Annotated in this window: 46 protein-coding genes (1 of these 46 running past the window's edge); 17 read left to right on the forward strand and 29 right to left on the reverse strand. The window is 47.5% G+C overall.

Going from position 1 to position 57,671, the window contains the following annotated elements:
• From ICN24_RS09065 to groL, 3 genes are all read left to right on the forward strand, one after another.
• Positions 1-3,938, forward strand: a 3,938-nt coding sequence (locus ICN24_RS09065; protein ID WP_216223207.1) for an S-layer family protein, incomplete at its 5' end; no start/stop codon positions are given.
• A 361-nt stretch (positions 3,939-4,299) separates the two neighbouring features.
• The gene (locus tag ICN24_RS09070) at positions 4,300-4,590 is read left to right on the forward strand and encodes a co-chaperone GroES (RefSeq protein WP_173956397.1); all 291 of its coding nucleotides are present in this window, start codon (positions 4,300-4,302) and stop codon (positions 4,588-4,590) included.
• A 28-nt stretch (positions 4,591-4,618) separates the two neighbouring features.
• Positions 4,619-6,271 (forward strand): chaperonin GroEL, encoded by a 1,653-nt coding sequence (groL, locus tag ICN24_RS09075; RefSeq protein ID WP_216223209.1) that lies wholly within the window; start codon positions 4,619-4,621, stop codon positions 6,269-6,271.
• 88 nt (positions 6,272-6,359) lie between these two features.
• Here the strand turns inward: groL and ICN24_RS09080 are convergent, their stop codons facing one another.
• The 5 genes from ICN24_RS09080 to ICN24_RS09100 form a co-directional block, all read right to left on the reverse strand.
• Entirely contained in the window at positions 6,360-7,058 is a 699-nt protein-coding gene (locus ICN24_RS09080; protein ID WP_216223211.1) for a hypothetical protein, read from the reverse strand.
• A 12-nt stretch (positions 7,059-7,070) separates the two neighbouring features.
• Positions 7,071-7,892, reverse strand: coding sequence for a hypothetical protein (locus ICN24_RS09085; RefSeq protein ID WP_216223213.1), 822 nt, complete (start codon positions 7,890-7,892; stop codon positions 7,071-7,073).
• Between the two features lie 154 nt (positions 7,893-8,046).
• Positions 8,047-9,414 carry an NAD(P)(+) transhydrogenase (Re/Si-specific) subunit beta gene (locus ICN24_RS09090; protein ID WP_216223221.1) on the reverse strand — a complete coding sequence of 456 codons (1,368 nt, stop codon included), beginning with the start codon at positions 9,412-9,414 and terminating at the stop codon, positions 8,047-8,049.
• A 41-nt stretch (positions 9,415-9,455) separates the two neighbouring features.
• Entirely contained in the window at positions 9,456-9,794 is a 339-nt protein-coding gene (locus tag ICN24_RS09095; RefSeq protein ID WP_216165126.1) for a proton-translocating transhydrogenase family protein, read from the reverse strand.
• Positions 9,795-9,816: 22 nt separating this feature from the next.
• Positions 9,817-10,947, reverse strand: a complete 1,131-nt coding sequence (locus tag ICN24_RS09100) for a Re/Si-specific NAD(P)(+) transhydrogenase subunit alpha (protein WP_216223229.1) — start codon at positions 10,945-10,947, stop codon at positions 9,817-9,819.
• Between the two features lie 176 nt (positions 10,948-11,123).
• On the opposite strand from ICN24_RS09100, the gene mnmA reads away from it, so the two are divergent.
• Entirely contained in the window at positions 11,124-12,236 is a 1,113-nt protein-coding gene (gene mnmA, locus ICN24_RS09105) for a tRNA 2-thiouridine(34) synthase MnmA (RefSeq protein WP_216223230.1), read from the forward strand.
• Positions 12,237-12,247: 11 nt separating this feature from the next.
• Here the strand turns inward: mnmA and ICN24_RS09110 are convergent, their stop codons facing one another.
• Positions 12,248-12,862 (reverse strand): glutathione S-transferase, encoded by a 615-nt coding sequence (locus ICN24_RS09110; protein ID WP_216223231.1) that lies wholly within the window; start codon positions 12,860-12,862, stop codon positions 12,248-12,250.
• A gap of 95 nt (positions 12,863-12,957) precedes the next feature.
• On the opposite strand from ICN24_RS09110, the gene purB reads away from it, so the two are divergent.
• Complete coding sequence (purB, locus tag ICN24_RS09115) at positions 12,958-14,337, forward strand: adenylosuccinate lyase (protein WP_216223232.1); 1,380 nt, start codon at positions 12,958-12,960, stop codon at positions 14,335-14,337.
• Positions 14,334-15,695 (forward strand): 3-deoxy-D-manno-octulosonic acid transferase, encoded by a 1,362-nt coding sequence (locus ICN24_RS09120; RefSeq protein ID WP_216223234.1) that lies wholly within the window; start codon positions 14,334-14,336, stop codon positions 15,693-15,695. The genes purB and ICN24_RS09120 overlap by 4 nt, the downstream gene beginning before the upstream one ends.
• Before the next feature lie 11 nt (positions 15,696-15,706).
• Here the strand turns inward: ICN24_RS09120 and secF are convergent, their stop codons facing one another.
• From secF to queA, 5 genes are all read right to left on the reverse strand, one after another.
• The gene (gene secF, locus ICN24_RS09125; protein ID WP_216223235.1) at positions 15,707-16,681 is read right to left on the reverse strand and encodes a protein translocase subunit SecF; all 975 of its coding nucleotides are present in this window, start codon (positions 16,679-16,681) and stop codon (positions 15,707-15,709) included.
• Between the two features lie 3 nt (positions 16,682-16,684).
• Positions 16,685-18,544, reverse strand: coding sequence for a protein translocase subunit SecD (secD, locus tag ICN24_RS09130; RefSeq protein ID WP_216223238.1), 1,860 nt, complete (start codon positions 18,542-18,544; stop codon positions 16,685-16,687).
• 25 nt (positions 18,545-18,569) lie between these two features.
• A complete protein-coding gene (yajC, locus tag ICN24_RS09135; protein WP_216223239.1) occupies positions 18,570-18,896 on the reverse strand; it encodes a preprotein translocase subunit YajC in 327 nt (108 codons plus the stop codon).
• Positions 18,897-19,029: 133 nt separating this feature from the next.
• The gene (gene tgt / locus ICN24_RS09140) at positions 19,030-20,187 is read right to left on the reverse strand and encodes a tRNA guanosine(34) transglycosylase Tgt (RefSeq protein WP_216223240.1); all 1,158 of its coding nucleotides are present in this window, start codon (positions 20,185-20,187) and stop codon (positions 19,030-19,032) included.
• Positions 20,184-21,230, reverse strand: coding sequence for a tRNA preQ1(34) S-adenosylmethionine ribosyltransferase-isomerase QueA (gene queA / locus ICN24_RS09145; protein ID WP_216223241.1), 1,047 nt, complete (start codon positions 21,228-21,230; stop codon positions 20,184-20,186). Before queA ends, tgt begins: the two co-directional genes overlap by 4 nt.
• Positions 21,231-21,260: 30 nt before the next feature.
• On the opposite strand from queA, the gene recG reads away from it, so the two are divergent.
• Both recG and ubiA read left to right on the forward strand, forming a co-directional pair.
• Positions 21,261-23,330 (forward strand): ATP-dependent DNA helicase RecG, encoded by a 2,070-nt coding sequence (recG, locus tag ICN24_RS09150; protein ID WP_216223242.1) that lies wholly within the window; start codon positions 21,261-21,263, stop codon positions 23,328-23,330.
• A gap of 7 nt (positions 23,331-23,337) precedes the next feature.
• Positions 23,338-24,201 carry a 4-hydroxybenzoate octaprenyltransferase gene (gene ubiA, locus ICN24_RS09155; protein ID WP_216223243.1) on the forward strand — a complete coding sequence of 288 codons (864 nt, stop codon included), beginning with the start codon at positions 23,338-23,340 and terminating at the stop codon, positions 24,199-24,201.
• 1 nt (position 24,202) lies between these two features.
• Here ubiA and proC read toward each other — a convergent pair whose 3' ends face one another.
• Genes proC through ICN24_RS09180 form a run of 5 tightly spaced genes read right to left on the reverse strand, consistent with a single transcriptional unit; the run spans position 24,203 to position 29,694 of the window.
• Positions 24,203-25,054: a pyrroline-5-carboxylate reductase gene (gene proC, locus ICN24_RS09160; RefSeq protein ID WP_216223249.1), complete on the reverse strand. Its 852-nt coding sequence runs from the start codon at positions 25,052-25,054 to the stop codon at positions 24,203-24,205.
• Positions 25,051-25,776, reverse strand: coding sequence for a YggS family pyridoxal phosphate-dependent enzyme (locus tag ICN24_RS09165; RefSeq protein ID WP_216223256.1), 726 nt, complete (start codon positions 25,774-25,776; stop codon positions 25,051-25,053). Before ICN24_RS09165 ends, proC begins: the two co-directional genes overlap by 4 nt.
• The gene (gene glcF, locus ICN24_RS09170; RefSeq protein ID WP_216223257.1) at positions 25,773-27,050 is read right to left on the reverse strand and encodes a glycolate oxidase subunit GlcF; all 1,278 of its coding nucleotides are present in this window, start codon (positions 27,048-27,050) and stop codon (positions 25,773-25,775) included. Before glcF ends, ICN24_RS09165 begins: the two co-directional genes overlap by 4 nt.
• An 8-nt stretch (positions 27,051-27,058) precedes the next feature.
• The gene (gene glcE / locus ICN24_RS09175) at positions 27,059-28,204 is read right to left on the reverse strand and encodes a glycolate oxidase subunit GlcE (protein ID WP_216223266.1); all 1,146 of its coding nucleotides are present in this window, start codon (positions 28,202-28,204) and stop codon (positions 27,059-27,061) included.
• Positions 28,204-29,694 carry an FAD-linked oxidase C-terminal domain-containing protein gene (locus tag ICN24_RS09180; RefSeq protein WP_216223670.1) on the reverse strand — a complete coding sequence of 497 codons (1,491 nt, stop codon included), beginning with the start codon at positions 29,692-29,694 and terminating at the stop codon, positions 28,204-28,206. Before ICN24_RS09180 ends, glcE begins: the two co-directional genes overlap by 1 nt.
• A gap of 42 nt (positions 29,695-29,736) precedes the next feature.
• Here ICN24_RS09180 and ICN24_RS09185 point away from each other — a divergent pair, with 42 nt between their 5' ends.
• A complete protein-coding gene (locus ICN24_RS09185) occupies positions 29,737-30,306 on the forward strand; it encodes a cob(I)yrinic acid a,c-diamide adenosyltransferase (RefSeq protein WP_216223268.1) in 570 nt (189 codons plus the stop codon).
• A gap of 40 nt (positions 30,307-30,346) precedes the next feature.
• Here ICN24_RS09185 and ICN24_RS09190 read toward each other — a convergent pair whose 3' ends face one another.
• The 4 genes from ICN24_RS09190 to ICN24_RS09205 are packed head-to-tail and all read right to left on the reverse strand — an operon-like array spanning position 30,347 to position 37,954.
• The gene (locus tag ICN24_RS09190) at positions 30,347-31,471 is read right to left on the reverse strand and encodes a 3-deoxy-7-phosphoheptulonate synthase (protein WP_216223271.1); all 1,125 of its coding nucleotides are present in this window, start codon (positions 31,469-31,471) and stop codon (positions 30,347-30,349) included.
• 30 nt (positions 31,472-31,501) lie between these two features.
• Complete coding sequence (gene tldD, locus ICN24_RS09195; protein WP_255532638.1) at positions 31,502-32,992, reverse strand: metalloprotease TldD; 1,491 nt, start codon at positions 32,990-32,992, stop codon at positions 31,502-31,504.
• A 24-nt stretch (positions 32,993-33,016) separates the two neighbouring features.
• Positions 33,017-33,850 (reverse strand): carbon-nitrogen hydrolase family protein, encoded by an 834-nt coding sequence (locus ICN24_RS09200; RefSeq protein WP_216223273.1) that lies wholly within the window; start codon positions 33,848-33,850, stop codon positions 33,017-33,019.
• Between the two features lie 6 nt (positions 33,851-33,856).
• Positions 33,857-37,954 (reverse strand): YhdP family protein, encoded by a 4,098-nt coding sequence (locus ICN24_RS09205; RefSeq protein ID WP_216223274.1) that lies wholly within the window; start codon positions 37,952-37,954, stop codon positions 33,857-33,859.
• A gap of 78 nt (positions 37,955-38,032) precedes the next feature.
• Here ICN24_RS09205 and glnE point away from each other — a divergent pair, with 78 nt between their 5' ends.
• Positions 38,033-40,834, forward strand: coding sequence for a bifunctional [glutamate--ammonia ligase]-adenylyl-L-tyrosine phosphorylase/[glutamate--ammonia-ligase] adenylyltransferase (gene glnE, locus ICN24_RS09210; RefSeq protein WP_216223275.1), 2,802 nt, complete (start codon positions 38,033-38,035; stop codon positions 40,832-40,834).
• Between the two features lie 12 nt (positions 40,835-40,846).
• Here glnE and recN read toward each other — a convergent pair whose 3' ends face one another.
• Positions 40,847-42,517, reverse strand: coding sequence for a DNA repair protein RecN (gene recN / locus ICN24_RS09215; RefSeq protein WP_216223276.1), 1,671 nt, complete (start codon positions 42,515-42,517; stop codon positions 40,847-40,849).
• A gap of 26 nt (positions 42,518-42,543) precedes the next feature.
• Positions 42,544-43,449, reverse strand: a complete 906-nt coding sequence (locus ICN24_RS09220; RefSeq protein ID WP_216223277.1) for an NAD kinase — start codon at positions 43,447-43,449, stop codon at positions 42,544-42,546.
• Between the two features lie 37 nt (positions 43,450-43,486).
• Here ICN24_RS09220 and hrcA point away from each other — a divergent pair, with 37 nt between their 5' ends.
• The 5 genes from hrcA to dnaJ all read left to right on the forward strand — a co-directional run bounded on the left by hrcA (position 43,487) and on the right by dnaJ (position 49,621).
• Positions 43,487-44,497 (forward strand): heat-inducible transcriptional repressor HrcA, encoded by a 1,011-nt coding sequence (gene hrcA, locus ICN24_RS09225; protein ID WP_216223278.1) that lies wholly within the window; start codon positions 43,487-43,489, stop codon positions 44,495-44,497.
• 34 nt (positions 44,498-44,531) lie between these two features.
• Positions 44,532-45,641, forward strand: a complete 1,110-nt coding sequence (gene hemH, locus ICN24_RS09230) for a ferrochelatase (RefSeq protein WP_370623129.1) — start codon at positions 44,532-44,534, stop codon at positions 45,639-45,641.
• 66 nt (positions 45,642-45,707) lie between these two features.
• A complete protein-coding gene (gene grpE / locus ICN24_RS09235; RefSeq protein WP_216223280.1) occupies positions 45,708-46,256 on the forward strand; it encodes a nucleotide exchange factor GrpE in 549 nt (182 codons plus the stop codon).
• Between the two features lie 190 nt (positions 46,257-46,446).
• Positions 46,447-48,384 carry a molecular chaperone DnaK gene (gene dnaK, locus ICN24_RS09240; protein WP_216223282.1) on the forward strand — a complete coding sequence of 646 codons (1,938 nt, stop codon included), beginning with the start codon at positions 46,447-46,449 and terminating at the stop codon, positions 48,382-48,384.
• A gap of 100 nt (positions 48,385-48,484) precedes the next feature.
• Entirely contained in the window at positions 48,485-49,621 is a 1,137-nt protein-coding gene (dnaJ, locus tag ICN24_RS09245) for a molecular chaperone DnaJ (protein WP_216223283.1), read from the forward strand.
• Here the strand turns inward: dnaJ and panB are convergent, their stop codons facing one another.
• Genes panB through ICN24_RS09275 form a run of 6 tightly spaced genes read right to left on the reverse strand, consistent with a single transcriptional unit; the run spans position 49,622 to position 54,887 of the window.
• A complete protein-coding gene (gene panB / locus ICN24_RS09250) occupies positions 49,622-50,437 on the reverse strand; it encodes a 3-methyl-2-oxobutanoate hydroxymethyltransferase (RefSeq protein WP_216223284.1) in 816 nt (271 codons plus the stop codon).
• A gap of 17 nt (positions 50,438-50,454) precedes the next feature.
• Positions 50,455-50,982: a 2-amino-4-hydroxy-6-hydroxymethyldihydropteridine diphosphokinase gene (gene folK / locus ICN24_RS09255; RefSeq protein WP_216223285.1), complete on the reverse strand. Its 528-nt coding sequence runs from the start codon at positions 50,980-50,982 to the stop codon at positions 50,455-50,457.
• Between the two features lie 52 nt (positions 50,983-51,034).
• Positions 51,035-52,438: a polynucleotide adenylyltransferase PcnB gene (gene pcnB, locus ICN24_RS09260; protein WP_216223286.1), complete on the reverse strand. Its 1,404-nt coding sequence runs from the start codon at positions 52,436-52,438 to the stop codon at positions 51,035-51,037.
• Complete coding sequence (locus ICN24_RS09265) at positions 52,435-53,112, reverse strand: HAD-IB family hydrolase (RefSeq protein WP_216223287.1); 678 nt, start codon at positions 53,110-53,112, stop codon at positions 52,435-52,437. The genes pcnB and ICN24_RS09265 overlap by 4 nt, the downstream gene beginning before the upstream one ends.
• A gap of 19 nt (positions 53,113-53,131) precedes the next feature.
• Positions 53,132-53,887 carry a DnaA regulatory inactivator Hda gene (gene hda / locus ICN24_RS09270; RefSeq protein WP_216223288.1) on the reverse strand — a complete coding sequence of 252 codons (756 nt, stop codon included), beginning with the start codon at positions 53,885-53,887 and terminating at the stop codon, positions 53,132-53,134.
• A 10-nt stretch (positions 53,888-53,897) separates the two neighbouring features.
• The gene (locus tag ICN24_RS09275) at positions 53,898-54,887 is read right to left on the reverse strand and encodes an AI-2E family transporter (RefSeq protein ID WP_216223289.1); all 990 of its coding nucleotides are present in this window, start codon (positions 54,885-54,887) and stop codon (positions 53,898-53,900) included.
• Between the two features lie 72 nt (positions 54,888-54,959).
• Between ICN24_RS09275 and purM the strand changes: the two genes are divergently transcribed.
• Positions 54,960-56,012 (forward strand): phosphoribosylformylglycinamidine cyclo-ligase, encoded by a 1,053-nt coding sequence (purM, locus tag ICN24_RS09280; RefSeq protein WP_216223291.1) that lies wholly within the window; start codon positions 54,960-54,962, stop codon positions 56,010-56,012.
• Here purM and miaA read toward each other — a convergent pair.
• Positions 56,005-57,018, reverse strand: coding sequence for a tRNA (adenosine(37)-N6)-dimethylallyltransferase MiaA (miaA, locus tag ICN24_RS09285; RefSeq protein ID WP_216223299.1), 1,014 nt, complete (start codon positions 57,016-57,018; stop codon positions 56,005-56,007). The two genes, purM and miaA, sit on opposite strands and share 8 nt — an antisense overlap.
• A gap of 58 nt (positions 57,019-57,076) precedes the next feature.
• Between miaA and ICN24_RS09290 the strand changes: the two genes are divergently transcribed.
• On the forward strand, positions 57,077-57,671 hold the 5' portion of the coding sequence (locus tag ICN24_RS09290) for a VTT domain-containing protein (RefSeq protein ID WP_216223301.1). The gene runs 50 nt beyond the window's last position; only the first 595 of its 645 coding nucleotides appear in the window; it begins with the start codon at positions 57,077-57,079; its stop codon lies off the right edge, out of view.

The following is a 57,671-nucleotide window of genomic DNA, read 5'->3' on the forward strand; positions in this document are numbered from 1 at the left end:
CAATTACTAATGCACCGACATCAACATCGAATGCCGCTACCTATGCCCTAACTTACGCTAGTGGTCTAAGCTCAACAAACTACACCTTCAATCCAGCAAGCAGTGCGGTGAACTATGTTGTTAATCCAGCTTCTTTGAGTATTGCGATTTCCAAGGTCTATAACGGCGATACCGGATTTACCAATGCCAATACTTATAGCCTGAGTGGTAGCACATATAACAGTGATGCTATGCCAACAATTGCTAGTGGATCCGCTGCAGTCTCAAGTGCGAATGCAGCAAGCTATAGTAATTTTGCCACCAATAGTTTCGTATTGAGCAATGCTAATTACACCCTAACGGGTGGTGCGGTAGCGGCTACTATTGATTCTAAGGTAATTACTTACACCACAACTGGTGCAACTAGCACCTATGGAGCATTGGCTACATTAAGTACGCCAACCTTTGCTGGTTTGGTTGGCAGCGACAACCCCGGTGCAAGTGTGAATCTTTATAGCGGTTCAACACCCGTATCCTTCTCAGCTACAACTAATGCCGGTACCTATGCTCAGCAAGTAGCCATCACAAATGGAAACTATCAGATTGCTGGCACAGGTAATACCATTGGTAACTTAGTGATTAGTCCTGCCGCCTTATTAATCAGTGGCGCCAATAACACCCCGAGCTATAACGGATCCATTCAAATTAATACAGGTGCAACAGTGAGCCTAAATGGAGGCAATGCTAGTGCGATAAGTGGAACCACCGTTTCAACGGGTATTGGTGCTCAAACGTTTACCTTAAGTGGATATGCAATTGGTTTAAATGCGAACAGCACACCAATAGCAGATAGTTTGAGTATTACCCCTAATGCCTTAAGTGGTGCAATAGCAGGCAACTACAGCATTAGCTATAGCAATGGTAGTTTAGCTATAGGTAAAGCTAACTTAAGTCTGACTGGCACTCAGACCTATAACGGCACCGCTACGATTGCAGGATCGAGTTTGACGATTACTGGAGTTGGAGGTCAGACCTTTACGGGCAGCGGTACTGCTGACTTAGCTAGCAAGAACGTGCAAACTAATCAGCAGTTAGCAGACGTTAATAGTTTGGTATTAACTCCAAATGGCAATTTCTTGTTATCGAATTACAACACGATTAATGTGGCCAATACCAGCGTGTCAATTACACCTCTTGCTGTAACCCTGACCGCACCATCCATAACCAAAGTCTATGACGGAGGCTATACCTACAATATGACGGCGGCGAATTTGGCGACAATGTCTAGCCAGCTGGTCGGTGGCGATAGCGTCACGGCAGCCTCTGTAGTCTTTTCTGGAAATAATCCAAACGTTGGTAGCAATAAGTCGGTAAGCTTAAATAGTGCAACGATTAGTGATGGCAATTCCGGATCTAACTATACGGTGACTTTGGCAAACTCTAATACGAGCCTGATTACACCCGCATCATTAACGATTACCGCAAACAATGCATCTAAGTTTGTTACGCAGGCTGATACAGCAGGCTTTAATGGTGTTGTGTACTCTGGCTTTGTTAATGGTGAAACCGCTAGCACGGCGCTTGGCGGCACTCTAACAGTGATTAGAGGTAATGCCTCTACCAATAGCGCAGGTTTGTATACGGGCGTTTTAACGCCTGGCGGTCTAACAGCAAATAATGGCAACTATACGATTACTCCTGCTGCGGGTAACTTCACCATCGTGCCTGCCGATCAGCTCTTAGTGCAGGTTACACCTGTAACCACAACTTATGGAACGGCGCCAACGTATAGCGCTACCGCCAAATATCTTAGCTGCTCAGTTTCTGGTTGCCCACCTAGCGGATCAGTCAATATTATTCATACGCTAAGCCCAGTAATTACTGGTAACCAATTTACTGTGAGTGATGGTGCTGGTGGCATAGCAAGCTTTACGATTGCTCCAGTCGCATCAAGCACTAGTGGTTCAAGCAACACTAATGTGGGTGGCTATCAGTTAGCGACTGCAAATATTACCAACACTAGCATTAACTTTAATAATACGATTGTCCTCACTGGTACCTTAACAGTGTCACCCTTAACGTTGGCCGTCGATCAGTTGGGTGTTTCCGGCATTAGTAAGATATATAACGGTACTACAGCAATTTCTGGACTAACCCTCAATACCAGTGCAGCCACTTCATCTATTAAGAGTGGTGATGCGGTTGTTATCACGGGAACGGGTACCTATGCTAACGCTAATGTAGGTAGCAGTAAGTCGGTAACTGTATCGGTTGGTTTGACCGGTAATGATGCTGGAAACTATGTCCTTTCTAGCAATCAGCTGACCGCTAATATCGGTACGATTACGCAGTTAGCTTCAGTGACTTATACCGGTACTTCCGGCGGGAATTGGTCCAATGCGAGCAACTGGCAAGGCGGCGCAATACCAACTTTGAGTAACGTAGCAGCCGTTATTATTCCAACTGACAAAACAGTGGTGTATGACACTGCCAATATGACTGCCTTAACACCTACCTCAGCGATTACTGACAATGGTTCGATTAGCTTTACTAGTGGTTTGCCAATAACCTTTGCAAACACAATTTCGGGATCTGGCTCAATTAACCAATCTGGCGGTGGCACCCTAACTCTTTCGGGCAATAATAATTACTCGGGTGGCACTTACATCAATTCTTCTCGGTTGATCATTGGTTCCTCTGCTGCTTTAGGTATTGGTACAGTGAACTCTAATGGTGGAACAATTAGTGTGGACAGTGGCGTAACTTCCCTGCCTTCCCTAATGGTTGATGGCCCAGTAACATTGGCAAGTAATATCACCACCGCCAATAATCAAACCTATAACGGGGCCGTTACATTGGGTGCTGGTAATGCAGTTGGGGGAACTATTACTCCGATGGTCCTTAGCTCTATAAATGGCAACATCACATTCAATAACACTTTGAGTGCTGGAGATAATTCACTTGGTGCTAAACGTTCATTAACCATTAATGTAGGTTCTAACGGATCGGTCACCTTTAATGATCGAGTTGGGGCCGCAATAGCTGGAACTGCCTATAACCAAGCGCTTTACAACGCTTTTCAAAATGGCACGGCAGGTCAAAGCATCTATCAGTTAGTGGTTAATGCTGGCTCTGTACAAGCCCCCGGATCTATCTTGATTAAAGCTGATATCACAACCTTTGAGACCCAAACATTTACTGGTAATGTGAAGATTGGTGATAATGGTTCCAACGGCATGGTGCGTACATTGTTGTCAGAAGATCCAACAATTACATTTAATAATCTAGTCGATGACACTTCAGCCGGAACGCACACTTTGCTTGTCCGGGCGATTTCAATTCAACCGGGGCTAACTTCAGCGGTAAATATCAATCAGGCCGTTGGCTCCATTGCTCCATTATTGGCTCTGGATATTAAGACTGGTACCCAAACCCCATATGAGGCAAATCCAGTCATTACCGATACCTATGGCTATTCTGGAGGTATCAATATTGTCGGTAATGTTTCAACGGTCGGCAATCAAACCTATACAGCCAACACAATCAGTCTGGGTAGCTCATCTCAAGCTGAACATCAAATATTTGCAACGGATGGCGGCGTAATTTCCTTTAACGTTGGAGGCGCTGGTGGTGGCATTGCATCATCTAACCAAATGCCAATTGATTTGATGATGAATGGCGGCTCTATCTCAGGATTAAATGGCGCTGGGATTAGCTATAACAATATTGGTGATACGACTAGCTCTGGCGTTAATGGAAGTGGCAGCCTAGGTGTAAGTAGTAGTCTAGGTGGAGGTGCAAATGTAGCAGGAGCTTTGCAAAACGCACTCAAAATGGAGCTTCATCAGCTTGCATCCGAAACCGCATATAACCAATCCAGCGGTTCCGTAACGGTAGGTGCACCAACTCTAGATTGTGTTGTCCGACTTGAGGCCAATAATCCGTGGTGTATGCGGTAATCAGCATTTATTTTTTCAGCGCTCTTGGCAAATCGAGGCCTATATCTGTTTGATTGGTAGTTTATGGATTGCACCATTTGTGTCGATTTTTAGCTTATTTTTAGCTCAGAAAATTCTATCTAATTGATTATTAAGGATTTCCGAGTTTAATCACGGGTATCCAGAGTTCAATCCTTAGAAAACTCCAACAACTGCCCTTGAAATCCTGGGAAGCAGACCTATATAATCAGCACTCCCAACACGCGAGTGCTAAAGAGACGCTTTTAAGGCGTTTTTCCCTTAGTCTACGTGTGAAGAGATTATAAAGCATTGATTTATATAGATTTTTAATTAGTTAACACTTACTAACATAGGAGAAGAGATGAATTTGCGTCCTTTACATGATCGCGTAATCATCAAGCGTTTGGATCAAGAATCAAAAACTGCATCCGGAATCATCATTCCTGATGCTGCGGCAGAAAAGCCTGATCAAGGTGAAGTATTGGCCGTAGGCCCAGGTAAGCGTGATGACAGCGGCAAATTAAATGCACCTGACGTCAAGGTAGGCGATCGCGTGTTGTTTGGTAAATACGCTGGTCAGACAGTCAAAGTGGACAACGAAGAGCTCATCGTGATGCGTGAAGACGACATCATGGCTGTTGTTCAGAAGTAATTTCAGTATTTAAGAGAGGAATTCAATCATGGCAGCAAAAGACGTTGTATTTGGAGATAGCGCTCGCACCAAGATGGTCGAAGGCGTAAACATTCTTGCTAACGCAGTAAAAACCACTTTGGGACCAAAAGGTCGCAACGTGGTGATCGAGCGTTCATTCGGCGGCCCAACCATCACTAAAGATGGTGTGTCCGTAGCAAAAGAAATTGAACTCAAAGACAAGCTTCAAAACATGGGTGCGCAGATGGTGAAGGAAGTGGCTTCCAAGACTGCTGACATCGCTGGTGACGGTACGACAACTGCTACCGTTTTGGCTCAGTCTATTGTTCGCGAAGGTATGAAGTATGTTGTTTCAGGCCATAACCCAATGGATTTGAAGCGCGGCATCGATAAAGCAGTTTCTGCTGCAATGGAAGAGCTCGCAAAAATCAGCAAGCCTTGCACCACTACTAAAGAAATCGCTCAAGTAGGTTCAATCTCTGCCAACAGCGACCACAGTATTGGTCAGCGCATTGCAGAGGCAATGGAAAAAGTAGGTAAAGAAGGCGTTATCACTGTTGAAGATGGTAAGTCTTTGGAAGATGAGCTTGAAGTAGTTGAAGGTATGCAGTTTGACCGTGGCTATCTCTCTCCATACTTCATCAATCAGCCTGAAAAACAAGTTGCGGTATTGGATAACCCATTCGTACTCTTGTTTGACAAGAAAATTGCCAACATCCGTGATTTGCTCCCAGTACTCGAGCAAGTAGCAAAGTCTGGTCGTCCATTGCTCATCATTGCTGAAGATGTTGAAGGCGAAGCCTTGGCAACTTTGGTTGTGAACAATATTCGCGGCATCATTAAGACCTGTGCTGTTAAGGCCCCTGGTTTCGGTGATCGTCGTAAAGCAATGTTGGAAGACATCGCGATTTTGACTGGCGGTACTGTGATTGCAGAAGAAATCGGCCTCACACTCGAGAAAACTACTCTTGAGCACTTAGGTCAAGCGAAGCGTATCGAAGTAGGTAAAGAAAACACCATCATCATCGACGGTGCTGGCGATGCTAAAGCAATCGAAGCGCGCGTGAAGAACATTCGTGTTCAGATCGAAGAAGCGACTAGTGATTACGACAAAGAAAAATTGCAAGAGCGTGTTGCCAAGTTGGCAGGCGGTGTTGCAGTAATTCGTGTTGGTGCTGCTACCGAAGTTGAAATGAAGGAAAAGAAAGCCCGCGTTGACGATGCATTACATGCAACTCGTGCTGCGGTTGAAGAAGGTATTGTTCCTGGCGGCGGTGTAGCCTTGATTCGCGCAATGCAAGGTATCAAGGGCTTGAAAGGCGATAACGCTGATCAAGACGCTGGTATCAGCATCGTATTGCGTGCTATGCAAGAACCATTGCGTACTATCGTCAGCAACGCTGGTGAAGATGCTGGTGTAGTAGTTAATGCCGTTCAAGAAAGCAAGGGCAATAATGGCTACAACGCAGCGACTGGTGAATACGGTGATCTCGTAGCACAAGGTGTGATCGACCCAACTAAGGTAACTAAGACAGCATTGGTAAATGCAGCTTCTGTTGCTGGCTTATTGTTGACTACCGATTGCGCAATCTCCGATGCACCAAAAGATGAGTCTGCTGGTGGCGGTATGCCTGATATGGGCGGCATGGGTGGTATGGGTGGTATGGGCGGCATGATGTAATTGCCGTTCATTCCGCGGCTCACTTGCCGTAGAAACAAAAATGCCTGGTTCAAAAGACCAGGCATTTTTTTTGACTTGCTTTTGCTAATTAAAACGGATCGCCGATTTGAAACATCTTGTTCATATTTAATACGAAGTACATCGGCATAGCAGGAGGGTAGCCTCCTTGTGTCTGCAGATTGCTAGGTGGAATGGCCAAATAGGTGCCCGCTACTTTGTTCTGCAGCTCGTGAATGCTATCGACGCTTTGAATATGCATATTTAAGATATCCAAGCAGGGGTTAATGACCTCAAAGCCCACATTAAAAAATAGCTCTGCAATACGGTTCTCGCAGCCAGGAACTCCAAGAGGAATAGCGGATTGATGAACAACGCTATTGTGAATGGGTTGAGAGATGGCTGCCCAAGTATCTTGGGTGACCCAAGGGTTTGGTGCTAATTCTCCATTTTTTTCATAGCGACTCAAAGCGATTAACTGATTCTGCTGAATGAAGTCGCTTTTGCTAGGTAGGCTTGGGTCTAGTTTAATGTCGGTATTGGTAAGACAAACTACGGCGCCATGATTCTTGGGATCATTCAAAATGGCAACCCAGTCTTGAAAAGTCATTCGCTTGGTGGTTTGAATGTTCTGAATCTTATCCCCCGTAAATAGTGCTGGAGTGGAATCATTGAGGATGATGAATTCATCAAAAGCAAGACTAAGGTTGTGGTCAATACACTCTAAGAGCTCTTTGCGTCTTGCCTCATCTTTGCAGTCAAACCACTGGAATACCAATATTTTTTTCATAGGAGCAATCTTTTAGACGAAGGCAAGTCTCATGTGGTTAGTGTGATCTGTGTAATCGGTATTAATCAATTGCGGATTGATAAAGATCTTGCGACCATCGGCAATCAGAGTCTCATGAAAGGTGGGGTGGTCACATATTTCTACACCTTGTGCATTCAGGCCAGTATATGTCCCCTTTAATAAAGCTTCGCGACGATAAATTCCTAGGCCACCAAACGCAGATTGAACTGGAATCCAATCAAGAGTGCGAGGAATTCTGAGCATTTTGGAATACACGGCAGCAAAGAGGCCTTTATCTCTTGGGGTACCCATTCTCTCCAGAAAGCGGAACTGTTCCCAGCAATCATTTGGCGACCAGTCTTGGTGACGAAGTGCCCAAATATCATAATAAGGGCCAGCCTGATTGGCAGTGCAAACATCCCAATCATTACGAGTCCAGCAAGTAAGCACAGATTCTGGTGTAAGTAGATTGTTTACACCATCAAGGTCGGCAACTGCTACGTAGTCTAAATCTGCGTAAACAGGGTTCTCGCGTATTTCTTTAAGGTATACATTTCGACAGGCTGCCAGTCTCTCGGTCCTTCGTGGCATGGTTATCTGGAGCGCCCCCATAGAAATAAACCGAAAGTTTGGAACATCGGCGCTCAGCTTTTGTAAAACGGCAATAGTGCTATCTGAGCTGTCGGATTCAATAATTAACCAAGCAATATTCTGGAAGGCTGAAAATGAATGGGCTAACTTTGAAACAGTGTGTGCAATAGCGCCTTCCACATCTCTTGCAGTTCCAACAATAAGAATAGATTTATTTTTGATAGCCTCTGCAGCGCCCGACATTATTGCACCTCTAATATGCTAAATATACTAACAATTATAAATGTCATAGCTTATAAGGGCTCTCAATTACTACCGATTGGAAGATGTTCAATTTATTAATGAGAGGACGTAAAAAAACCGCCCGTAGGCGGTTTTTGAATCAGGCCAGTGTTATTTACTCTACTGCCTTGACCATTTCTTCGACAACCTTCTTCGCATCACCGAAGACCATCATGGTTTTATCCATATAGAAGAGCTCATTGTCTAGGCCGGCATAACCAGCTGCCATAGAGCGCTTGTTCACAATAATGGTTTTAGCTTTAAACGCTTCCAAAATTGGCATGCCAAAGATAGGGCTACCAGGAGTGCGGGCTGCGGGGTTAACCACGTCGTTTGCACCGAGTACCAGCACTACGTCAGCCTGGCCAAAATCACTGTTGATATCTTCCATCTCAAATACTTGATCGTATGGAACTTCAGCTTCAGCCAGGAGAACGTTCATGTGACCAGGCATACGACCGGCCACAGGGTGAATTGCGTACTTCACGGTAACACCATGATGCGTTAACTTCTCAGTTAATTCTTTTAAGGCATGCTGCGCGCGGGCAACTGCAAGGCCATATCCAGGAACAATAATCACGGTGTCAGCATTCTCCATAAGGAATGCAGCATCTTCTGGGGAACCTGTTTTGTAGTTCTTAGGGCCGCCATCATCGCCACCACCAGCTGCCGCTTCTGCGCCGAAGCCACCTAATAGCACCGCAAGAATAGAGCGGTTCATCGCCTTACACATGATGTAGGACAGAATCGCACCAGAAGAGCCTACGCAGGCGCCTGCAATGATCAATACGGGGTTGTTCAGTGTGAAGCCAATACCAGCTGCCGCCCAACCAGAATAGCTGTTGAGCATCGATACCACCACTGGCATATCTGCGCCACCAATGGGGATAATCAAAGTAACGCCTAATACCAGGGCAATCGCGCACATTGCAAGGAAGGCTGCGTGACTATCGGCCATGTAATAGGCGATACCGGCACCAACCATTGAAATAGCAAGAATTAAGTTGAGTAAATGTTGGCCAGTAAAGCTGACTGGTTTGCCGCTGACTTTGCCTGATAACTTACCAAAAGCAATCACAGAAGCAGTAAAGGTAATCGCGCCAATGAATGCGCCAATGAATAACTCAATCTTTTGTGCGCCAGTATGGTCATGTGCAGTATTAAATACTGCGGCTACTGCAATTAACACTGCAGACAAACCAACAAAGGAGTGCATCAATGCAACCAGCTCTGGCATCTTGGTCATTTGTACGCGCTTAGCAGCAAGAGTGCCGATGATGGCGCCACCTACTACAGCAGCAGCGATGAGCGAGACTGCAGGCTTGAACTCAGGGATAAAGAAAGTAGTAATGACGGCAAGCAGCATGCCGATCATGCCAAAGGTGTTGCCTTGGCGTGAAGTAGTCGGTGAGGACAAGCCGCGCAAGGCGAGAATGAACAATACCGATGAAATGAGATAAGAAATAGCGGTGATGTTTGACATTGTTTTGGTCTCTTGTAGTCTCTGTAGAGGTCTTGCTCTAATTATTTAGTGGCAGCAGCATCCGCTTTGGGAGCTTTTTTCTTGAACATCTCCAGCATGCGGCGAGTCACCATAAAGCCACCAAAAATATTGATGGAGGCTAGAAATACCGCCACTGCACCAATCACGCTAGTCAGAGTGATTTCATCTCCACCAATCACTTCGGTTTGGAGAAGGGCGCCCACAATAATGATTCCAGAAATTGCATTCGTCACGGCCATGAGTGGGGTGTGTAATGCAGGGGTAACGTTCCAAACCACGTGGTAGCCAACAAAAATAGCCAATACAAACACGGTGATGTTTTGAACTGTCAGGATGCTTTGAAAGGCAGCGAGATCCATAATGTTTCCTTAATTTTTACTGTTAGTTTTTGCGGATGGCTTGGCCATCGCGACACATTAAGCATGCGGTAACGATATCGTCATCACTTGGGATCACGAGCTTTGCCTCTTTGTCCACAATCAACTTCATGAAATCAAGCAAGTTACGTGAGTACAGGGCAGATGCATCTGCGGCAACCATGCTAGCTAAGTTGGTGTAACCAACAATCTTCACGCCATTGACGTCTACTACTTTATCGGCTTGAGTCAAAGGACAGTTACCGGATCCGTTGTCACCCTTGCCAGCAGCTAAGTCAATGACAACTGAACCTGGTTTCATATTGGCAACTGTGTCACTGTGCAAAAGTACTGGTGGCTTCCGTCCCGGAATCAATGCAGTCGTAATGACGATATCTGCTTGTTGGGCGCGCTCTGCAACTAAGGCTGCTTGGCGCTTCATCCAGGCTTCTGGCATTGGGCGAGCATAGCCACCAACACCTTGGGCGATCTCACGCTCTTCATCAGTCTCATAAGGAACGTCAACAAACTTAGCGCCCAAGGATTCGATTTGTTCTTTCGCGGCTGGGCGTACATCAGAAGCTTCAATTACAGCGCCCAAGCGTTTCGCAGTTGCGATGGCTTGTAAGCCTGCAACACCTGCACCCAAAATTAATACACGAGCTGCTTTAACAGTACCAGCAGCGGTCATTAACATTGGCATAAAGCGTTGATATTCATTGGCCGCAACCATCACTGCCTTATAGCCAGCAATGTTTGCTTGGGAGGACAGTACATCCATGCTTTGCGCACGAGTTGTTCGTGGAGCAGCTTCTAAAGCAAAAGCAGTGATGCCTTGAGCAGCCATAGCGGCGATGTTGTCATTATCAAATGGGTCAAGCATGCCTAGAAGCACGCTGCCAGATTGAATTTGCTTGAGTTCAGCTGCCTCAGGAGCGCGAACTTTCAGAACGATTTCAGCGCCAAAAGCATCTGCTGCGCTGCCAATCGTTGCACCTACTGCTTCATAAGCGGAGTCAGGCTGGCTGGCAGGCACGCCGGCACCCTGTTGGATGACGACAGCATGGCCCTGGCCAATGAGTTTTTTAACGGTTTCTGGTGTGGCAGCTACTCGAGTTTCCCCAGGTCTGGTTTCCAGTGGTACTCCTATGCGCATGGCATGTCTCCAAAAGCAAAATTTATAAAAAATCTATTTTAGTTAAGCGGGTCAAAATTTGCCCACTTACTTACCCCTACAAGCGAGAAGATCCTTTTTGCCTAAAATCCTGCCAAATCAGGTCAAGACTTCTACAATGGGGTCTGTCAGCTTATATTGAATTCTCGCATTTTTTGATGATCCAGCTCAATTCTTCAGCAATACCACCTACAAACCCCAGAAAAGTCGTTATTGGCATGTCTGGAGGGGTAGATTCATCGGTTGCCGCCTGGATGCTGAAAGAGCAGGGCTATGAGGTTATCGGCCTTTTCATGAAGAATTGGGAAGACGACGATAACGATGAGTATTGCTCTGCCCGCCAAGATTGGCTCGATGTCGTTTCGGTAGCCGATTTGATCGGCATTGATGTCGAGGCGGTCAATTTTGCTGCTGAATATCGAGAGCGTGTGTTTGCCGACTTTTTGCGTGAGTACGCAGCTGGGCGAACCCCCAATCCAGACGTACTTTGTAATGCAGAAATTAAGTTCAAAGCCTTTTTAGATCACGCCATGAGTCTGGGTGCAGATGCAATTGCCACTGGACATTACGCTAGGGTGCGCCATGAGGGTGGCAAAGTGCAATTATTAAAAGCACTTGATGCTAGTAAAGATCAAAGTTATTTTTTGCATCGCCTAACTCAACAACAATTAGCCAATGTATTGTTTCCCTTAGGAGAAATTCCGAAGACGGAAGTGAGAACCATTGCGGAAAAGATTGGCTTACACAACGCACGCAAAAAAGATTCCACTGGAATTTGTTTTATCGGTGAGCGCCCTTTTAGAGAATTCTTAAATCGGTACCTACCTCGTACACCTGGTCCTATTAAAACCCCCGAGGGCAAAGTCGTTGGTGAGCATATGGGCTTGGCATTCTTTACTCTAGGTCAACGTAAAGGCATTGGCTTGGGTGGTAGCCAAGATGGCAATGGAGACGCTTGGTATGTGGCTCGCAAGGATGTTGCGAACAACACTTTATATGTAGCGCAAGGCCATGAACACCCTTGGCTATTGGCCAAGCAGCTTGAGGCAATGGATGCTAGTTGGGTGTCGGGTGAGGCGCCAAGTGCTGGTAATTACTCTGCGAAGACACGTTATCGACAAGTGGATTCAGCATGTGTGTTCAGTGCTGGAAATCAGGCGCACACTTTTCAGTTGAGTTTTCCAGAGGCGCAATGGGCAGTGACTCCAGGACAATCTGCCGTCTTGTATGACGGTGATATTTGTTTAGGCGGCGGAATTATTTCCGCCTAAGTCATTCTAAGTTAAGCCGCTGGCGGTGTCGTTTCTATAAACGAAGTACGCTGCATCAGTTTTTGATACAGGCGATCTAAATTCGGATACTGCGCTTGCCATTGAATGTCCGGGAAGCGGAATAATAAATATCCAACAGCGCAACCCACAGCAACGTCTGCCAAAGTCATTTGATTGCCATGACACCAGGCATTTTCACCAAGCAGCTCGGACATTTGACGTAATGCGGTGTCAATTTTTCCCATCTGGCGCTGAACCCAAGTTTGACTCTGCTGTTCTGCAGGACGCAGGGTCAGTTCCAATCTGGCCAAAATACCAGCATCCAAGATGCCATCAGCTAGGGCTTCCCAGGTCTTTACGGTTGCGCGCTCGCGATGATCAGCCGGAATAAGCTTGCTGACAGGGCTCAGGGCATCCGCATACTCGGCAATGACTCTAGAGTCATAAATGGCCTCACCATCGTCCAAAATCAGGCAGGGAACCTTCCCTAGGGGGTTAGATTGGGCGATTTTGGTGTCTGCAGCCCATACATTCTCTAAATGAAGGTCTACATCGAGCTTTTTCTCAGAAAAAACGATGCGTACTTTACGTACATAGGGGCTGGTGAGGGATCCGATTAGTTTCATAAGGCAGAGTATAGCGACCCTGCTGAGGGCTTGCTTGAGCCCAGAACGCATTAAAATTAGCTTTTATTGACATATTCAATGCAAAGGCAATATTCGTGAGTCAGCCGCTTTCTACCCTTAATGCCCTTTCCCCTTTAGATGGTCGCTATGCCGGCAAATTGGATGCTCTGCGTCCATGGCTCTCTGAAGCCGCTTTCATGCGCCAACGTGTTTTTGTGGAAATTCATTGGCTCCTAGCCTTGGCAGCGGCTGGTTTACCAGACGTGCCAAAAATCAGCGCTGCTGATGAAGCTTTTTTATTGTCCTTACCAGAGCAATTCTCTGACGCGGATGCGCAGCGTATTAAAGATATCGAAGCGGTGACCAATCATGATGTCAAAGCGGTTGAATATTTCTTAAAAGAAAAAGTGGCTGGTCGCCCTGATCTTTTAAAAGCTAGCGAATTTATTCACTTTGCCTGCACCTCAGAAGATATCAACAATACATCACACGGTTTGATGTTGCGTGGTGCACGCGATGAAGTATTGCTACCGCAACTGAAAAAAGTTCTTTCCGTGTTGACCGATTTGGCAATTGAAAATGCCAAGGTTCCTTTGTTATCTCGTACGCACGGTCAACCTGCTTCACCAAGCACTTTGGGTAAAGAGATTGCCAATATTGCTAAGCGCTTAGAGCGTGCGATCGAATCTATTGCTGCAGCCCCGTTGCTGGGCAAAATGAATGGTGCGGTAGGTAACTACAACGCACACTTGTCTGCCTACCCTGATTTTGATTGGGAAAATTTTTCCAAGAATGTCGTTGAGAAGCGCTTAGGTCTTACATTTAACCCATACACCATTCAGATTGAGCCGCACGATGGCATGGCACAGTTATTTGATGCGATTGCCCGCGCCAATACCATCCTGTTGGATATGGATCGTGATTTCTGGGCATACATTTCAGTGGGTTATTTCAAGCAGCGCACTAAGGCTGGCGAGATTGGTTCTTCAACCATGCCACACAAAGTCAATCCAATTGATTTTGAAAATTCAGAAGGTAACTTAGGTGTAGCCAATGCTTTGTTGCGTCACCTTGCAGAAAAATTACCGATTTCTCGTTGGCAGCGTGACCTGACCGATTCCACAGTATTGCGTAATTTAGGGCCTGCTTTTGGCCACAGCGTACTTGCATATGACAGCGCATTACGTGGACTAGGTAAGTTAGAAGTTAATCATGCTGCTATTGCTGCCGATTTAGATGAGTGCTGGGAAGTATTGGCCGAGCCAGTGCAGACCGTCATGCGTCGTTATGGCATCGAGAATCCGTATGAGCAATTAAAAGAACTCACTCGCGGCAAAGGTATTAATCAATTAGATTTGCAAAACTTTATTCGCGGCCTGAAGATTCCAGAGGATGCAAAAACGCGCTTACTCGAAATGACGCCATCTTCTTATTTGGGTAAGGCGGTCGAATTGACCGAACGTCTCAAAAAGTGAGTGTGACCTCGAATTCAGAATACGGGGCGCGTCCTCGGTTCTGGTTTGCTGTTTATCAATTGCTGTGGCATCTGTTATTGCCATTAGCCTTCATACGCCTGGTTTGGCGCGCACGCCACTCATTTGCTTATCTCCATCACATTCCTGAGCGCCTTGGCTTTGGGTATGGCAAGCTCATCACCCAGGGATCTATTTGGATTCATGCGGTCTCCGTTGGTGAAACGCGTGCTGCACAGCCATTGATTGAGGCTTATCTTGCACGCGGGGAGTCCATTCTCTTGACGCACATGACCTTGAATGGTCGCCGGACCGGTAAACAGCTCTTTGGGCAGGCAATTGCTGCTGGAAAAATTCGTCAGGTTTATTTGCCCTACGACCTGTGCTGGTCTGTGGAACATTTCTTGCGCAGCTTTAAGCCCAAGTTTGGCCTTTTTATGGAAACCGAAGCGTGGCCAACAGTGGTGTTTCGTTGCAAGGATCTTAGCCTACCATTGTTCTTGGTCAATGCGCGTTTATCGGAGCGCAGCGCGCGTCGCGTGAGCCAATTTGGCAATGCAGGGCGCGCTTTATTTCAGGCCTTTGCTGGTATCTTGGCACAAACTGAATTTGATGCAGAACGCTATCGCAGTTTAGGTGTTCGCAATGTCATTGTTAGTGGAAACCTCAAATTCGATGTCCCATTGGATTCCAAGCTGGTGAAACAAGGCAAGACTTGGCAAGGGGAATTGCATGCAGCCAAGCGTCTCATGGTTTGCGCTGCTAGCACGCGTGATGGTGAGGAGGCAATTATTTTGCGAGCCTGGAAGGGGCTATTACTCAGCAATGCTTTTGAGGTACAACCCCTGTTATGTTTGGTGCCCCGTCATCCAGAGCGTTTTGCAGAGGTCGCCCATCAGATTGAGGCAGCCGGCTTAACATTTCGTCGCCGCACAGAATGGCTGGATACCCCAACAGAGAGTGCCAAGTTGGACGTCGTCTTAGGCAACTCTATGGGCGAGATGCCGATGTACTACAGCGCCTCAGATTTGGTGGTGATGGGCGGTAGCTTATTGCCATTTGGTGGTCAAAACTTGATTGAGGCCTGCGCAGCTGGTTGCCCGGTATTGCTTGGTGAACATACCTACAATTTCCAGCAGGCAGCTTTAGACGCCATTGCCATGGGTGCCGCTAAACGGGTGAACGGGGATTTGTTATTAGGCGAGGCAGTTGCCCTGACTGAGGCTTTAAAGGGCTTACTCTCCAATCGCGCTGAGCTGGCGCAGATGAGTGCGGCTGCGATTGCCTACTCCGTTGAGCATCAAGGGGCAACTAAAAAAATCTTAGCCGCCCTTGATCAACAAAACTTTTCTTTAAGCTAGTAACTGAGTAATTAAACTCGTGCCCCGAAGTTTGGGTCATCATTACGCGCATTGTCATCAGGCTTTTTATCACCTTTAACTAAATCTTCGCGTGTTACACCTAACCACATTGCTAAAGCAGCGGCAACGAAGACGGAAGAGTAGATGCCAAACAAGATGCCAATGGTGAGAGCCAAGGCAAAGTAAAACAATGTAGGGCCACCAAAGATCAACATTGCTAAGACCATCATCTCAGTACTGCCGTGAGTAATGACTGTACGACTAATGGTGCTGGTAATTGCGTTATCGATAATCTCGCGGGTATTCATCTTGCGGTATTTGCGGAAGTTTTCGCGAATACGGTCAAAGATCACGACAGATTCATTAACCGAGTAACCCAGGACTGCAAGAACAGCTGCCAACACAGAGAGCGAGAACTCCCAGTGAAAGAAGGCAAAGAAGCCCAAAATAATCACCACGTCATGCAAGTTCGCGATGATGCCGGCAAGAGCAAATTTCCACTCAAAGCGGAATGAGAGGTAAACCACAATGCCGATAATCACAAAAATCAAGGCTTTGAGGCCATCAATAGCAAGTTCCTGGCCTACCTGCGGACCCACAAACTCAACGCGCTGTAGTTTCACGCCAGTAGTAGCTGGGTCTAATGCCTTCATGACTGCAGTGCTCTGATCTGCCGAGGAAATGAGCTTACCTTCAGTATCTTTTTGTAATGGCAGGCGAATCATGACATCGCGTGAGCTACCAAAGTTTTGAATTTGGGTGTCTGCGTAACCCAGTTTTTCAACTTTAGAGCGAATGGAGTCAAGGGGTGCTGTTTGAGGATAACTCACCTCCATAACAGTGCCGCCAGTAAATTCAATGGAGAGGTGTAGCCCGTTGTGCCAAAGGAAAAAGACGGCGGCTAAAAAGGTAATTAAAGAAATCGCATTGAGCACCAAAGCATGGCGCATGAATGGGATATCTTTTTTGATGCGAAAAAATTCCATGGCTTATTTCTCCTGTGGGCGCCAAACTTGGCCAATCGCGAGCTTTTGAATCTTTTTGTGTCTGCCGTACCAAAGGTTGACAAGACCACGCGAGAAAAAGACAGCTGAGAACATCGAAGTCAAAATACCTAGGCAGTGCACTACCGCAAAGCCCTTAATCGGGCCAGAGCCAAAGGCTAGGAGTGCTAAGCCGGCAATTAAGGTGGTGACGTTTGAATCCAAAATGGTTGCCCATGCTTTATCAAAGCCAACAGCAATTGCTGTTTGTGGTGAAGAGCCATTGCGTAGTTCTTCACGGATACGTTCATTAATTAACACGTTGGAGTCAATCGCCATACCGAGCGCCAGTGCCATCGCAGCAATGCCGGGCAGGGTCAGAGTTGCTTGCAGCATGGACAGTACAGAAATCAGCAGCAATAAGTTCACCGCTAACGCCACTACAGAGAAGGTGCCAAACAATAAGTAATAAGCCACCATGAAAATGGAAATTGCTGTAAATCCAATTAAAAGTGATTTAAAACCCTTTTCAATATTCTCGGCGCCTAAGCTTGGTCCAATCGTACGTTCTTCAATAATCTCCATTGGTGCAGCCAACGAGCCGGCACGGAGTAGAAGCGCCAAGTCATTAGCGCTCTCGGTAGTCGCTTGACCTGTGATTTGGAACTTAGAGCCAAACTCGCCTTGAATAGTGGCGATGGTGAGAACCTCACCTTTGCCTTTTTCAAACAAAATCATTCCCATCGGTTTGCCGATGTTTTCACGGGTCACTTCTTGCATCACGCGACCACCAGTAGCATCTAAAGAGATGTTGACTGCTGGGCGTTGGTTTTGATCAAAGCCAGCGCTGGCATCTGTAATGCTATCGCCACTGAAAATCACGGATTTCTTGAAGACGCCCAGACGATTTTCACCAAAGCGGAATGTATCCATGCCAGGAGGTGGCATTTCGCCAATAGCAATACTGGAGACCAAGGGATCTGCCAAGCGAGATTCCAGGGTAGCGGTACGACCAATGATGTCTTTGGCACGGGCAGTGTCCTGCACACCTGGGAGTTGAACCACAATACGCTCAGCGCCTTGCTGTTGAATCACCGGCTCTTTAACTGCCAATTCATTGACGCGCTTATTGAGCGTAATGATGTTTTGTTTAACGGCATTATCTTGAATTTCTTTTAAAGCCTTGGGCTGAAATTCACCCATCAATTTGACGGCGCCGCCAGAAGTTTTGACTTGCCAAATGAGATCTGGTTGTATGGTTGTCAACAGAGTCTTTGCTTCACTGGCTTCCTCTGCGCTACCAAAGTTAATCGCGATGGAGTCAGCGGTGCGATCAATGCCTTGATGGCGAATTTTTTTATCACGCAATTGACTGCGAATATCTGTTGCTAGTGCTGTCACTTTCTTCTGCACTGCTCCCTTCATATCGACCTGCAGCAGGAAATAAACGCCGCCACGTAAATCGAGGCCCAAAGGCATCGGCAGGGCATTAATAGCATTTAGCCAGCCAGGCGTATTAGATAAGAGGTTGAGTGCAACGGTGTAATTTGGATCATTTTGATCCGCATTCAATTTTTGCTGCAGTAAATCACGTGCACGCAATTGAATATCGGTATCGTTAAAGCGAATCTTGATAGAGCCAACATTACCAGCGCTTTCAAAAAATACGCCAGTGCTATTGATATTGGCATCCGATAGGATTTTTTCTACTTTAGATTCTGTTGCCAAATCCACTTTGATAGTGGGCTTGGCAGAGGAGACTTGAACCGCTGGAGCCTCACCATAGAAATTGGGTAGTGAATAAAGTCCGCCGATCAGTAAAGCAGCGGCGATAACTAAATATTTCCAGAGAGGGTAGCGGTTCATATTGAGATACTTTTAAGCAAACGTATTAAGCAGACTTCAGAGTGCCTTTTGGCAATACTGTAGTGATAGCACCTTTTTGTAATTGCACTTCAGTGCCTGCAGAAATTTCAACGGTAACTACCTGATCTTTTAAGGCAGTTACTTTGCCTAAGATGCCACCAACAGTGACCACTTCATCACCAACTGCCAATGCTTCAAGCATGGCTTTAGTTTCTTTTTGACGCTTCATTTGTGGGCGAATCATGATGAAGTACAACACTGCAAACATCAAAATTAAAGGTAGGAAGCTCATCAAGCCACCAGCATCTGCGCCCGCGGCTGGAGCCTGAGCAAAAGCGTTACTAATCCACATACAAAACCTCCGTTAATTACCAATTGGAAACTGCTTCGTTTTTAGGCTTTCAATAGAAAGCCGTAAACCCGCAATTCTAAACTGTGTGGGGTTTTGAGGGCGATTTGAGGGGGTTTATCCCCCTCTAGGGCTATTAATCCTGTCCAGGCTCGACCCCACGCTGGCGATTGGCGTGGAATTCTTCGCGATATGCGCTAAAACGGTCTTTGCTGAGAGCTTCTCTGACCTCGGCCATGAGCTGAAGGTAATACGAGAGGTTGTGAATAGTGTTGAGTTGCGACCCCAGGATTTCGTTGGCCTTTTGGAGGTGGTTTAAGTAGGATCGAGTGAAATTTTGGCAGGTATAGCAAGCACAGGTAGGATCGAGGGGGCGATCATCGTCTTTATATCCAGAATTGCGCAATTTCAGATCACCAAAACGCGTAAAGAGCCAACCATTGCGGGCATTCCGAGTCGGCATCACGCAGTCAAACATATCAATTCCTAGGCTAACGCCCAGCATCAGGTCTTCCGGTGTGCCAACTCCCATGAGGTAGTGCGGCATGTGTTCAGGTAATTTAGGTGCCGTGAAATTGAGAATCCGCTCAAATTCAGGCTTGGGCTCACCAACAGAAAGACCACCAATCGCAATCCCATCAAATCCTTGTTGACTCACAGCATCCAGCGAAAATTCACGTAGATTTTCGAACATGCCACCTTGGACAATTCCAAAAAGGCCATTACCAGTGTTGAGTTCACGAAAACGTTTAAGTGAGCGGTCACCCCAGCGTAATGACATCTCTAGTGATGCGCGTGCCGTTTTTTCTGAAGTTGGTTGACCCTTAATTTCGTATGGGGTGCACTCATCAAATTGCATCGCGATATCGCTATTTAAAACAGCCTGAATTTCCATTGAGACTTCTGGTGACATAAAGAGTTTGTCGCCATTAATCGGGGAGGCGAAAGTGACACCTTCCTCGGAAATTTTTCTTAAGGCGCCTAGGCTAAATACCTGAAAGCCGCCTGAGTCAGTGAGGATGGGCTTATCCCATCCCATGAAGCGATGCAGACCACCATGTTTTTTGATGACATCTAGTCCGGGGCGCAACCACAGATGAAAAGTGTTCCCTAAAATAATTTGTGCCTTGGCTTCATTGAGATCGCGAGGCGTCATCGCTTTTACAGTGCCATAGGTTCCAACAGGCATGAAGATGGGTGTTTGTACGCTACCGTGCGGGAGATCGAGTTGACCAAGGCGAGCAGGGCTCTGAGAGTCGCGCGCCAAAATATTAAAGTGAACAGGTTTGGTCATATTGTGGTGTTTTCTAGTCGGCAAAGGAACATCGCATCACCATAGCTGAAGAAGCGATATTTTTGATGAATGGCATGTTGGTAAGCTGCGCGGATATTTTCCATGCCAGCAAATGCGCTTACTAACATTAATAAAGTAGATTTTGGTAGGTGAAAGTTGGTGAGCAAGCAATCTACGGTTTTGAATTTAAATCCCGGTGTAATAAACAGATTCGTTTCTCCGCTGCTTTGACCTGTTGCTGCCTGGCTCTCTAGGGCTCGTAGGCTCGTGGTGCCAACGGCAATGACGCGACCACCATTACGTTGAGTATCGGTGATGGCATTCAGCGTTTCTGGTGGAATCGAAAACCATTCATAGTGCATCTTATGTTTAGAAAGATCCTCTTCGCGAACTGGTGTAAACGTTCCTGCACCCACATGCAAAGTGACGCTAGCTTGCGCTACACCCAAATCGCTTAATTGCTGCAAGATGGCTTCATCAAAGTGAAGTCCTGCAGTCGGTGCAGCTACTGCTCCTGGATTTTTAGCGACTACGGTTTGATAGCGTTGTGCGTCTTTGCCATCCGGTTGGTGTTCAATATACGGAGGCAATGGTAGCTCGCCAAACCGCTCAAGCAGAGCAAAAACGTTTTCTGGAAAGCGAACCTCATAAAAGCGCCCGTCATAACCGATCATCTCCACTGGCAAAGACTCACCCGCTTGATTGTGTATGTGCACGATGGAGCCGGTTTTCGGAACCTTGGAGGCCCTAATTTGAACCCAAGCTTGTTGGTCGCCACTAATGCGCTCAATTAGGAGCTCAACATTACCTCCCGTCTCCTTTTTTCCATGAAGTCGGGCTGGAATAACCTTGGTGTCATTAAAGACTAATAAGTCGCCAGCTTTCATCAGACTGAGGATGTCCTTAAACTGTCGGTCTATGAATTGGGCGCAATTTCCCCCGTTTAGCCTGATTTCCAAGAGGCGACTATCGGTTCTATTCGCCAAAGGGTGTTGGGCGATTAGTTCGTCGGGGAGTTCGTAATTGAAGTCGGAGAGTTGCATAGCATTACCATCAGGTATTGGATTTTAACGATGACTACCAAGCAAGCGCCAAACACACTCCAAAAAATGGGTTTAGACAGCCCCATGGCCCTTGCTTTGCACCTGCCATCTCGATATGAGGATGAGACCCAGCTACTTACCATTGAAGAAGCCCTGATTCAGGGAAGGTTTGCCTCGGTTCAAACCCAGGGTGTGGTGATCCGGAATCAAGTCTTATTTCGCCCAAGACGACAAATGTTGGTGACCCTGGAAGATGAGACAGAAACCCTCAATTTACGTTTTCTCAATTTCTACCCTAGTCAGCAAAAGCAGATGGCTGTCGGTAGTCATATTCGGGTACGCGGTGACATTCGGGAAGGATTTCAGGGGCCCGAGATGGTGCATCCAACAGTGCGTGCCGTTGCTCCAGATGCACCGTTACCAACAAGTCTGACACCAGTCTATCCAGCCAGTGCCGGTGTATCGCAAACTATTATTCGCAAGGCGGTAGCTCAAGCATTGCGTGATCCAAGTTTGCAACATAGTTTGGCTGAGTTTTTGCCGCCAGCATTAATGCGAGAAGTGTTGCCAAGTAATGATTGGCCAAACCTACAGGCAGCGATCACGTATTTGCATCAACCCCCAGCAGATGCGGATACGCAATCCTTACTCGAGCGAACTCATCCTGCTTGGCGCAGAGTGCAGTTCGAGGAATTACTCGCTCAACAAATTTCGTTAAAACGTGCACACGCGATTCGACGGGAACGCCATGCCCCCAGTTTTGCTAAGGTGCCTCAAGCTGGCAAAGGCTTAGAGACCGGCTTGATTAATGCTCTGCCGTTTGAGTTAACTCAGGCGCAGATCCGTGTTTGGAACGAAATTGGTGGTGACTTAGCAAAATCGTTTCCGATGAATCGCCTTTTGCAGGGCGATGTGGGAAGCGGAAAAACGATCGTTGCAGCATTAGCTGCGGCGCGCGTAATCGATCATGGCTACCAAGCTGCAGTGATGGCACCAACCGAAATTTTGGCTGAACAACATTACTTGAAGATGAAGGAATGGTTTGAGCCACTGGGCGTCAAAGTTGCCTGGTTGTCCGGTAGCTTGAAGGCAAAGGAAAAGCGGCTGGCTCAAGAAATTATCGAGAGCGGTGAAGCGCAACTGATTATTGGTACCCATGCTTTGATTCAGGAGAGCGTCAGTTTTTCAAAATTGGGTTTGGCAGTGATTGATGAGCAACATCGATTTGGGGTTCGTCAGCGGTTGGAGATTCAGCAACGTCTGGGTTCAGAATTGTTCTACTGCCATCAATTAATGATGTCTGCTACGCCGATACCGCGTACCTTGGCGATGACGTATTACGCTGACTTAGATGTTTCGGTAATTGATGAATTGCCTCCTGGTCGTAAACCGATTGCGACAAAAGTAGTTAAGGCGAGTCGGCGCGATGAGGTGATTAGCGGCTTGCAGAGTTGGTTATCAAAAGGCTTGCAGGCTTATTGGGTATGTCCCTTAATCGAAGAGTCAGAAGTGCTCCAATTGCAAACTGCAGTAGAAAGTTTTGAGCAGCTCACCCAGGCTTTACCAGACTTTAAGGTTGGCTTAGTACATGGGCGATTGAAAGCAGATGAAAAGGCTGCAGTGATGGCAGCCTTTAAAGCGAATGAGATTCAGCTCTTAGTCGCTACCACCGTCATTGAGGTGGGGGTGGATGTGCCAAATGCAGCCTTGATGGTGATTGAGCATGCTGAGCGCTTTGGCTATGCTCAGATTCATCAGTTACGGGGCCGGGTAGGCCGCGGCTCTGCTGATTCAGTATGCATTCTGATGTATGCGGAACCCTTATCAATGGCGGCGAAAGAGCGTTTGCAAACCTTGCGCGAGACTTCTGATGGCTTTGTCATTGCTGAGCGCGATTTATCTCTACGTGGACCAGGTGAGCTTTTAGGGGCCAAGCAATCTGGCGATGCGATGTTGCGTTTTGTGGATCTGGGGCGGGACGCTTGGTTGATTGAATTGGCTCAGCAAGCTGCTGATCGCTTATTAGCAAATCATGGGGATGTCGTTGAGCGGCATTTAGAGCGCTGGCTGGGTTCGCGCGCAGAATTCCTAAAGGCATAATGCACCCATGACTGTTCGTGAGCGCCTTACTTCTTATGCTTATCTCATCCGTTTAGATAAGCCAATTGGAACACTCTTACTCTTATGGCCTACGTTATGGGCTTTATGGCTGGCTAGTTCAGGTATGCCAGATCTAGGTATCTTATGTATTTTTGTTGTGGGGACCTTTTTAATGCGTAGTGCAGGATGTGCCATCAACGATTATGCAGATCGCGACTTTGATCGTTATGTGCAAAGAACAAAAGGGCGTCCAGTGACTAGCGGCAAGATTTCTGGCAAAGAAGCTGTGGCGGTGGCTGCTGGCCTGGCCCTGATTGCCTTCTTATTGATTTGGCCTTTGAATCTATTTACTAAAGAACTCTCTGTCTTTGCTTTATTGGTAGCTTTTATATACCCCTTTACCAAGCGCTTCTTTGCAATTCCGCAAGCTATTCTGGGAATTGCCTTTGGTTTTGGTATTCCCATGGCCTACGCTGCTATTTTGAACTTTATTCCCCTAGAGGCATGGGTCTTATTTATCGGAAATATTTTTTGGGCGATCGCTTATGACACTGCCTATGCCATGGTTGATCGAGAGGATGATTTGCGTTTAGGTTTACGAACCTCGGCAATTACTTTTGGTCGATTTGACGTCTTAGCGATTGCAGCAAGCTACGGGATCCTTTTTGTTAGCCAGCTCTGGGTGGCTCATTTGGCGCAGCTCAGTAACTATTTTCTAGTGGGTTGGATTGCTGCCTTGGCCTGCGCGATCTACCATCTCAAACTAGTATCCACCAGAGGTCGTGAAGAGTGCTTTTTGGCTTTTCGCCACAACAACTGGTTAGGCGGATTTTTATTTTTAGGAATCGTCTTGGGTCTAAGTCTGAACTAATTTAGCTCTGGCCTAATTCATCACCCATTGCTTTGCCACGCTGACTGGCAGCATCAATTGCCTTCTCTAGAATTTCATGCCAGCCGTGTTGTTTCATAACCTCGAGTGCCGCAGCAGTGGTGCCGCCTTTTGAGGTAACGCGTTCGCGTAAAACACCCGCCTGCTCATCCGAGTTATGGGCTAACTGCGTTGCGCCCTCAAGGGTTGCATAAGCTAATTTACGGGCAGTTTGTGCATCTAAACCCAGCTTCTCACCTGCTGATTGCATGGCTTCTAAAAAGGCGAAGACATAAGCAGGACCACTTCCGGAAACTGCTGTGACGGCATCCATGAGCTTCTCCTCAGATACCCAAACAGCTTGACCTACCGCATTACAAATTGTTTCTGCAAGTGCGCGGTCAGATGAATCAACTGCGCTATCGGCAAACAAGCCAGTAATGCCCTTGCCAATTAATGCTGGCGTATTGGGCATAGCGCGTACGCAACGAGTGTGGTCTAGCCAGCGACTCATATCCTTAAGACGAATACCGGCAGCAATACTCAAAATCAATGGTCCGGGCGCTGTAGCGTGTTTCAGTTTGGCTGCTAGACCTTTGGCAACAACATTAAAGTCTTGCGGTTTGATAGCCATCACTACGACATTATTTTTGCTAAAGTCAAAGGCAATTTGCTCCAAGGCACCAATGCCTTGTACGCCAAAATCTTCATATAGCTTTAATGCAGTTGATGCATTTGCCTCAACAACAGAAATTTGATTCGGTTCAAAGCCGTTAGCAAGGAGGCCGCTGATGAGGGCGCGCCCCATATTGCCGCCGCCGATAAAGGTAATGTGTGCGTTGTTGTATGTGCTCATGCAGTAATCTTATCGCGCTTCCCAAAAATCGCTGTGCCAACACGAACCATCGTGCTTCCTTGGGCAATCGCCGCTTCTAAATCATCTGACATTCCCATGGATAAGGTGTCAAAGAACTGGTAGCCAGGATCGCTAAAGTGCTTTGCTTGTATATGTGCAAAGCACTCCCGAACAGCAGCAAAAGCTTGGTTTTGAATCTGAGGGTCAGGGTTGGGGGCGGGTATTGCCATGACGCCCCTCAGAACGAGATTCGGGAGTTTGCTGATGGCGTCACATAGCGCCTCTGTCTCGTGAAGAGGGACTCCGCTTTTGCTATCCTCTTCGCTCACATTGACTTGTACGCAAACTTGCAAGGGTCCGAGACTCGGAAACTCCCCTCGTTGGGCAGATAGGCGTTCTGCGATTTTGAGGCGATCAATACTGTGCACCCAGTCAAAGTGCTCCGCCACATCCCTTGTTTTGTTGCTTTGCAAAGGACCAATGAAATGCCATATCAACCAAGGGCGTAATTTTTCCAGTTGTACAATTTTTGCAACTGCCTCTTGAACATAATTTTCGCCAAAGGCAGATTGTCCAGCATGCATAGCCTCTTCAATCGCAGAGGCGGGAAAAGTTTTGCTGACTGCTAAGAGTTCAATATCCTCAGGTTCGCGCTGAGCAGCAATGGCTGCTAACTCGATGCGCTCTCTAACCTGAATGAGATTAACAATAATAGGGTTCATTGAGCCCGTGCTGGATTGTGGATGAGCTGATCTACGATCTCAATCCAATGGAGTACCGGAGTATCTTCTTGTTGGAGATGGGTAATGCAGCCAATATTTCCAGAAACAATGACTTCGGCACCAGATTCTTCGCAAGCCGCATTCAAATGGGCCAATTTATTTTTACGCAATTGCTCTGAAAGCTCAGGCTGTGTCACTGAATAAGTGCCAGCAGAACCACAGCATAAATGACTGTCATTACATAAGCGTACGCCAATACCAATACTAGAAAGCAGGCCCTCAACCTTGCCGCGAATTTGTTGTCCGTGCTGCAGGGTGCAAGGAGGATGGTAAACAACGCCAGGCTTTTGGTCGGAGCCGATGAGCGCGATTAATTCATCTTGCAAAGTAGGAAGAATTTCAGCGATGTCTTTAGTGAGCTCTGAAATCTTTTGAGCCTTAGTGGCATATGCAGGGTCATTTGCAAGTAAATGACCATAATCTTTCACCATGACGCCGCAACCCGATGCCGTCATCACAATTGCCTCAACTCCACTTTCAATCAGTGGCCACCAAGCATCAATATTTTGCTTGGCATTGTCTAAGCCTCCGGCTTGATCATTGAGGTGATAGCGCAGTGCACCACAGCAGCTTGCATTAGGTGCGCTAATCAGTTGAATCTTGAGAGCATCTAAAACTCTTGCGGATGCAGAGTTGATATTGGGCAACATTCCTGGTTGTACGCACCCCTCAAGGATGAGCATTTTGCGAGCATGCGCAGTGTTAGGCCGTGCATGGGGATTCGTGCTTTGATTTAAGGCTTTATTTTTAGTAAGCGGGATCTTGCGCTGAATGCTGCTTGGCATGAGTGGGCGCACTAAGCGTCCTAAGGCCATGGCTGAATTAAAGAGTGCTGGTGTAGTCAGCCCCTCTTTCAGAGCCCAGCGAGTGAGGCGTTGGGCAAGTGGCCGCACTGGCGTATTTTCTTCAGCCCATTTACGACCAATGTCCACGAGATTGCCGTATTGCACTCCGCTCGGACAGGTGCTTTCGCAATTGCGGCAAGTGAGACAGCGATCTAAGTGAAGCCGTGTTTTTTCAGTCGGCGCCTGGCCTTCAGCCATTTGCTTGATGAGGTAGATGCGACCACGAGGGCCATCGAGTTCATCGCCCAGTAGTTGGTAGGTGGGGCAGGTGGCAGTACAGAAACCACAATGAACGCATTTGCCCAAAATACGGGCTGCCTCTATACCTTCGGGTGTATTGGCGAATTGAGGGGCGAGTTGAGTTTGCATAGAAATACTTATGGAAGACGTTTAGTGGCAAATACACCGGCTGGATCAAAGGCGGATCTGAGGCGCTCCTGAATGGCAACGAGTGCTGTTGAGTGGGCTTGCTCACTTAACAGAGTAAAGCGCTCAAATGCAGGATTGACATCAGCACCCTGTCTAAAGCGGGTGACGTGGCCGCCGTGGCTATTCACCAGTTTTTTGATTGCAGTAAAAGTTACTTCATCACCAGCCGCTTTTATCCAGCGCTGTTGACCGTGCCACTCTAATACCAACTCATTGCTGCTGTTGGGGACGACGAGGGGCCCGCAGGCTGCTGGTAGAGCTAGGCGATACAAAGTTTGATCAGCAGCAAGATTCGTAAATGAGGCAAGCCTTTGTTCGCGCAAATCATTCCAAAATTGTTCTGCCTCTTCTGGCGCAATTTCATGTGCGCCTACTAATGAACTCATCAGAGGAATCGCTGCCTTTACAGCAGCAGCAGCGCCAGCAAGGCGAATAGTGAGTTCATCATCCCCCATTTTTTCCGTACCAACCCAGCAGCTGGCTGATAGCGGTAAAGGCTGGCCTGCCCATTCGTTCAATATCTTTAATGCTTTTTCTTGGCTGATTTGGCAGCGCAAAGTAGCGCTGGCAGCAGGCTTTGGCAAAACCTTTACAGACGCTTCTAGTAGGAGTGAGAGCGTTCCCATGGATCCTGGCAGCAAGCGAGATACGTCATAACCAGCAACATTCTTCATGACTTTGCCGCCGAAAGAAAGGTCCCGGCCTTTGCCGTCCAGGATGCGTGCGCCCAAGACAAAATCACGGAAGTTGCCGACGCTGATGCGTCCGGGGCCGGCGAGCCCTGCGGCAATAGCGCCACCAAAAGTCGCTTGCGCGCCAAAATGCGGCGGCTCAAATGCGAGCACCTGATTTTTTTCTTTGAGAGCCGCTTCAATTTCCTGGAGTGGTGTTCCAGCACAAGCGGTAATAACCAATTCTTCTGGTTGGTATTCCAAGATGCCTGAATAGCTGCGAGTGTTAAGTTTTTCAAATGTATTGGAGTTGCCGTACCAAGACTTGGTGCCGCCACCTTCAATTGAAAGCGATGTTTTGTTCTTAGCTGCGGCCAGGATCTGTTCGCGGAAAGCATTAATTTGTGGGCTGGAGAGACTCATTAGAAGCGCTCCAATTCTGGATGAGGCAGATTGCCGCCGCTGATACGCATACGTCCATATTCAGCGCAGCGGTTCAAGGTCGGAATCGCCTTATCTGGGTTTAGAAGTTTTTCTGGATCAAATGCAGCTTTAACTCCCCAGAAAGATTCACGCTCACCTTCGCCAAATTGAACACACATAGAGTTAATCTTTTCAATACCTACGCCATGCTCGCCTGTGATGGTACCGCCTAATTCAACGCAAGCCTCTAGAATTTCGGTACCAAACTCTTCTGCGCGATGCCATTCATCTTGATCAGCGCCGTTAAATAAGATCAGCGGGTGCATATTGCCATCACCTGCATGAAAGACATTCAAGCAGCCTAGGCCATATTTCTTTTCCATCCCCTGAATGCGTTTGAGGAGGGTGGCAATGTGACGACGTGGAATAGTACCATCCATACAGTAGTAGTCTGCAGCAAGTCGCCCAGCCGCAGGGAATGCATTTTTACGACCACTCCAAAACTTCAGACGCTCAGACTCATCTTTCGAAATGCGAATACCACTAGCACCAGACTCTTCTAGAACTTTTGTCATGCGCTCGATTTCTTCTGCAACTTCTTCTGGCGTCCCGTCAGACTCGCAAAGTAGGATAGCTTCGGCTTCTAAGTCATAGCCTGCATGAACAAACTCTTCAACAGCGCGAGTAGTAGCTTTATCCATCATCTCCAGGCCTGCTGGAATAATGCCGGCAGCAATAATGGCAGCAACAGCATTGCCACCTTTTTCAATGTCGTCAAAGCTTGCCATAATGACGCGTGCTAATTTGGGCTTGGCTACGAGCTTAACAGTGACCTCAGTCACAACTGCCAACATGCCTTCGCTACCCATCATGATCGCAAGCAAATCCAAACCAGGGGAATCAGGCGCAAGACTGCCGAACTCAACGATCTCTCCATTCATGAGCACACCACGAACACGCAAGACATTGTGGAGTGTTAAGCCATATTTCAAACAATGTACGCCACCAGAATTTTCATTTACATTGCCGCCAATAGAGCAAGCTATTTGGGATGAAGGATCTGGTGCGTAATACAAACCCAAGTGACCGACTGCTTCAGAGATTGCTAGATTGCGAACCCCAGGCTGAACAACAGCAGTGCGAGTAAAGGGGTCGATACTCAGAATCTTTTTCAGCTTGGCGAGCGAGAGAACGAGGCCTTGGGACAATGGCATGGCACCACCAGATAATCCGGTGCCAGATCCACGCGGCACCACGGGAATTTTCATCTCAAAGCAAATTTTGAGGATTTGGGCAACCTGAGCCTCTGTTTCAGGTAAGGCAACAGCTAAAGGCATGCGGCGATAGGCTGCCAAACCATCACATTCATAGGGAATAGTGTCTTCCGGCTCCCAAAGTAGGGCATGTTCCGGGAGGATGGGGCGCAGGGCCGCAACCAATTTTGATTGAAGAGCGCTAATAGCGGCCAAATCGGGGGGCGGGGTCACCATATTCATAACAATCATTTTAGCCATTTACCTATAATTAAGCTCATGGGAAATCGACTATCAAAAATCGCCACTAGAACGGGTGATGCCGGGATGACGGGTCTTGGAGACGGCAGTCGCGTCGAGAAGGACCATTTGCGTATTTGTGCCATGGGTGATGTCGATGAGCTCAATTCAGAAATCGGCGTCTTAATGACAGAAGATATTCCCGAAAGTATTGCTGGCGAGCTTAAAACCCTGTTTTTACAAATTCAGCATGATTTATTCGACTTGGGTGGTGAGTTGTGTATTCCCAATTACAAGTTGCTCAATCCTGAGCATGTTGCCCAGCTCGATATTTGGCTCGAAAAATATAACCAGACTCTGCCCCCATTAACCGAATTTATTCTTCCAGGCGGTACTCGCGCTGCAGCCCAAGCACATGTTTGCCGCACAGTTTGCAGAAGAGCAGAACGCTCAATCGTGCGCTTAGGTTGGGAAGAACCTTTATATGATGCTCCGCGCCAATACGTCAACCGTTTATCAGATCTGTTATTTGTTCTGGCCCGTGTTTTAAATCGCGCAGCCGGTGGAACAGATGTTCTTTGGAAGCACGAAAAAAAAGAGACTAAATAAATTAGTCTCTTTTAGATCTGCTTGTGGGTATTCTCACAAATTATTTTTTTTGACCTCTGCGTTTTTTCACTGCAGTTGCAAGACGTTCTAGCACTTTCACTGAATCATCCCAGTTAATGCAGGCATCGGTAATGCTTTTGCCGTACTCAAGCTTGCTAGGATCATCTTTTCCAGGGGTAAATTTCTGTGCGCCATCGTTGAGGTGACTCTCAACCATGACACCAAAGATTTGATGTGAGCCAGCTTCAATTTGTTGTGCAACATCATCGGCCACAATAATCTGACGCTCATGTTTCTTGCTGGAGTTGGCGTGTGATAAATCAACCATCAGGCTGGCTGGAAGCTTGGCTGCTTCAAGCTCAGCGCAAGCTGCCTGTACAAATTTGGCTTCATAATTTGGCTCTTTACCGCCGCGCAAAATAACATGACAGTCTTTGTTGCCTTTGGTTTCGACAACGGATACTTGACCATTCTTATGAACGGATAAAAAGTGGTGGGGGCGACCAGCTGCTTGAATCGCATCAGTGGCAATCTTGATATTGCCATCGGTACCATTTTTAAATCCAATCGGCGCGGATAAACCTGAGGCAAGCTCACGGTGAACTTGGCTCTCTGTTGTACGTGCTCCAATTGCACCCCATGAAATGAGGTCAGCAATGTATTGCGGAGAAATGACATCTAAGAATTCACTGCCGGCTGGCATGCCAAGACGATTGATTTCCATCAGTACTTGGCGAGCAAGGCGGAGGCCTTCTTCAATGCGATAGGACTCATCAAGGTATGGGTCATTAATTAAACCTTTCCAACCGACGGTTGTGCGAGGCTTTTCAAAATAGACGCGCATAACAATTTCTAGCTCTCCTGCAAAACGCTCGCGTTCAGCTAAGAGTCGTTGGCAATATTCAAGGGCTGCTCTTGGATCGTGAATGGAGCAAGGTCCAATAATGACAAGCAAGCGATCATCTTTTCCATGAATGATGTCGCGAATTTTTTTGCGAGTTTTGCTGATCAGCGCTTCGGTTGGGGTTCCAGAGATTGGAAAGAAGCGAATGAGGTGCTCTGGAGGTGGCAGAACAGCAATCTTGTCAATGCGTTGATCGTCAGTGTCCGACGTTTTATCAACGGCGGAGTACCAATTTGCGGGATTCGTATTTTGTTGGCTCATACGGCTATTTTAAGCCGTATTTGAACAAAATCAGACAGTTCCACCGACGGTAAGGCTGTCAATCCTTAAAGTGGGCTGTCCAACCCCAACAGGTACGCTTTGACCTTCCTTGCCACAAACCCCAATTCCACCATCTAATTTAAGGTCGTTTCCGATCATGGAGACCTGTTTTAAGGATTCGGGGCCGCTGCCAATAATGGTGGCTCCTTTGACTGGGTATTGAATTTTTCCGTTTTCAACCCAGTAAGCCTCTGACGCAGAAAAGACAAATTTTCCGCTGGTGATATCTACTTGGCCGCCACCAAAATTAACAGCGTAGAGCCCACGTTTGATGCTTGCCACGATTTCTTGGGGATCATCCTTACCAGCCAACATATAGGTGTTGGTCATCCTGGGCATTGGTAAAGATGCAAAACTCTCGCGACGTCCATTGCCGGTTAATGGCATTTTCATGAGACGCGCATTCAGACTATCTTGAATATAGCCCTTCAGAATTCCATCTTCTATGAGCGTAGTGCACTGAGTGGGTGTGCCTTCGTCATCAATATTGAGTGAGCCTCTACGTCCAGATAGGGTACCGTCGTCCACTACTGTGACGCCTTTAGCAGCAACCCGTTGGCCAATGCGACCCGCAAATGCAGAGGAGCCTTTGCGATTGAAGTCGCCTTCGAGTCCATGACCAACTGCTTCATGTAGTAGAACGCCAGGCCAGCCAGGACCCATCACAACCGTCATCGGTCCGGCAGGGGCTGGACGGGATTCAAGGTTTACTAAAGCGCCATCGACTGCCTCATCTACATAACGATTGATGAGCTCTGCATCAAAGTACAAATAGTCATGACGAGCACCACCACCAGATGAGCCGGATTCGCGACGCCCATTTTGTTCTGCAATCACATGGACAGAAACGCGTACCAGCGGTCGAATATCTGCTGCCAGTAGACCATCAGCTCTGGCTACCAAGACAACGTCAAATTCGCCTGCTAAGCTCGCCATCACTTGAATGATGCGAGGGTCACGGGCTTTTGCGCGGCGTTCGATGCTTTCGAGTAAAGCAATTTTTTCTTTTGGCTGCAAAGAATCTAGTGGATTGATATCGGAGTACAGCTTATTGGATAGCGGGTTAAATAGTTTGCTGGCTAAGGCCTGTTTTCCGCCCTGAGGGCCAATGACGCGGGTCGCTTTTGCGGCCTTACTTAAGGCTTCTAAATTAATTTCATCTGAATACGCAAAAGCAGTTTTGTCGCCATAGATTGCGCGCACGCCAACGCCTTGATCAATATTAAAACTACCGGATTTAACGATGCCTTCTTCAAGGCTCCAGCTTTCGCTACGGGTATGTTGAAAATATAAATCCGCATCATCTAGTTGATGCGCAAACATATTGCCAAAAGTGCGATGTAAATCCTGCTCGGATAGTCCGGTAGGCTCAAGCAGAATGGATTTAGCTAGTTTGATTAAGTCTGCCTGCTTTTTGGCTTTGGTCCAATTAGCGGGAAATAGTGCTTCTGGTGCATTCATGTGTTTAGGCAGATCTTTCGGTAATTAAAGCTTACGATGTGCAAGTGCTGGTAACTGAGAGCGTACCTCGTTTAATTTATTTTTGCTTAATACCCCAGAGATAAACCCTGATCCTTCAGGAAGATCTGCCAATATCTCTCCCCAGGGATCGATCAGCATGCTATGACCCCAGGTGCGGCGTTGGTTTGGATGGAGGCCTCCCTGAGCGGAGGAGAGTACATAGCACTGGTTTTCGATGGCGCGAGCGCGTAACAAAATTTCCCAATGGGCTTTGCCGGTGGTGTAGGTAAATGCCGCAGGGATGATGTGGCAATCCACTGTGCCTAGCGCACGATAAAGCTCAGGAAAGCGCAAGTCATAGCAAATACTTAATCCAAAAATCCACTCTTGATCCAAGAGTCTGATCTTGAGAATGCCTGGTGTATCCCCTGCTTCAATCGTCTCCGATTCTTGATAGCGCTCAGTTTGGGTTTGAAACCCAAACAGATGAATCTTGTCGTAGCGAGCCATTTGCTTGCCAAGCGGGTCAAATACCAGAGTGGTATTAAGAACCTTATTGGGATCATCAGCCTCCAGAGGAATTGTCCCTGCTACTAAATAGATCTGATGCTCTTTTGCTAATTGCGATAGTTGGTTTTGGATTGGCCCATCCCCAAATTTTTCTCTTGCCAGCACCTTGTCTTTATCTTTTAAGCCCATCAGGCAAAAATACTCTGGCAGAACGATGACTTTAGCGCCATCGTTTGCAGCGGCTTGAATTAATTGTCCTGCGGTATCGAGGTTCTCCTGAACGCTAGGAGTAGAGATCATCTGAATGGAGGCAATCTTAAGTTCCGCTGTGCTGGCAGGTATGCTCATAAGAAATTAGCTGGGTGTTTTACTGGTGTTATTTGAATCGGGCTTGGTTTGCTCTTTGAGTAAATCTTTGCTTCGAATAGTATCCAGGGTTTTAGAGTCAATCGGTTGCCCTTTTTGATCGAGCGGAATGACCTCGGGATTCTCCCAAGATCCTTGCACCAGGTAATCTGACTGCAGGCTACGGTTAATTTGATTGCTGATGAGATATTGGCCTACAAGGGCGCCCAAACCAACGATGGGGTTGATGGCAAAAGCAGCGAGTGAACCCGCAGTGGCATCGATCGTTGGGAAAATAGTGATGCGAAGATCTTGGGTTTGTTTAGGCAAATTAATTTGACCGCTCATTGCAACCCTAGCTTGATCTAGGTTCATATTGAACTGCTTGGTTTGGGCAACTCCGCTCGTAATATCAAATGACGCATTGATTGCGTTAAAAGGGGTGCCTTTGGTCACAATATTGCCTAAGCTTCCTTGCAGATCAAGAGTGGCAAATCTAAACAAGCTTTGCAAGCTGAGAACATCCAGAATCTTGGCGCCGCTGGTGTTAACTTCCAATAGACGACCCTTAACAAGACTCAGATTTACTTTGCCATTGAGCGTGTCATATTTTGGGGCAAAGGGAGATCCATCCCACTCGACGTTTGCAGTTAGCTTTCCCTGCCCGCCCTCAACCGACTTTTGTGGGCTCCAATGGGCAATGATGTGGCCAGCATCTTTAATGTCCATGTCAATATTGATCGTGCTGTGGTCCACTGTGTTTTTGCTACCGCCAGCCCATTGACCATTAATCGCTGTGGTGCCTTGGGGGTTGGTAGTTTGGAGTGACTCAATCTTGAGAACGTTATCCTCCGTTTTGGTTTTGATTTTCAGTTGACCAAGCTGCGCTTTTGAAAATGAGAAATCATCTACCGTTAAATCCAGGCTTGGGATGGAATTGAGGTTTAACGTGGTTTTGCTTATCGGAGTCGTACTAGCCCCAGGGGTGGTGGCAATATCCGGAACCTTCAGCTTCGAGAGACGGCCAGAGATTAAGCCGCTCGTTTGGGATTGAGTGGGCTCTTGAAGTTGAATTTGTCCAGCAGCTTGCTGCGATGACAAACGCATGTCCCACCCATTCTTCCTATTGGTAGCAGACAGATTGATATCCTGCCAGACACGCTCAAAGGCCGTTAATTTTTTAACTTGAGCACTGATTTGAATGTTGCCCAAATCTTTCTCAACTTCTTTCATGCGGTCTGATTTTTGGCTGCCGATGAAATCAAGCCAAGCATCAAGATTCAATTCATTGCTAACCAGGCTAAAGCTAAAGCCTGGCTGAGTGCTATTGGGAGTAGTTCCAACCCCAAATCCAAAGCGCAAAATATCATCGTTTCCAAGCGCGCCTTGTAGGGAGTACAACTCCCCAATTTTTCCACTCCAAGTAAGGCGATTGGGATTGGATTTGTTGTTTGGAAAAGATTTGAGATTAAATTGACCAGTCAATTGAGTGCCCATGAGTTTCTTGGCGGGCGCTGGGGCAGCACTGGATAAATGCATTAAATCTAATTTCAGGTTTAAGTCGCTACCCAATTTATTAAAGGCGATATTGCCATCATATTTAACCGAGCCATTCATTCCATTGAGAATGCGGCTTACTTTGGAGTTAGAGGCGCCGTCAAAATATTGTTTTAGAAAGTTCGCCTGAACATCGCCAACGATATTAAAGTTTTGATGAGCGCCTTCTTGGTTGGCGCTAGTCACTTTAATTGAGCCACCCAAGAAGTTTGCTGAGACATTTTCAAATTCTGGATTGGTTTCGGTAATCCGGATGTTGCCTTTGAGATTTTCAAATGGTGGGAGGCTGGCCCATTCTGCTTTGTTACCTGGTAGCGTAAGGCGAATATCAACATTGGTATCGGCTGAACCAGAGAGGGGCACCTTGAGCCCAAGCGTCATATCGACAGGGCCACTGACACGCAGTTGACGCTCCAGTTTTCCTTGAATTTTTCCTGAAGGCGAGGCGTAAAAGTACTCCATCATTTGCTCTGCCTGACCTTGGGCTTTGCCATTCACAGAGAGGGTTAGTTGGTTTGCGCTGACATTGGGTATTTCAGCGTGGAAGCTAGTGAGTGCAACCTGCTTGTAACTAGCATCAGTGATGTCTACTGTAAAGCTCGCATTGTTCATAGCGACAGCGCCATTTACACCTGTAAAGGTAGACCAAGTTCCCTGGTTGGCGGGCAATATTGGTACGGGACTAAAGGAGGCCCCGCGCACAGGCAGGTTAAGAGTGAATTCACCCTGGCCTGGTTTGGGAAACGGCACTTGATTGGGGTCGCCTTTAACGTGTAGCTGACCGTTCTGAATGGTTCCCGCTTCAAATGCCTTGCTGAGATAAACACGAGCATCCTTACCCATGCCGACTGGTAAATAACGATAGGCAGTTTTAAGTTTGGCTTGGTCAAACGTCATGTCAAGCGCCATGAAGTCGGCTTCATTTATATCGCCGATGATGTACTTCAAACTCAAGTTTGTAGTGATTTCAGGATTGCTTAAGGCTAACTTCTTGGTGCTAATGACCCATTTACCACCTTGCTTTACCCAGCTAATTTGCCCATTTGCGCGATCAAGTTGGATCTTTGGATCCTCTAAAAATTCATGAATCTCAAGACCGAGGTTGTTGGCGTTAAGAGAAAAGCTACCTTCATTCTGACTGCTGGACACGTATCCAGAAAGATTGCTTACGGAGGGCATACTTTTGTTGATACCAACAAAGCTCAAATTGATTAACTTGGCGCTGACATTAAAGTCGAGCTTATTAGACTTAAACCAGCCTCCTGGAATCTTCAGGGCAGATAAGGGGGATTTACTCTCTGACCAATGAATATCCAAATCTTCTAGTTCACCTTGAGCTTGTGAGGCCTTAATCCATTGATGGACTTTTTTAGAGAGCGGAAGATTGAGGGCAAACAGGGCCACATCATCTACTGAAATTTTTGGTGAAGAGAAGCCAAATTCTTTAATCTCTCCATCTGCTCCTGGAGGACGCCAACGGAATGTCATCGGGCTTAAGTTTTCTAGCGGGGCAGATTTGGGGCTATCCATATCGCGCCAGGCAAATGTTTTGGTCGTGATTGCAATTAAGCCATCATTCGTTTCTTGGCTTAAATTGGCCTCGAGACGACCCAATGCAATTGCATCTTCAGCTTTGCTAGTTTGAACAACGAGATTATCTGCAGCAATAAAAAACTCACCGCCATCTGGCTGAGCATTGTCAATCTTCAGCTTGCCATGAGAGCTCAGCACTCCTTCGAGTGTGTTGATATTGAGATCAAATTCTCTTGCAATCAACTTGAGGTCTAAGTCGTGCAGATTCCAGGAGAGCGTACCGATCCAGTCGCGCCAATTACCAGCTTGGCCACCAAGGTGGGGTACAAAATTGACTTGAATTTCGGTGGGGCCCTTCGTCCATGGGGTAATAGCGGTCAACGATCCCTCATGACGACGAAGGCCGCTATCAAGAGAGAGGCGCAGAATTTCAATGGAGGTCAGCGGTTTTTTATTGAGCTGATCATCCCAAAAAAATGTCACATCTTTAGCGTCAATGGAGTTTTGTGCGAAGAGCCAGTTTTCTGCAGAAAAGTCATTGGTATCACCATCGATCGAGACCCCCGCAATTGTGATGACCCCTTTTGTGTTTCGTTGAGCATATATTTGAGCGCCCTCAAAATGGATCTCATAAAAATATGGTGCCAGATGGTAGAAAGATTTCCAGCTTAATTCACCAAAAATCTTATTGACGACTAGTAGCGGCTTAGATTTTTCATTGCTATTAAAGCGCAAGCCGTCAATTTCGAATGCGGGTCGCATTCCCGTCCAGGAAACTTTGAGTTCATCGATGGAAACATTTGCGCCAATACGGGCGCTAATCAGTTTTTCAACAGAGGCTTTGGATTTTTCGAGCTGGGGCCAAACTACATAACGAATACCTAGGTGGCCAATCAAAAAAAGGACCGCCACTACTCCGCTTAATATCAAGGTGCGTTTGCGCCAAGCCCTACTCGAACCTGGAGGACGTTTTGCAAATACGCTCTTGAGGCGAGGCGGAATGATTTTTTGCAGCATGAGCGCTATTATCCGTCACCCTTACCCTGCTCGCCAAGCTTCTGGGGGTGAATATGGGGTGGGTATTAAGATGGGGGTATGGATGATTTTTCTAGGCAAATGGAGTTCTTAGGGCGCCACTCTAATTACGCTAGACGTTGGCTGCAAGCCAAGCCGGAATGGCTTGAGTGGCTGAGATCCTGTGGGCAGCAAAAAATCGACTTGCCTGCTATCCGGGCCTTGCTAGAGCTTGATAAAAAAATTGAGGCAGACGGCAACCAAGATGAGGCCGAATTTATGGCCGCCTTGAGGCTTGCACGGCAACGTTTGATGCTCTGGATTGCCTTTCGCGATCTCAACGGAATGGCAAGCCTAGAAGAGGTCACCCATAGCTTGAGTCATTTTGCTCAGTTGGCAGTGGCCAAGGCGATCGCATTTATTCGCTCTGATTTGCAAAACCGGTTTGGCTTGCCATGGAGCAGCTCTACTAACACTGAAATGCCGCTCATGGTTGTCGGTATGGGTAAGTTGGGTGGTCTGGAGTTAAATCTGTCTTCGGATATTGATTTGATATTTTTGTATGAGCACGAAGGTGAGACGCGGGGTGGCCCTAAAACGCTCTCCAATCATGAGTGGTTTACGCGCATGGGGCAGCGTCTCATACGATGCTTATCCGAGCATGATGCCAATGGTTTCGTATTTCGCGTAGATATGCGTTTGCGACCCAATGGAGACTCTGGGCCTTTGGTTTGTAGCTTAGACATGTTGGAAGAGTATTTGGTGGTGCAGGGTAGGGAGTGGGAGCGCTACGCTTGGATTAAGGGTAGATTAATTGCACCACTACCTGGCTCAGCAGATTATGAACATTGTGAGAAAGCGCTTGAACAATTAATTCGCCCATTTGTTTATCGTCGCCATTTAGATTACGGGGTGATTGCCTCTATTCGGGATTTGCATGCTCAGATTCAGCGAGAGGCTGAAAAGCGTTCCTCGCAACATCAGGGCCGTTCGCATGACATCAAGCTAGGGCGTGGAGGTATTCGGGAGATTGAGTTCTTGGCGCAAATGTTTCAACTGATGCGCGGAGGCACAGATCCCCGATTCAGAACGAAGCCTACTCTACAGGTCCTCGGTTTAATGAAGCAGCGTGGAATTTTGCCTGCGGCACAAATTGATTCGTTAGATGAAGCCTATATTTTTTTGAGGCGCCTAGAGCATCGTATTCAAGCCTGGGATGATCAGCAGACGCACTACCTGCCGGAGGATGTTGAAGCCCGCGTACGACTTGCTGAGTCGATGGGCTTTCCAGATGTAAAGGCTTTTCTGGAGAAGTTGGGCTCACATCAAAATCATGTAGCGCAGTTATTTGAAAAAGCATTTCTCTTGGATGATCAAGAGCGTCTTGAGCTTGCCCCTATCGCAGAGGATTGGGGTCCTGATCCGCAGATATTCCCGCAGTCCCTCATTCGCTGGCAAACCTGGGCACAAAGTCCTAAGGCAAAACAGTTGCCAGAAAAAAGTAGTCTAATTTTGAATAATTTAATGCGCAATGCCGCAGGTATTTTGTCAGAAGAGGGTGATGCGAGTGAGGCTGATAAAACACTTTTACGCTTCTTTGATCTATTGGAGTCGATCGCACGTCGCAGCGCATATCTATCGATCCTGGCGGAATACCCCAAGGCCTTATTTAATGTGTTGGCCTTACTAAGAGCTTCTCAATGGGGTGCGCAATACCTGGCCTTGCACCCTCACTTATTAGATTATTTATTGAACTCGCGCACCGAGCGCACATTAATTGAACAGCCTGAAGGGTACTGGCGTGAAGTGAAGGCTAATCTGAATGTGCGCTTAGATGATGTCATGTCTGAAGGGGATGGTTCTGAGCAGGCAATGGATATTTTGCGTGTTACTCACCATACCGAAACCTTCATTACGCTCTTGGCTGATTTGGGAATCGGGTTAGAAGATGCCTTGTCGGTAGAAAAGGTAAGCGACCATTTATCTGCGTTAGCTGATCTAATCTTGCAGACAACATTTGAGCGGGTTTGGCCTGGCATCGCGCAGAAATACGGACTTCCCAAGGATGCGGTAGCTCCATTCGCAGTCATCGCCTATGGCAAGTTAGGCGGCAAAGAATTGGGCTACGCATCTGATTTGGATTTGGTATTTCTATATCAGGCGCCTGAAAATGATTACGCAGCGCAGGAAATTTATGCCTTATTGGCCAAGCGCATGATTAATTGGTTAACCGCATTTACCTCTACTGGCAGTCTATTTGAGATTGATACTCGCCTGCGCCCCAATGGATCAGCTGGTTTTTTGGTCACCAATGCTGACGCTTTTAAAAAGTATCAGTTACGCGAAGGCGATAACGCTGCTTGGGTTTGGGAGCATCAGGCTTTAACGCGCGCCCGTTTTTGTGCGGGAAGTCCATCGGTCGGCAAAGAGTTTGATGCAGTTCGCTCAGAGGTATTGAGTCAGCAGCGCAATATCGAAACCTTACGCTTAGAAATTTTAGAGATGCGTCGCAAGGTTCATGATGGTCATCCCAATCTCAATGAAGGTTTTGATTTAAAGCATGATGCGGGTGGTATGGTGGATATTGAATTTCTAGTCCAATTTTTAGTCTTAGCCTATGCGCATCAATTCCCCCAATTAATTGGTAATCTCGGCAACATCGCTCTACTGCGAATTGCAGGCGAAGTGGGACTGATTAGGGTTCAGGATGCTCAGAAGCTTGCTGATGCTTATCGACTTTTACGGGCGCGACAACATCGTCTGCGTTTAGATGGCGCTGAAAAAACGCGCGTTCATCTCGAGGGTGAGTTAGAGCTTGAGGCCGCTCGAAGTGCCGTTATTTTAGTTTGGCAAGAAATCTTTCAAGCCCCATCGAGTCTTTAAGAGCGAGCAGACTTACTGTTGTTCCAGAAGTTCACGTGCATGTCGACGCGTAGTGTCGGTGATAGTGGCGCCACCGAGCATGCGGGCAACTTCCTCTACACGCTCTGTGCGTCCCAGAGCTTGTACTTGAGAGACCGTCTTTTCTGCGCTTTGGGATTTGCTGACCTTGAGGTGATGATTGCCTTGTGCGGCAACTTGCGGCAAATGGGTTACACAGAGAATTTGATGGGATTGACCTAGTTGATGTAATAGCTTGCCAACAGTCTCGGCTACGGCACCACCAATACCTGCATCCACTTCATCAAATATCAAAGTTGGCGTAAAGGAGGCTTTGCTGGTGATCACGCTAATCGCTAGGCTAATGCGCGCAAGCTCTCCGCCAGAGGCAACTTTTGCAAGAGAGCGTGGTGTACTACCGGCATGACCAGCAACTAAAAATTCGACTTGTTCAAGGCCGTGCGATCCGCCTTCTGCTAGAGGAACGAGGGCAATTTCAAGGCGACCCCCAGCCATGGATAAATCTTGCATCGCATCAGTGACTAGTTTGCCCAGATCAGCCGCAGCTTTACTGCGCTTATGCGTCAGTTGCTTGGCGAGTTTGAGATAGGCAGCTTCTTCCCCTTTTACTTTTTCTCGCAGGGCCTCAATATTTTGCGAGGCAGTCAAAGCCTCTAAACGCTCAGCGGTATCAGTCAAGAGTTTCGGAAGCGCATCAGTTTCAGCGCGATATTTTCTGGAAGCGCTATGGAGCGCTTGCATGCGCTCCTCTACCTGTGCCAGACGCGCAGGGTCTAAATCGATTTTTTGAAGGTAACGATTGAGACCATGAATGGCTTCGTCTAACTGGATCTGAGCGCTCTCAAGAGATTCGCTGATGCTGCTTAAGGCCGGATCATGCTCGGCTAAGGCGCCAATGCTGCCGCAGACTTTAGATAGGGTGGACTCCAAAGAGTTGTCGGCGTCACTCAAGATCTCAATGGCTTCTTGGCAGCCGCCAATCAATTTAGCGCCGTTAGCTAATCTTGCATGCTCACCTTGAATGTGAGCCCATTCACCCTCTTGCGGGGAGAGCTCAGTCAACTCTTCAAATTGCCATTGCAGACGCTCTCGCTCTCGCTCAATATCCTGGCCGGCATTTTCTGCTTGTTCTAAGCGACGACGAGAATCGTTCAGGGTCTTAAAGTGCGAGGCAACATCGGCTGCCAAGGGTAGAAGTCCTGCATGGCGATCGAGTAGCTCACGTTGCGCACCGCCTTTAAGAAGCAGCTGGTGGGCGTGCTGCCCATGAATATCGACTAGCTGGTCACCTGCTTCTCGCAACTGGGCAAGCGTTGCAACACTACCGTTAATAAAGGCTCGGCTGCGACCGTTGCTTTCGATAGTTCTTTTAAGTAGTAGACTTTTGCCATCATCTTCGGCTGGAAATCCCTGGGCATCTAGCCAGTGACCAAAAGAGATGGTTAGCTCATCATCAATCCGAAAGAGCGCAGAAATTTCTGCTCGAGTACTTCCTTCACGAATCTGGCTGCTATCAGCGCGCTCACCAAGCACTAAGCCCAATGCATCAAGCAGTATGGATTTGCCGGCACCAGTCTCGCCAGTGAGAACGGTAAAGCCGCTAGCAAAATCGAGCTCAAGCTGATCAACAATGACAAAGTCACGAAGGGAGATAGTTTGAAGCATGTATTAGCGTAGCAAAGAACTCGACATCAAAATGTCGATGGATATTCATTCCAATGCAACTTCTCACGCAAAGTTTTGTAGTCGCTGTGATTGTTGGGGTGGAGCAGGGCAATCGTTTTATCAGATTGACGTACTTCAATTTTGTCACCAGCTTGCAAATCGGTTTGAGATTGCATATCAAAATTGACGATCACTTCAAGTCCATTGACCACTTCGATCACTGTGACGCTGTCTTGAGGCAAGACAATCGGGCGGTTAGAAAGTGAGTGCGGTGCGATGGGCACCAGCAAAATACCAGCAACATGGGGATGTAAGATCGGGCCACCAGCGGATAGTGCATAGGCGGTTGATCCTGTCGGTGTCGACACAATCAAACCATCAGAGCGCTGGTTGTACATGAAAGATCCATTCACATGGACCGCAAGTTCAACCATTCCAGAAATCCCAGAGCGGTTCACTACAACATCATTGAGTGCCAAGGCGCGATTAATGACTTTGCCATCACGCAGAACAACTGCATCGAGCAGTGTGCGGGTATCGGCTTCGTACTCACCGGCAATAATTTTTGCTAGGGTTGCTTGCACTGACTGAATGGGAATATCCGTCATGTAGCCTAGACGACCCATATTGATACCCACTAGTGGCACATTGCTGCCTGCAAGTTGGCGACCAATTCCTAGCATCGTGCCGTCGCCACCTAAAACCACGACTAGGTCAATAGCGCCTGCAAAGTCATCGGCGGTTTTGGTGGGGTAGTCGGTCAACTGAAAGTGATTGGCAGTTTCAGCCTCAATAAATACCTCGCAACCTAGTCCTGAAACCAGCTTGGCGAGATCTTTTAGGTGCTCGACAATGCCATCGGCATGGAATTTGCCGACGAGCGCCACCCGGCTAAAGGTCTTCTTGGAAGAATTTGGGGATGGGCTTAACATATGACGATTAAACCATAGGCATAAAATCCCTTCCACCATGGATGAACGTTCCCGCGCCTTACTTAAAACTCTCATCGAGCGCTATATCGAGGAGGGCCAGCCTATTGGCTCGCGCACCCTTTCGCGTTTCTCAGGTCTAGACCTCTCTGCAGCCACGATCCGTAATGTCATGGCCGACTTGGAGGATATGGGTTTGGTGACTAGTCCACACACCTCTGCGGGGCGAATTCCGACTCCCAGGGGCTATCGCTTGTTTGTCGATACGATGGTGACTGTGCGCCCGCTTGAGGAGATGGCTGCCCGGGAGGTCGAAAAAGGCTTGCTTCCAGACTCGCCACAGCGCGTTTTGAACTCCGCGGCGCAGATTTTGTCGAATTTGACCCATTTTGCCGGTGTGGTGATGACTCCCAAGCGTGCCCAGGTGTTTAAGCACATTGAGTTCTTGCGCCTTGGGGAGGGAAAGATTTTGCTCATTATGGTGACCCCGGAGGGGGATGTGCAGAACCGAATTTTGCCTACTACACAAGATTACACCCCAAGTCAGCTCATCGAGGCAGGCAATTTTATTAATACTCAATTTGCTGGAAAAAGTTTCGAGCAAGTGCGCCAGCACCTGAAGTCTGATTTAGATAATTTGCGTAGCGATATTTCTGGTTTGATGGCGCTTGCATTGCAAAGTGGCGTCGCCGATTACGACTTGAGTGGTGGCGATATGGTGCTATCAGGTGAACGTCGTTTATTGAATGTAGGCGACTTAAGTTCTAATCTTGATAAGTTACGCAAGATGTTTGACATGCTTGAGCAAAAATCTGTTCTCATGCAACTGCTAGATGTCTCGAGTCATGCTGATGGCATTCAAATTTTTATCGGCGGTGAAAGTGATTTATTGCCGTACGAAGATTTAGCAGTCATTAGTGCCCCATACAGTGTGGATGGGCAAATTGTGGGCACCTTGGGCGTGATAGGCCCAACCCGTATGGCTTATGACCGGGTGATCCCGATTGTCGACATTACTTCCAAGTTATTGTCTGGCGCCTTGAGTTCTTAAGCGAACACTTCTATTTATATATCTAACGAGACTGATTACCTTGAATCAAAACCCCCACTTACGCGCCTCTAAAACTGCGGTTCTTCTATTGAACTTGGGTACGCCTTCTGCGCCAACACCTAAAGCAGTGCGAGCCTATTTAAAAGAGTTTTTGTCTGATCCACGTGTAGTGGAGATTCCGCGGGTGGTTTGGTGGTGCATTTTGAATGGCATCATCTTGCCAATTCGCAGTAGTGCATCTGCTAAAAAATATGCATCCATCTGGCTGCCACAATTAGGCTCGCCTTTAATGCACTACTCACGTCTACAGGCAAAAGAGCTGGGAGAAAAGTTTGCCAATGATGGTCATGCCGTATTGGTAGATTTAGCCATGCGATATGGCAAGCCATCCACCCAAGAAGTCCTGGAAGGCTTAAAAGCAGAGGGCATGGAGCGCTTACTGGTTCTGCCTTTGTATCCACAATACTCTGCCACCACGACCGCCTCTAGTTTTGACGAAGTCTTTCGGGTGCTCAGTACTTGGCGCGATCAACCGGAGTTACGTTTAGTAAAACACTATCACGACAATGTAGCCTACATCGCTGCTCTGCGCGATCAAGTGCTCAACAGTTGGGAGCAAAGCGGGCGTCCTGATTTTGTAAGGGGCGATAAATTTGTGATGTCTTTTCATGGCTTACCTAAGCGCAATTTAATGAAAGGTGACCCCTACCATTGCGAATGTTTGAAAACGGGCCGATTACTTGGCGAATCGTTAGGTTTAGTACCAGGACAATATATTGTGACTTTCCAATCTCGCTTTGGTAAGGCGGAATGGTTGAAGCCCTACACCGCGCCAACTATTGAAAAGTTAGCCAAAGAGGGTTGTCAACGGCTAGATATCTTTTGCCCTGGCTTTCCTGCTGACTGTCTTGAAACCTTGGAAGAGATTGCGATGGAAGCAAGAGAAGACTTCTTGAAGTATGGTGGAAAAGACTACCGCTATATTCCTTGCTTAAACAGCAACCCTAAGTGGATAGAGGCTTTGGGCGATATTGCCTACCAGCATCTCTCGGGCTGGCCTTTGAGTACAGAATCATCCCAAGAGCTCGCTTTACGGAATGAGCGTGCTGAAAAAACCAAGGACTCATTAGCCAACAAGCCTTGAAATTGAATAAACTGACACCATATAGAAAAGCAATAGCCCTCATTACATAAAAGTGAATTCGCGTCCATGACACAAGAAAATCAAAACCCAAACCCTGAGCAAGAAAATCCAGCCGTAGAATCTGCAGCCCAAGCGTCAGCGGAAACTCCTGCGGTAAAAACACCCGAAGAGGAAATTGCTGAGTTAAATCAGAAGGTGTCTGATTTGCAAGACAACTTCTTGCGCGCTAAGGCCGAGGGTGAAAATATTCGTCGCCGTGCTGTGGAAGATATTGCTAAGGCACATAAATTTGCGATTGAAAGTTTTGCAGAGCATTTGGTTCCGGTGACCGATAGCCTCTATGCAGCATTAGGTACGGATGCGGGCGATGCTAAGGCATTTAAAGAGGGCCTCGAAATCACTCTCAAGCAGCTCTTATCCGCCTTTGAAAAAGGCCGTATGACTGAAATCAATCCGGCAGTTGGCGATAAGTTCGACCCCCATCACCACCAGGCGATTGCCTCGGTACCCTCAGAGCAAGAGCCCAATACCGTAGTTTCTGTCCTACAAAGAGGCTATACCGTGGCAGATCGAGTTCTCAGACCTGCTTTGGTGACCGTCAGCGCCCCCAAATAAGCCCAAAAACCAGGGTAAAACCCTGAAAAACGCATAAAAAAGGCAGATTTCTGCCTTTTTTGCTATTTCGCCCCTTGAATTCTGCTTTTTAGACCCCAATTAATGGGTATTGGAATATTCACGGTAATTCGACGAATTACTTAAAACAACCTAGAAGTACAACAAAGTAACTTAATTTTTTGGAGCCATTATGGGAAAGATTATCGGTATCGACTTAGGAACCACGAATTCATGCGTTTCAGTCGTAGAAAACAATGCACCTAAAGTTGTCGAGAATGCAGAAGGCGCTCGTACAACTCCATCCATCATTGCTTATGTCGAGGATGGAGAAGTATTGGTTGGCGCACCTGCTAAGCGTCAGTCAGTAACTAATCCTAAAAACACCATCTACGCAGTGAAGCGTTTGATGGGTCGTAAATTTACTGATCCTGAAGTGCAAAAAGATATCGGTTTGATGCCTTATGCCATTATTCAAGCGGACAATGGTGATGCTTGGGTTGAGGCACGTGACAAGAAAATGGCGCCACAACAAGTGTCAGCTGAAATCTTGCGCAAGATGAAAAAGACTGCTGAGGACTATCTTGGCGAAGAAGTAACAGAAGCAGTGATTACTGTTCCGGCTTACTTTAACGATAGTCAACGTCAAGCTACTAAAGATGCTGGCCGTATTGCGGGCTTGGATGTAAAGCGCATCATTAACGAACCAACCGCTGCTGCTTTGGCGTTCGGCCTGGACAAGCAAGACAAGGTGGATCGCAAGATCGCTGTATATGACTTGGGTGGCGGTACATTTGACGTATCCATCATTGAGATTGCAAACGTTGACGGTGAGAAGCAGTTTGAAGTGCTGTCAACCAACGGCGACACTTTCTTGGGTGGTGAAGACTTTGACCAACGCATCATTGACTGGATCATTGCTGAGTTTAAGAAAGAGCAAGGCGTTGATTTGAGCAAGGACGTATTGGCATTACAGCGCTTGAAAGATGCTGCTGAAAAAGCCAAGATCGAATTGTCATCTGCACAGCAAACGGAAATCAACTTGCCATACGTGACAGCGGATGCTAGTGGTCCTAAGCATTTGAACTTGAAGTTAACTCGCGCCAAGCTGGAGTCATTGGTTGAGGAATTGATCAACCGTACAGCAGGCCCCTGCTTAACTGCAATTAAAGATGCTGGCGTCAATGTTGCGGATATCGACGACGTGATTTTGGTCGGCGGTCAAACCCGTATGCCTGCGGTTCAGGACAAGGTAAAAGAAATCTTTGGTAAAGAGCCACGCAAAGACGTTAACCCAGATGAGGCAGTTGCTGTTGGCGCTGCAATTCAAGGTTCCGTATTGTCTGGTGATCGTAAAGACGTATTGCTCTTGGACGTAACCCCATTGTCATTGGGTATCGAGACTCTTGGCGGCGTGATGACCAAGATGATTCCCAAGAACACTACCATCCCTACCAAGCATTCACAGGTTTACTCCACAGCGGAAGATAACCAGCCTGCGGTAACAATCAAGTGCTACCAAGGTGAGCGCGAGATGGCTGCTGCAAACAAGCTACTGGGTGAATTTAACCTCGAAGGCATTGCACCTGCACAACGCGGTATGCCACAAATTGAGGTGACTTTTGATATCGATGCCAACGGTATTTTGCATGTAACAGCAAAAGACAAAACCACTGGTAAAGAAAACAAGATCACCATCAAGGCGAACTCTGGCTTGACTGAAGAAGAAATTCAACGCATGGTCAAAGATGCTGAAGCCAATGCGGCTGAAGATAAGAAAGCCTTGGAGTTGGTAACTGCGCGTAATACTGCAGATGCCTTGGCTCACTCTACCAAGAAAGCCTTAGAAGAGCACGGCGCTAGCTTAGAGGCTTCTGAAAAAGAAGCGATTGAAGCGGCCTTGAAAGACTTGGACGAAGCGATCAAAGGTAGCGATAAAGAGGCAATCGAAGCTAAAACTGAAGCATTGGGTAAAGCAAGTCAGAAGCTGGGCGAAAAAGTCATGGCTGCTGAACAAGCTAAGGCTGGTGGCGCTGCCGCTGGTGCCGCTCCTGGTGGCGCAGCTCCAGGCGCCGCTCCCGATGCCGATGTTGTTGACGCTGACTTTAAAGAGGTTGATGACAAGAAGTAATTCTGAAATCAGACATTCATTAACGTAGTTTTGATGTTTTTAAATAACAAGTCGGCCTCGTGCCGACTTGTGTCATTCAGGTTGTTGAGAGGAATAGGCCGTGCCTAAAAGTAAACGCGATTTTTATGAAGTGCTTGGTGTAGCAAAAGGTGCCAGTGATGATGAGTTGAAAAAGGCTTATCGCAAGATGGCGATGAAACATCATCCAGATCGCAATCCCGATAGCAAAACGGCTGAAGCCCAATTTAAAGAAGTCAAAGAGGCTTATGAAACCTTAACCGATCCTCATAAGCGCGCAGCGTATGACCAATATGGTCACGCGGGTGTTGACCCATCTATGGGTGGCGGATTTGGCGGGGGTGGTTTTGGCGGCGGCGGATTCGCAGACGCGTTTGGCGATATCTTTGGCGATATTTTTGGCCAAGGCGGAGGGCGTCAATCTGGCCCTCAAGTCTATAAGGGTGCTGATTTACGCTACAACATGGACATCACGCTTGAACAAGCGGCCGAAGGGTACACGACACAAATTCGGGTGCCAAGCTGGAGCAACTGCAAACCTTGTCATGGCACTGGCGCAGAGCCCGGATCTAAAGCCGAAACCTGTACTACTTGTAATGGGCACGGTCAGGTACGTGTGCAGCAAGGTTTCTTCTCCATGCAACAAACTTGCCCCAAGTGCCGTGGCACTGGCGAATACATTCCTAAGCCTTGCAAAACTTGTCATGGCAGCGGCAAGCACAAAGAACAAAAAACGCTTGAGATCAAAATCCCTGCGGGCATTGATGATGGCATGCGAGTTCGTTCAGTGGGCAATGGCGAGCCAGGCATTAATGGCGGACCATCGGGTGATCTCTATGTAGAAGTGCGTGTGAAGCCGCACAAAGTATTTGAACGGGATGGTAGTGACTTGCATGTGCAAATGCCTATCTCCTTCGCAACGGCAACCATTGGCGGGGAAATTGAAGTACCGACTTTATCGGGTCGTGTTGAGTTCCCAATTCCAGAGGGAACTCAGACTGGCAAAACCTTCCGTTTACGGAATAAGGGGATTAAGGGCTTGCGCTCCACTTTAGTGGGCGATCTTTTTGTGCACGTTCTGGTCGAAACGCCAATCAAACTCACAGATGAGCAGAAAAAATTACTGCAAAAGTTTGATGACAGTCTGAAATCTGGTGGCGATAAACATAGCCCGCAGCAAAAGGGCTGGTTTGATGGGGTAAAGAGCTTTTTTAGTTAATTAGCCTGCAAAGCCGTGCTCAGGTCCGGGGAATTTTCCGGATTTCACCTCGCGCACATAGGCTTTAATGGCTGCCTCAATCGATTGGTGGCCATCCATAAAGTTCTTCACGAACTTGGGTGGCTTGCCAGGGCTGATGCCTAACATATCCTGTAGAACCAATACTTGACCCGAGCAATCTGGGCCCGCACCAATTCCAATCGTAGGGATGTGCAGTTCATTAGTAATCTTTTCTCCAAGAGAAGAGGGGATTGCCTCGAGAACGACCATTTGCGCGCCCGCCTCTTGACAGGCAATTGCTTGCTCCAACATATGGGTAGCGGCATCCTTTGATTTGCCTTGCACTTTGTAGCCACCCAATACGTGTACTGACTGTGGCAGTAGGCCCAGATGCGCGCAGACGGGAACGCTACGCTCAACTAAATAGCGAATGATGTCCACTTGCCAATCGCCGCCTTCCAGCTTCACCATATCAGCGCCAGCACGCATTAAAGTTGCTGCGGAGTCTAAGGCTTGTACAGGATCGCCATAACTGGCAAATGGTAAATCCGCGATTAAGAAAGCATGGGTATTTGCGCGTGCCACACACTCGGTGTGATAGGCCATCTGCTCAACAGTGACTGGAGTAGTGCTAGATTGGCCTTGAATCACATTGCCCAGGGAATCACCGATCAAAATCGTTTCGACGCCACTGCGATTGAGCAAAGCGGCCATCGTCGAATCGTATGCGGTGAGCATCGAAATTTTTTCACCCTCAGCGCGCATGGCGAGGAGCTTCGTAATTGTGATTGGCTTGTCGCCCTGTAAGTAACCCATGGCGAGAGTTTAATGAATTAATGTGCCGTTTGGCTATAAACGTCTTTTTCCCCGCAATTGCAGTTACGGCAGGGGAGTTTTTCGATTCTTTGGTGGGCAACCTGCGGTAAATACGCCTTTAGCTCGCCCCAATTGGGTAGGAATAAGTCAGGCGCAATTTCTAGTAGCGGTAAGAGCACAAAAGAGCGCTCAATAATTTTGGGGTGAGGCAGGATGAGTTGAGTTTCGCTTTGGGTAACACCCTCAAACGATAGGATATCGAGATCTAAGGTGCGAGGGGCGTTGGCATAAGGGCGCTCTCTACCAAACTCTTGCTCAATGGCTTGGCATACATGAAGTAGGCCGTAGGGACTGAGTTGCGTATCAATTTCAATGACGGCATTAATGTAGTCGCCGCCAGTAGCTTCAACGGGCGCGCTTTGATAGAAGCAGCTCTTGGCCAAGATGTGTATTTCTGAACGCTGTGCCAAGCACACGATTGCGTCAGTAATGAGTTGACGTGAGTCGCCGATATTGCCGCCAAATCCGATAAAAGCTCGTGCCATACGATTCCAAACTAGAGATAAAACTACTTTACCGAAATTTCTCTAAGTCTGCTTAGCTCGGCGCACCTTCTGGGGGCAGCGCGGATTTGGGTTTCCTGCGGCGCCGGCGTTTGACTGGCGAACTTGCCGAGGAGCCAGCTTCATTCTTGGCGCTTGCCATTAATTCTTCTTGGGTTGTGGGGTCGCCAGCAATGAAGTTGGTCCACCATTCGCCCAGGGATGGGCTTACCTCCCCTGTGGCACAGCGTAGGAGCATGAAGTCATAACCCGCCCTAAAACGAGGGGATTCAATCAGGCGATATGGGTAGCGGCCAACCCTTCTTTCAAAGCGAGGTTGCATAGACCAGATTTCTCGCATATCGCTTTCAAAGCGACGTTGAATGGTCATGCCGCTACTTTGGGTGGCGATTGTATCGTCCATGGCATCTTGAAGGGCGGGGATATTAGCCATTCCTTTAGCCAGGTTAGCTTTCCAATTCTGAAGCAGGTCGGGCCATAGCAGGGTGGCAAATAAGAAGCCAGCAGAAACACTTTTGCCAGATTGAATACGCTGATCAGTATTGGCTAGGGCTAGCTTCACGAATGCATTAGCGCCTTGAGAGTGCGCGCTGTCCTCGAGGATGTGATCGAGTAAAGGCAGCAGGCCATGATGGAGGCCGGCATTCCGAAGTCCTTGAATAGCAGCCCAAGAGTAGCCTGACATTAAGAGCTTGAGGATTTCATCAAATAATCGTGCGGATGGAACGTCCTGCAGAAGCTTGCCTAATTTGGCAATAGGTGCACGCGTATCAGCATCCAAAGAAAATCCTGTCTTAGCAGCAAAACGAATTGCTCTGAGCATGCGGACCGGATCTTCGCGATAGCGTTTAGCGGGATCGCCAATCATACGCAAAGTTTTCTTTTGCATATCTGCCATGCCGCCGTGGTAATCGAGTACGGTTTCGGTGGCAGGGTCGTAATACATCGCATTGATTGTGAAATCCCGTCTAGCGGCATCCTCGCCTTGTGAGCCCCAAACGTTGTCTCGCAAAATACGACCACTTTCTGCGACATGGTCGCCAGCGTTATCCAGTAAGGCTCTGAAGGTCGATACCTCAATAATCTCGGGATGACCTTTGCCAAAAAAGGTCACGTGCACAATTTGAAAGCGGCGTCCAATAAGGCGGGCTTTGCGAAACAGTCTTTGCACTTGGTCGGGCGTTGCATTGGTTGCCACATCAAAATCTTTAGGGCTGATTCCTAAAACAAGATCGCGTACTGCGCCTCCAACAATAAATGCTTCATATCCTGCTTGCTGCAAAGTTTGCGTCACTTTGACGGCATTTTTGGAAAGTAAGTGGGGATCAATGCGATGCGATTTTTTGGGGATGCGTTTAGGTGCTCCGGAATGATTGCCATGGGTATGCTTGATCATCGGATCGCGCCGTAGGATGCGTTTGATAAATTTAGTGATCATGCAAACAGCTCAAGAATAGGCCAGTGACGTTTCTGGGCTTCAGCGCGCAGTCGATCGTCTGGATTAGTGGCAACGGGATGGCTGACTTGCTCTAACAAGGGCAGATCATTCATGGAGTCTGAGTAGAAGTAGCTGTGGGGTAATGTGCCAAAGGTGAGCTCTTGCTTAGCTAACCAGTCATGTACATTTTGGATTTTGCCTTCCCGAAAGTTGGGGATCCCTTGTACTTCACCTGTGAAGTTTTCCAGTGGGCCGCCTGCTGTGGCCGGCTCGGTAGCAATCAAATGTTCAATCCCGAAGCTTTCAACAATAGGGCGCGTCACAAAACTATTGGTAGCAGTCACCACGCAACATAAGTCACCAGCGTCTTGATGGCGTTTGACTAAATCGATTGCTTCTTGGCGCAATTGACCGTGAATGACTTCTTCCATGAATGCATCGTGCCATTCTTTTAATTGGGCGCGCGAATGTTCTGCAAGGGGTTTGAGTGCAAAACGTAAGAACTCATGAATATCAAGCTTACCGTCTTTGTAGTCTTGGTAAAAGCGTTCATTCTGTTTGGCGTAGTACTCGCTATCGACTACACCAATGCGTGCTAGAAATTGCCCCCACTCATAATCGCTATCGCAGGGCAAGAGAGTATGGTCTAAATCGAAAAGGGCTAACTGAGTCACGAATGAAGTATTGGGTAAATTATTTGGGCTGCAAAAGATCGCGCACTAACGGTAAGGTTACAGCACGTTTTGTTTCTAAAGAATAAGCATCCAAAGCGTCAATCAAAGCCATTAAATTGGGCATATCTCGATAAAAACGATTTAACAACCAAGGCAATACTTCGGGTGATAGCACTAAGCCTCTGGCTTTGGCTGCTTGCTCTAAGGCTTGTATTTTCTCATCATCGTCTAAAAGCTGGGTTTGAAAGATCAAGCCCCACCCCAGGCGGGTTCGCAGGTCTTCACGCAGCTTGAGATTGGCTGGAGCAGCGTTTCCTGCCATGAATATATACATATTCTTACTGGCTGAAATTCCATTCAGAATCCGAAATAAGGCCCCCACCAAACGCTCGTCTAAACGGTCTACGTCGTCAACAGTGATAACAGACGCTGAAGTACCTTGGGCAAGCGCAGCCATTTTTTCTTCAAGGCGTACCCAGGAAATGGGTTCGTTTGGGCCAAGGGCAAAGCATTCTAGGCCGGCATTTTCAGCAGCATTTCTGATAGCTTCTAATAAATGGCTACGACCAGAACCTTCTGGCCCCCACCAATATATCCAGCGATGATTGAGGGGATTATTTGCAAAGACAGGAGCGGGATTGAGCCAAGCTTGACTGAGCGTTTTTAAGGTCGACACCAAAGCAAGATCTTTGCCTGGCAAATAATTTTCTAGACTGGCTTTGGGAGTGTGACTAATGTCTAAAGCAAATTGTCTTGGTAGAGAAGGGATGTTCATTGAAGCAAAATTATTTCTGATACCAATCGCTTTGTGTGTACACACCCCAGAGATACTGCACAAGCACTAAGCTGACTGCGCTGATAGGTAGTGCAAGCAGTACACCAAAAAAGCCAAACAGTTTTCCAAACAACAGCAACGCAAACAGAACGGCAACAGGGTGCAAGCCAATGCGCTCGCCAACCAGACGGGGGGTAAGTACAAAGCCTTCCAGAAACTGACCTAGCCCATAGACAATCAAGACGCCAATGATTTCATGTTGTGGACCAAACTGCAGCAAGGTTGAAAGCATTGCCAAACTAAAGCCTAGCGTGATGCCAATGTAGGGAATCACAATCATTAAGGCAGTGAAGATACCTAAAGCTACGGCTCCTTTAATGCCGATGATACTCAGGCCGACGCTGTAAAAAACAGACATGATGGAAACCACAATTACCATCCCATTGAGGTATTGCGAGAGCAGACCATCGGTATGCATTGCTAAGTGATGCACTGTTTCTTGGGCGCGCTTAGGCACTGCATTTTTAATGTATTGAAAAAAGGGATTCCAATCCATTAGCAAATAAAACATCACGAACAAAATTAATACTGCATTGACAAAGCCGGTGATCACAGAGCTACCGGACATGAGTACCGTTTCAAATGTGGTGCTCATGAGCGAGTCGGCGTTATCGCTGATGTGTTCTGAAATTTTCTGTGAAGCCGTATTTTTTAAAGTGCCCCAATCCACATTCATATGGAATTCTGCCAACTTAGGCCCTAACCATGCTTGGGTATTGCTAATCCATCCTGGCAGTTGTTCTTTAATTAAGGGGATTTCTGTTTTGAGAAGCCCAATAAATAGGCTCAAGATGGCTACCACCACGCCAAGACCCAGGATTACCGTGAATGCTGCCGCAAGCGGGGCGGGAATTCGGCGTCTGCCCAGCCATAGAAAAGCAGGCCTCAGGATATAGGCTAGGATGAATGCAGCCAGAAAAGGGGTAAAAATTTCAGCCATGACGAGTAATCCTCTAGAATTCAATGATTCTACTGACCCAGCAGCATTTTTTACTAATATTCCAGCCTAGACATGACTTCATCTACTAATTCTTCCTCAAAAGGCCTTTCCTACCGTGACGCAGGCGTCGATATTGATGCCGGAGACGACTTGGTTGATCGCATTAAGCCTTTGGCGAAGAAGACGATGCGAGAGGGCGTTTTAGCCGGAATTGGTGGTTTTGGGGCACTTTTTGAGATTCCTAAGCGTTATCAAGAGCCTGTCTTGGTCTCTGGCACCGATGGTGTTGGTACAAAGCTCCGATTAGCCTTTGAGTGGAATCGTCACGAGACGATTGGCCAGGATTTGGTGGCCATGAGCGTGAATGATATTTTGGTTCAGGGTGCTGAACCACTCTTTTTCCTAGACTACTTTGCCTGTGGCAAGCTCACTGTCGATACCGCAGCTACTGTCGTAGGCGGCATTGCAAAAGGCTGTGAATTGTCTGGCTGTGCTTTGATTGGTGGTGAAACTGCGGAAATGCCTGGCATGTATCCTCCAGGTGAATATGACTTGGCCGGTTTTGCGGTGGGCGCGGTTGAAAAATCCAAAATTATTACTGGCAATAGCATTGTTCCCGGTGACGTTGTTTTGGCAATTGGCTCTAGTGGCGCGCACTCCAATGGTTATTCACTGGTACGCAAAATTATTGAGCGTGCTGGTGCAAAACCCACAGATGACCTAGGCGGTCGTTCATTAGGTGATGTGGTGATGGCCCCAACAGAAATTTATGTCAAGCCGCTACTTAAATTGATCTCTGAGATTGATGTCAAGGGTATGGCTCACATTACAGGCGGTGGCTTGGTAGACAACGTGCCACGTGTACTCCCTGAAAATACTCAAGCAGTATTGCATCGCGATAGCTGGCAAATGCCAGAGCTGTTCCGTTGGTTGCAAATGAAGGGTGGCGTTGCTGATGCAGAGATGGTCCGAGTATTTAACTGCGGTATTGGCATGGTTGTGATTGTTGCTCCAGCCCAAGCTGACGCCGCAATCAAATCATTGACTGCGCAAGGTCTGAAAGCGTGGACTGTTGGTGATGTCGTTGAGCGCCCTCAGGGCGCAGCACAAACAATCGTTATTTAAGTTTCTGACTGACGGTGTGCTTGCAGTAATCGAGCGCTGCTTTTAACTCTGCGGGATTGAAGGGGTCGAAGGTTTTTCTGCCGGAAATTGCGCGCAGCCAAGTCAGTTGTCGTTTACCCAGTTGTCGGGTAGCGGCTAATGCTTTATAGCGCATCTGTTCTGCATCGATTTCTTCATTGAGAAATTCCCAAGCCTGGCGATAGCCTACTGATCGAATAGCGGGTAGATCGGCGTGTAGGTCAGTATTTTTTCGCAAGGCTTTGACCTCATCTAAAAAGCCTGCAGCGAGCATTTCATCAAACCGTTTTTCTAAATTGGTATGTAAGCGTTTGCGGTCACTGGGCTCTAATGAGACTAGATTGATCCAGGGGGGAATCGTAGACCCCTCTCTGCCATCTTCGCTTGGAGAATCTGCGAGTAATGCAGACATCGGTTTACCGGTAATTTCAAAGACCTCTAGCGCGCGCTGTACTCGCTGTGAATCATTGGGCTTTAAGCGCTCTGCTGTTTGGGGGTCTACTTGAGATAGCTTCGCGTGCATCGCGGGCCACCCCAATGCTTTACCTTCTTCATCTAAGCGAGCACGGATCTCGGGATTGGCAGGTGGAAGTGAGGAGAGGCCATATGCCCAAGCTCTCCAATACAACATGGTGCCACCCACCACCACGGGAATATTTCCCCGCTCACGAATTTCTTCACACAGCCTTTTGGCATCTTTAGCAAATCGGGCGGCAGAATAGACTTCAGTCGGCTCGAGAATGTCGATCAAATGATGCACAACAGCAGCTTGCTCTGCTTTAGTGGGTTTAGCGCTGCCGATATCAAGACCGCGATATACCAATGCAGAATCCATGCTGATCAGTTCGATACTCAGGCCAATAGACTTGGCATACTCAGCCAAAGACATGGCGAGATGGGTTTTGCCTGCCCCAGTTGGCCCAACAATACAGAGAATGGGATTTGCTTCTGGCGACTGCATAGGCTGAATGTAGGGTTCAGTTTGCATCCCTCATTATAAGAGCCTGTTAATATCCGCAACAAACCATACCTGAGAGAGTGAGTAGATGGATACCCTTTTGCAAATTAGCGATTTATTGCTTCATATTGATAAACATCTCGATGTGGTGATCTCTCAATATGGGGCTTGGGCCTATGGTCTGCTATTTGCCATTGTGTTTGCTGAAACTGGTTTGGTGGTTGCCCCATTTTTGCCTGGCGACTCACTCTTATTCATTGCTGGCGCCTATTGCGCAACTGAGCACTTCAATCTCTGGACGCTCTCTTTGGGATTATTACTTGCAGCGGTATCAGGCAACACAGTCAATTACTTTATCGGTCGCTGGATTGGTAAGAAAGTATTTAGTAGTCACTCCCGCTGGATTGATCAGGGCGCTTTACTAAAGACACACGCTTTTTATGAAAAGCATGGCGGCAAGACCATCATCGTGGCGCGCTTTCTACCCATCATTAGAACCTTTGCGCCATTTATTGCTGGAGTATCCGAGATGAATTTCTCCCGCTTTCAGTTATTCAATATCACTGGTGCAGTTTTATGGGTATTTGGTTTGGTCGTTGCGGGATATTTCTTTGGCAATATTCCCCTAATTCGCCAAAACCTGAATGTCATTGTGTTGGTTGGCATTGGAGCGGCAGCTATTC

This window comes from Polynucleobacter sp. UK-Kesae-W10 (assembly GCF_018881575.1).
GTDB lineage: Bacteria > Pseudomonadota > Gammaproteobacteria > Burkholderiales > Burkholderiaceae > Polynucleobacter.

What these genes read in the sequence shown, in the direction of transcription:
- groL (WP_216223209.1), top strand. Translation starts at nt 4,619, where the DNA reads ATGGCAGCAAAAGACGTTGTATTTGGAGATAGCGCTCGCACCAAGATG.
- proC (WP_216223249.1), bottom strand. Translation starts at nt 25,054, where the DNA reads ATGAGCACATACAACAACGCACACATTACCTTTATCGGCGGCGGCAAT.
- queA (WP_216223241.1), bottom strand. Translation starts at nt 21,230, where the DNA reads ATGCAACTCTCCGACTTCAATTACGAACTCCCCGACGAACTAATCGCC.
- ICN24_RS09220 (WP_216223277.1), bottom strand. Translation starts at nt 43,449, where the DNA reads ATGTTAAGCCCATCCCCAAATTCTTCCAAGAAGACCTTTAGCCGGGTG.
- ICN24_RS09090 (WP_216223221.1), bottom strand. Translation starts at nt 9,414, where the DNA reads ATGTCAAACATCACCGCTATTTCTTATCTCATTTCATCGGTATTGTTC.
- ICN24_RS09275 (WP_216223289.1), bottom strand. Translation starts at nt 54,887, where the DNA reads ATGGCTGAAATTTTTACCCCTTTTCTGGCTGCATTCATCCTAGCCTAT.
- tldD (WP_255532638.1), bottom strand. Translation starts at nt 32,992, where the DNA reads ATGAATGCACCAGAAGCACTATTTCCCGCTAATTGGACCAAAGCCAAA.
- grpE (WP_216223280.1), top strand. Translation starts at nt 45,708, where the DNA reads ATGACACAAGAAAATCAAAACCCAAACCCTGAGCAAGAAAATCCAGCC.
- ICN24_RS09095 (WP_216165126.1), bottom strand. Translation starts at nt 9,794, where the DNA reads ATGGATCTCGCTGCCTTTCAAAGCATCCTGACAGTTCAAAACATCACC.
- hrcA (WP_216223278.1), top strand. Translation starts at nt 43,487, where the DNA reads ATGGATGAACGTTCCCGCGCCTTACTTAAAACTCTCATCGAGCGCTAT.
- ICN24_RS09185 (WP_216223268.1), top strand. Translation starts at nt 29,737, where the DNA reads ATGGGAAATCGACTATCAAAAATCGCCACTAGAACGGGTGATGCCGGG.
- folK (WP_216223285.1), bottom strand. Translation starts at nt 50,982, where the DNA reads ATGGCACGAGCTTTTATCGGATTTGGCGGCAATATCGGCGACTCACGT.
- pcnB (WP_216223286.1), bottom strand. Translation starts at nt 52,438, where the DNA reads ATGATCACTAAATTTATCAAACGCATCCTACGGCGCGATCCGATGATC.
- ICN24_RS09085 (WP_216223213.1), bottom strand. Translation starts at nt 7,892, where the DNA reads ATGTCGGGCGCTGCAGAGGCTATCAAAAATAAATCTATTCTTATTGTT.
- ICN24_RS09165 (WP_216223256.1), bottom strand. Translation starts at nt 25,776, where the DNA reads ATGAACCCTATTATTGTTAATCTCATTCAGGTTAGAGAGCGCATCGAG.
- ICN24_RS09070 (WP_173956397.1), top strand. Translation starts at nt 4,300, where the DNA reads ATGAATTTGCGTCCTTTACATGATCGCGTAATCATCAAGCGTTTGGAT.
- panB (WP_216223284.1), bottom strand. Translation starts at nt 50,437, where the DNA reads ATGGGTTACTTACAGGGCGACAAGCCAATCACAATTACGAAGCTCCTC.
- recG (WP_216223242.1), top strand. Translation starts at nt 21,261, where the DNA reads ATGACTACCAAGCAAGCGCCAAACACACTCCAAAAAATGGGTTTAGAC.
- dnaK (WP_216223282.1), top strand. Translation starts at nt 46,447, where the DNA reads ATGGGAAAGATTATCGGTATCGACTTAGGAACCACGAATTCATGCGTT.
- ubiA (WP_216223243.1), top strand. Translation starts at nt 23,338, where the DNA reads ATGACTGTTCGTGAGCGCCTTACTTCTTATGCTTATCTCATCCGTTTA.
- ICN24_RS09200 (WP_216223273.1), bottom strand. Translation starts at nt 33,850, where the DNA reads ATGAGCATACCTGCCAGCACAGCGGAACTTAAGATTGCCTCCATTCAG.
- ICN24_RS09180 (WP_216223670.1), bottom strand. Translation starts at nt 29,694, where the DNA reads ATGGTGACCCCGCCCCCCGATTTGGCCGCTATTAGCGCTCTTCAATCA.
- ICN24_RS09110 (WP_216223231.1), bottom strand. Translation starts at nt 12,862, where the DNA reads ATGAAACTAATCGGATCCCTCACCAGCCCCTATGTACGTAAAGTACGC.
- ICN24_RS09100 (WP_216223229.1), bottom strand. Translation starts at nt 10,947, where the DNA reads ATGCGCATAGGAGTACCACTGGAAACCAGACCTGGGGAAACTCGAGTA.
- yajC (WP_216223239.1), bottom strand. Translation starts at nt 18,896, where the DNA reads ATGTGGATTAGTAACGCTTTTGCTCAGGCTCCAGCCGCGGGCGCAGAT.
- tgt (WP_216223240.1), bottom strand. Translation starts at nt 20,187, where the DNA reads ATGACCAAACCTGTTCACTTTAATATTTTGGCGCGCGACTCTCAGAGC.
- ICN24_RS09190 (WP_216223271.1), bottom strand. Translation starts at nt 31,471, where the DNA reads ATGAGCCAACAAAATACGAATCCCGCAAATTGGTACTCCGCCGTTGAT.
- miaA (WP_216223299.1), bottom strand. Translation starts at nt 57,018, where the DNA reads ATGCAAACTGAACCCTACATTCAGCCTATGCAGTCGCCAGAAGCAAAT.
- glcE (WP_216223266.1), bottom strand. Translation starts at nt 28,204, where the DNA reads ATGAGTCTCTCCAGCCCACAAATTAATGCTTTCCGCGAACAGATCCTG.
- secF (WP_216223235.1), bottom strand. Translation starts at nt 16,681, where the DNA reads ATGGAATTTTTTCGCATCAAAAAAGATATCCCATTCATGCGCCATGCT.
- hda (WP_216223288.1), bottom strand. Translation starts at nt 53,887, where the DNA reads ATGAACATCCCTTCTCTACCAAGACAATTTGCTTTAGACATTAGTCAC.
- recN (WP_216223276.1), bottom strand. Translation starts at nt 42,517, where the DNA reads ATGCTTCAAACTATCTCCCTTCGTGACTTTGTCATTGTTGATCAGCTT.
- ICN24_RS09080 (WP_216223211.1), bottom strand. Translation starts at nt 7,058, where the DNA reads ATGAAAAAAATATTGGTATTCCAGTGGTTTGACTGCAAAGATGAGGCA.
- purM (WP_216223291.1), top strand. Translation starts at nt 54,960, where the DNA reads ATGACTTCATCTACTAATTCTTCCTCAAAAGGCCTTTCCTACCGTGAC.
- secD (WP_216223238.1), bottom strand. Translation starts at nt 18,544, where the DNA reads ATGAACCGCTACCCTCTCTGGAAATATTTAGTTATCGCCGCTGCTTTA.
- ICN24_RS09205 (WP_216223274.1), bottom strand. Translation starts at nt 37,954, where the DNA reads ATGCTGCAAAAAATCATTCCGCCTCGCCTCAAGAGCGTATTTGCAAAA.
- mnmA (WP_216223230.1), top strand. Translation starts at nt 11,124, where the DNA reads ATGATCCAGCTCAATTCTTCAGCAATACCACCTACAAACCCCAGAAAA.
- glnE (WP_216223275.1), top strand. Translation starts at nt 38,033, where the DNA reads ATGGATGATTTTTCTAGGCAAATGGAGTTCTTAGGGCGCCACTCTAAT.
- glcF (WP_216223257.1), bottom strand. Translation starts at nt 27,050, where the DNA reads ATGCAAACTCAACTCGCCCCTCAATTCGCCAATACACCCGAAGGTATA.